47 protein-coding genes, 1 tRNA gene and 1 pseudogene are annotated in these 56381 nt (G+C 64.6%); 40 read left to right on the top strand and 9 right to left on the bottom strand.

What is annotated here, in order from left to right:
• The 21 genes from pseG to QMX82_RS12255 form a co-directional block, all read left to right on the top strand.
• Positions 1–757 (top strand): UDP-2,4-diacetamido-2,4,6-trideoxy-beta-L-altropyranose hydrolase (gene pseG / locus QMX82_RS12355; protein WP_282283872.1); only part of this gene is annotated, 757 nt, incomplete at its 5' end.
• Between the two features lie 20 nt (positions 758–777).
• A complete protein-coding gene (locus tag QMX82_RS12350; protein ID WP_282283870.1) occupies positions 778–1857 on the top strand; it encodes an N-acetylneuraminate synthase family protein in 1080 nt (359 codons plus the stop codon).
• Complete coding sequence (gene pseH / locus QMX82_RS12345) at positions 1847–2416, top strand: UDP-4-amino-4,6-dideoxy-N-acetyl-beta-L-altrosamine N-acetyltransferase (RefSeq protein WP_282283868.1); 570 nt, start codon at positions 1847–1849, stop codon at positions 2414–2416. Before QMX82_RS12350 ends, pseH begins: the two co-directional genes overlap by 11 nt.
• Complete coding sequence (locus QMX82_RS12340; RefSeq protein WP_166655935.1) at positions 2409–3107, top strand: WbqC family protein; 699 nt, start codon at positions 2409–2411, stop codon at positions 3105–3107. The genes pseH and QMX82_RS12340 overlap by 8 nt, the downstream gene beginning before the upstream one ends.
• Positions 3104–3784 (top strand): class I SAM-dependent methyltransferase, encoded by a 681-nt coding sequence (locus tag QMX82_RS12335; protein ID WP_282283858.1) that lies wholly within the window; start codon positions 3104–3106, stop codon positions 3782–3784. Before QMX82_RS12340 ends, QMX82_RS12335 begins: the two co-directional genes overlap by 4 nt.
• On the top strand, positions 3781–4461 hold the full coding sequence (locus QMX82_RS12330; RefSeq protein WP_133862441.1) for a PIG-L deacetylase family protein: 681 nt from the start codon (positions 3781–3783) through the stop codon (positions 4459–4461). The genes QMX82_RS12335 and QMX82_RS12330 overlap by 4 nt, the downstream gene beginning before the upstream one ends.
• The gene (locus QMX82_RS12325) at positions 4458–5489 is read left to right on the top strand and encodes a hypothetical protein (RefSeq protein WP_282283855.1); all 1032 of its coding nucleotides are present in this window, start codon (positions 4458–4460) and stop codon (positions 5487–5489) included. Before QMX82_RS12330 ends, QMX82_RS12325 begins: the two co-directional genes overlap by 4 nt.
• Positions 5486–9421 carry a glycosyltransferase gene (locus QMX82_RS12320; protein WP_282283853.1) on the top strand — a complete coding sequence of 1312 codons (3936 nt, stop codon included), beginning with the start codon at positions 5486–5488 and terminating at the stop codon, positions 9419–9421. The genes QMX82_RS12325 and QMX82_RS12320 overlap by 4 nt, the downstream gene beginning before the upstream one ends.
• Positions 9422–9659: 238 nt before the next feature.
• Entirely contained in the window at positions 9660–11093 is a 1434-nt protein-coding gene (locus QMX82_RS12315; RefSeq protein ID WP_282283851.1) for a flagellin, read from the top strand.
• A 72-nt stretch (positions 11094–11165) separates the two neighbouring features.
• On the top strand, positions 11166–11555 hold the full coding sequence (locus tag QMX82_RS12310) for a flagellar protein FlaG (RefSeq protein ID WP_282283849.1): 390 nt from the start codon (positions 11166–11168) through the stop codon (positions 11553–11555).
• 71 nt (positions 11556–11626) lie between these two features.
• Positions 11627–13081, top strand: a complete 1455-nt coding sequence (fliD, locus tag QMX82_RS12305; protein WP_282283847.1) for a flagellar filament capping protein FliD — start codon at positions 11627–11629, stop codon at positions 13079–13081.
• Between the two features lie 94 nt (positions 13082–13175).
• A complete protein-coding gene (fliS, locus tag QMX82_RS12300) occupies positions 13176–13556 on the top strand; it encodes a flagellar export chaperone FliS (RefSeq protein ID WP_026083956.1) in 381 nt (126 codons plus the stop codon).
• A 14-nt stretch (positions 13557–13570) separates the two neighbouring features.
• Positions 13571–13882: a flagellar protein FliT gene (locus QMX82_RS12295; RefSeq protein WP_133862436.1), complete on the top strand. Its 312-nt coding sequence runs from the start codon at positions 13571–13573 to the stop codon at positions 13880–13882.
• Positions 13883–14046: 164 nt separating this feature from the next.
• Positions 14047–15525 (top strand): sigma-54 dependent transcriptional regulator, encoded by a 1479-nt coding sequence (locus tag QMX82_RS12290; protein WP_282283842.1) that lies wholly within the window; start codon positions 14047–14049, stop codon positions 15523–15525.
• 194 nt (positions 15526–15719) lie between these two features.
• Positions 15720–16919, top strand: coding sequence for a sensor histidine kinase (locus tag QMX82_RS12285; RefSeq protein WP_442969386.1), 1200 nt, complete (start codon positions 15720–15722; stop codon positions 16917–16919).
• Positions 16916–18298, top strand: a complete 1383-nt coding sequence (locus QMX82_RS12280) for a sigma-54-dependent transcriptional regulator (protein ID WP_282283839.1) — start codon at positions 16916–16918, stop codon at positions 18296–18298. Before QMX82_RS12285 ends, QMX82_RS12280 begins: the two co-directional genes overlap by 4 nt.
• A 242-nt stretch (positions 18299–18540) precedes the next feature.
• Positions 18541–20625 (top strand): transketolase, encoded by a 2085-nt coding sequence (gene tkt / locus QMX82_RS12275; RefSeq protein WP_282283837.1) that lies wholly within the window; start codon positions 18541–18543, stop codon positions 20623–20625.
• Positions 20622–23441: a bifunctional transaldolase/phosoglucose isomerase gene (locus tag QMX82_RS12270; RefSeq protein WP_282283835.1), complete on the top strand. Its 2820-nt coding sequence runs from the start codon at positions 20622–20624 to the stop codon at positions 23439–23441. Before tkt ends, QMX82_RS12270 begins: the two co-directional genes overlap by 4 nt.
• Before the next feature lie 18 nt (positions 23442–23459).
• Positions 23460–24437 (top strand): phosphogluconate dehydrogenase (NAD(+)-dependent, decarboxylating), encoded by a 978-nt coding sequence (gene gnd, locus QMX82_RS12265; RefSeq protein WP_208692034.1) that lies wholly within the window; start codon positions 23460–23462, stop codon positions 24435–24437.
• Positions 24438–24520: 83 nt separating this feature from the next.
• Positions 24521–26077 (top strand): glucose-6-phosphate dehydrogenase, encoded by a 1557-nt coding sequence (zwf, locus tag QMX82_RS12260; RefSeq protein ID WP_282283832.1) that lies wholly within the window; start codon positions 24521–24523, stop codon positions 26075–26077.
• Entirely contained in the window at positions 26059–26877 is an 819-nt protein-coding gene (locus QMX82_RS12255; RefSeq protein ID WP_282283830.1) for an HAD family hydrolase, read from the top strand. The genes zwf and QMX82_RS12255 overlap by 19 nt, the downstream gene beginning before the upstream one ends.
• A 353-nt stretch (positions 26878–27230) precedes the next feature.
• On the opposite strand, the gene QMX82_RS12250 is transcribed toward QMX82_RS12255, so the two are convergent.
• Complete coding sequence (locus QMX82_RS12250) at positions 27231–28133, bottom strand: LysR family transcriptional regulator (RefSeq protein WP_282283827.1); 903 nt, start codon at positions 28131–28133, stop codon at positions 27231–27233.
• A 145-nt stretch (positions 28134–28278) separates the two neighbouring features.
• Here QMX82_RS12250 and QMX82_RS12245 point away from each other — a divergent pair, with 145 nt between their 5' ends.
• The gene (locus QMX82_RS12245; protein WP_208692030.1) at positions 28279–29007 is read left to right on the top strand and encodes an SDR family oxidoreductase; all 729 of its coding nucleotides are present in this window, start codon (positions 28279–28281) and stop codon (positions 29005–29007) included.
• Here the strand turns inward: QMX82_RS12245 and QMX82_RS12240 are convergent.
• Both QMX82_RS12240 and QMX82_RS12235 read right to left on the bottom strand, forming a co-directional pair.
• Positions 29004–29924: a LysR family transcriptional regulator gene (locus tag QMX82_RS12240; protein ID WP_208692029.1), complete on the bottom strand. Its 921-nt coding sequence runs from the start codon at positions 29922–29924 to the stop codon at positions 29004–29006. The genes QMX82_RS12245 and QMX82_RS12240 overlap by 4 nt on opposite strands.
• A 62-nt stretch (positions 29925–29986) precedes the next feature.
• Positions 29987–30985 carry an acyltransferase family protein gene (locus QMX82_RS12235; RefSeq protein ID WP_208692028.1) on the bottom strand — a complete coding sequence of 333 codons (999 nt, stop codon included), beginning with the start codon at positions 30983–30985 and terminating at the stop codon, positions 29987–29989.
• Positions 30986–31465: 480 nt separating this feature from the next.
• On the opposite strand from QMX82_RS12235, the gene QMX82_RS12230 reads away from it, so the two are divergent.
• From QMX82_RS12230 to QMX82_RS12210, 5 genes are all read left to right on the top strand, one after another.
• A complete protein-coding gene (locus tag QMX82_RS12230; RefSeq protein ID WP_282283819.1) occupies positions 31466–32812 on the top strand; it encodes an aspartate aminotransferase family protein in 1347 nt (448 codons plus the stop codon).
• A 1-nt stretch (position 32813) separates the two neighbouring features.
• Entirely contained in the window at positions 32814–33128 is a 315-nt protein-coding gene (locus QMX82_RS12225; RefSeq protein ID WP_187979903.1) for a cupin domain-containing protein, read from the top strand.
• A 65-nt stretch (positions 33129–33193) separates the two neighbouring features.
• Positions 33194–34687 (top strand): CoA-acylating methylmalonate-semialdehyde dehydrogenase, encoded by a 1494-nt coding sequence (locus tag QMX82_RS12220; protein WP_282283813.1) that lies wholly within the window; start codon positions 33194–33196, stop codon positions 34685–34687.
• A gap of 91 nt (positions 34688–34778) precedes the next feature.
• On the top strand, positions 34779–35516 hold the full coding sequence (locus QMX82_RS12215; protein ID WP_187979902.1) for a hypothetical protein: 738 nt from the start codon (positions 34779–34781) through the stop codon (positions 35514–35516).
• Between the two features lie 63 nt (positions 35517–35579).
• A complete protein-coding gene (locus QMX82_RS12210) occupies positions 35580–36638 on the top strand; it encodes a Gfo/Idh/MocA family protein (protein WP_208692026.1) in 1059 nt (352 codons plus the stop codon).
• Positions 36639–36644: 6 nt separating this feature from the next.
• Here QMX82_RS12210 and QMX82_RS12205 read toward each other — a convergent pair whose 3' ends face one another.
• The 3 genes from QMX82_RS12205 to QMX82_RS12195 form a co-directional block, all read right to left on the bottom strand.
• Positions 36645–37187, bottom strand: coding sequence for an invasion associated locus B family protein (locus QMX82_RS12205; protein ID WP_208692025.1), 543 nt, complete (start codon positions 37185–37187; stop codon positions 36645–36647).
• 75 nt (positions 37188–37262) lie between these two features.
• Entirely contained in the window at positions 37263–37601 is a 339-nt protein-coding gene (locus QMX82_RS12200) for a zinc ribbon domain-containing protein YjdM (RefSeq protein ID WP_208692024.1), read from the bottom strand.
• A 70-nt stretch (positions 37602–37671) separates the two neighbouring features.
• Positions 37672–38685: a sensor histidine kinase gene (locus QMX82_RS12195; protein WP_208692023.1), complete on the bottom strand. Its 1014-nt coding sequence runs from the start codon at positions 38683–38685 to the stop codon at positions 37672–37674.
• A 262-nt stretch (positions 38686–38947) separates the two neighbouring features.
• Here QMX82_RS12195 and QMX82_RS12190 point away from each other — a divergent pair, with 262 nt between their 5' ends.
• A complete protein-coding gene (locus QMX82_RS12190; protein ID WP_208692022.1) occupies positions 38948–39322 on the top strand; it encodes a response regulator in 375 nt (124 codons plus the stop codon).
• Between the two features lie 81 nt (positions 39323–39403).
• Here the strand turns inward: QMX82_RS12190 and QMX82_RS12185 are convergent.
• Both QMX82_RS12185 and QMX82_RS12180 read right to left on the bottom strand, forming a co-directional pair.
• Positions 39404–39479, bottom strand: a tRNA-Asn gene (locus tag QMX82_RS12185).
• 82 nt (positions 39480–39561) lie between these two features.
• A complete protein-coding gene (locus QMX82_RS12180) occupies positions 39562–40764 on the bottom strand; it encodes an amino acid aminotransferase (protein WP_208692021.1) in 1203 nt (400 codons plus the stop codon).
• A gap of 248 nt (positions 40765–41012) precedes the next feature.
• Here QMX82_RS12180 and uvrB point away from each other — a divergent pair, with 248 nt between their 5' ends.
• From uvrB to ihfB, 8 genes and pseudogenes are all read left to right on the top strand, one after another.
• Positions 41013–43022, top strand: a complete 2010-nt coding sequence (gene uvrB, locus QMX82_RS12175; RefSeq protein ID WP_282283797.1) for an excinuclease ABC subunit UvrB — start codon at positions 41013–41015, stop codon at positions 43020–43022.
• A 78-nt stretch (positions 43023–43100) separates the two neighbouring features.
• Positions 43101–44582 carry a glutamate--tRNA ligase gene (gene gltX / locus QMX82_RS12170; RefSeq protein ID WP_208692019.1) on the top strand — a complete coding sequence of 494 codons (1482 nt, stop codon included), beginning with the start codon at positions 43101–43103 and terminating at the stop codon, positions 44580–44582.
• Between the two features lie 59 nt (positions 44583–44641).
• Positions 44642–45253, top strand: a complete 612-nt coding sequence (locus QMX82_RS12165; protein WP_282283794.1) for a YitT family protein — start codon at positions 44642–44644, stop codon at positions 45251–45253.
• A gap of 114 nt (positions 45254–45367) precedes the next feature.
• The gene (gene hisC / locus QMX82_RS12160; protein WP_282283793.1) at positions 45368–46480 is read left to right on the top strand and encodes a histidinol-phosphate transaminase; all 1113 of its coding nucleotides are present in this window, start codon (positions 45368–45370) and stop codon (positions 46478–46480) included.
• Positions 46473–47393: pseudogene (locus QMX82_RS12155) on the top strand (prephenate dehydrogenase/arogenate dehydrogenase family protein); the annotation flags it as partial. The gene hisC and the pseudogene QMX82_RS12155, both read left to right, overlap by 8 nt.
• 23 nt (positions 47394–47416) lie before the next feature.
• Positions 47417–48103 (top strand): (d)CMP kinase, encoded by a 687-nt coding sequence (cmk, locus tag QMX82_RS12150; RefSeq protein WP_007160398.1) that lies wholly within the window; start codon positions 47417–47419, stop codon positions 48101–48103.
• 140 nt (positions 48104–48243) lie between these two features.
• Positions 48244–49923 carry a 30S ribosomal protein S1 gene (rpsA, locus tag QMX82_RS12145; RefSeq protein WP_007160397.1) on the top strand — a complete coding sequence of 560 codons (1680 nt, stop codon included), beginning with the start codon at positions 48244–48246 and terminating at the stop codon, positions 49921–49923.
• A 188-nt stretch (positions 49924–50111) separates the two neighbouring features.
• Positions 50112–50399 (top strand): integration host factor subunit beta, encoded by a 288-nt coding sequence (gene ihfB, locus QMX82_RS12140; RefSeq protein ID WP_007160396.1) that lies wholly within the window; start codon positions 50112–50114, stop codon positions 50397–50399.
• Positions 50400–50467: 68 nt separating this feature from the next.
• Here the strand turns inward: ihfB and QMX82_RS12135 are convergent, their stop codons facing one another.
• A complete protein-coding gene (locus QMX82_RS12135; protein ID WP_282283766.1) occupies positions 50468–51016 on the bottom strand; it encodes a hypothetical protein in 549 nt (182 codons plus the stop codon).
• Between QMX82_RS12135 and QMX82_RS12130 the strand changes: the two genes are divergently transcribed.
• The 4 genes from QMX82_RS12130 (at position 51006) to rfbB (ending at position 56305) form a co-directional block, all read left to right on the top strand.
• Positions 51006–51980, top strand: a complete 975-nt coding sequence (locus QMX82_RS12130) for an NAD-dependent epimerase/dehydratase family protein (protein WP_282283764.1) — start codon at positions 51006–51008, stop codon at positions 51978–51980. The two genes, QMX82_RS12135 and QMX82_RS12130, sit on opposite strands and share 11 nt — an antisense overlap.
• Positions 51980–53026, top strand: a complete 1047-nt coding sequence (locus QMX82_RS12125; RefSeq protein ID WP_410003740.1) for an MraY family glycosyltransferase — start codon at positions 51980–51982, stop codon at positions 53024–53026. Before QMX82_RS12130 ends, QMX82_RS12125 begins: the two co-directional genes overlap by 1 nt.
• Positions 53027–53036: 10 nt before the next feature.
• Complete coding sequence (locus tag QMX82_RS12120; protein ID WP_208692012.1) at positions 53037–55019, top strand: polysaccharide biosynthesis protein; 1983 nt, start codon at positions 53037–53039, stop codon at positions 55017–55019.
• 221 nt (positions 55020–55240) lie between these two features.
• On the top strand, positions 55241–56305 hold the full coding sequence (gene rfbB / locus QMX82_RS12115; protein WP_208692011.1) for a dTDP-glucose 4,6-dehydratase: 1065 nt from the start codon (positions 55241–55243) through the stop codon (positions 56303–56305).
• The last annotated feature ends 76 nt before the right edge of the window (positions 56306–56381 follow it).

Here is a 56381-nt window from a genome sequence, read left to right as displayed (position 1 = left end):
GGCCGCGGACTGGCATGCCAAGGTCCGCGGCCAGGCCAGACGTATCCTGGTGCTGGATGATCTCGCCAATCGACCCCTGGCGTGTGATCTGCTGGTTGATCCCGGCGATCATCCATGGCCGGAGCAGCGCTACCTATCCCTGCTGCAGCGCGATGCTATGCAACTGTACGGGCCAGACCACGCGCTGCTGCGCGATGAGTTCAAGCAGGCGCGACAACGCCTGGCCCCGCGCGCGGGGCGCCTGGAACGGATACTGGTGTTCTTCACCGGCGGTGACGACCTGGGCCAGACGCGGCTGGCGCTGCAAGCCCTGCTCAACTGGCGTCCCGACCTCGCTGTCGATGTGGTGGTCGGAGCAGGCCAGGCTGACCAGGCAGAGCTCCAGGCGCTGTGCGACCGGCCAGGGTGGCGACTGCACATACAGATCGACTACATGGCCCGGCTGTTGGCAGCCGCCGATCTGGCCATAGGCGCTGCCGGCGCCTCGTCCTGGGAGCGTTGCGCGCTGGGAGTTCCGGCGCTCTTGGCAATCCTGTCCGATAACCAGCGCGAGTTGGCGGCTGGTCTGGAGCGCCGTGGGGCTGCGCTTGTCCTGGGCGAAGGTGCCGAGCTTGAAGTCGAGGATTATCAGCAGGCCCTGCAAGCCCTGACGCCTGAGCAATTGGCTCTGATGTCGGCGCAGGCCTGGAAGCAGGTGGATGGCCTGGGTACCCAGAGAGTCGTTCACGCCCTAATGGAATTGTCGGCCGCACGCTGAGGCGGTGGAGGAAAGCTCGCATGTACCCACGTCCATTCGCTATCGCCGGCCGCGAGATTGGGATAGCGCATCCGCCGTACTGCATTGCCGAGGTTGGCATCAATCACAATGGTGAGCTGGATACGGCGTTTCGTTTGATCGAGGTGGCCAAGTCGGCCGGTGCGGATGCGGTCAAGTTTCAGACGTTCAAGGCCGAGGAGTTTTGTGGCGATCCTCAGCAGCTATTCACCTATACCTCCCAGGGGTTGTCGGTCACTGAACCTATGCTGGAGATGTTTCGGCGCTATGAATTTACGCCAGCGCAGTGGCGTTTGATTGCCAATCACTGCAGAGACTGCGGCATTACCTTTTTTTCTACCCCGCAAAACCCCTCGGATCTTGAGCTGCTGCTCGGGCTTGGTGTCCCGGTAGTCAAGGTCGGCTCTGACGACTTCAGTAACCTGCCTCTGCTACGGCATTACTCAGACGTAGGGTTGCCCCTTATTTTGTCCTGCGGCATGAGCGATCTGGCGGACGTCCATGCCGCTTTAGATGCCGTTGGCTGGTTTAGCGGCACGCCAATCGTTCTGTTGCTGTGCACGTCCCAGTACCCTACACCCGACGAAGACGTCAACTTGGCAAAGCTTTCAACGCTACAGGGCGCTTTTCCCGGCCTGGTAATCGGTTTTTCTGATCACACCCAGGATGCCCTGGCGGCTAGCGTCGCGGTAGGACGGGGAGCCTGCGTCTTTGAAAAGCACTTCACGCTTGATCGGGGTTTATCAGGTCCGGATCATTGGTTTTCAGAGACGCCTGACTCCCTGGCACTTTGGATAAGCACCATCCGCCGCTCCGCTGTCTTGATCGGTTCTCCCTACCTGAGGCCAACGGCCTCGGAGCGGGAAATGCGTGTACTCGCTCGCCGCAGCATCGTGGCCCTGGCCGATATAGCCGCAGGTGAGCGCTTGACAACGATCAATCTCGGTCTGCGTCGACCGGGTGACGGCCTAGCGCCCGCACTCTATGAGGGGGTCCTTGGTCATTGCGCACTGCGATCCCTGAAAAAGGGGGAGCGCTTGCAGCTTGGCGACTTTGCGCGGATCAGCGTCCATGCAGACTGACAATTCTGTAGTCCGTCGTGGTGACTTCGCCTTACGGCCCGTGCAGTTCGCGGACGCCCCCCTGCTCCTGTGCTGGCGGAACGCGCCGAGAGTTCGGCAGACGATGTACTCCACCCGCCTCATCGGTGAGGCCGAACATCATGCCTGGCTGAAACGCGAGTTGGATTCGTCTCAATCCCGGCACTTCCTCTTTAGCTGTGCAGAGCAAGCAGTCGGCTATGCCTGTCTGACGGATATCCGCAACGAACATCGGCGCTGTACCTGGGGCTTCAATCTCGGCGATTCGGTGCAACCTAGAGGTACTGGTTCTCGGATGCTATTCCTCTTGGCCGAGGTGGCCTTCGATCAGTTGCAGCTGGACAAGCTTTGGGCCGAAGTCCTGGACTTCAACGTGGCCAGCCTGCGAGTACACGCTCGACTTGGTTTCCAAGAGGAGGGACAGTTGCTCCGGCATGTCCACCGGCCGGATGGTGTCTTCGATGTCGTGCGTCTGGCTCTCTTTGCCGGGCAGTGGCAAGCCATGCGATCCGCCCTGCGGGAGAAGCTCTTCTATGACTGACAGCTTATCAAGCCTGGCCATTCACCAGCCTGCTTACCTACCCTGGCTCGGTTACTTCGATCGCATCGCCCAGGTCGACCTTTTCGTCTTCCTCGATACCGTGCAATTCGAGAAGAACAGCTTCATCAATCGCAATCGCATCAAAACCCCCCAGGGTGTCCAGTGGCTGACCATACCGGTATCCAGTCGCGGCCACCTGAGCAGCGATCTACGCGAGACTCGTATCGACAATTCGCGCGATTGGCGCGCTGACCACCTCAAGGCACTGGCGCTGAACTATCGGCGCACGCCGCATTTCGCCATGCGCTTCGCGCGTCTGCAGCACCTCTACGCCGAACCTGAAGAATGGCTTTCGGCCTGGTGCTGGCGGCAACTGCGCTTCTGGCTCGACGAGTTGCAGATCCCGACACCCGTGCTGCGCGCGAGCGACCTCGACCTGCGGCAGCGCAAGTCGGCGCTGGTGCTGGAAATCTGTCAGCGCCTGGGCGCACGGCATTATGTCTCGGGCAGCCTGGGGCGCGACTATCTGGACGAGGCGTCCTTCACCAGCGCCGGAATAGCCGTGGAGTACCAGGCCTTCGTGCCCCGACCCTATCCTCAGCTCTGGGGCGAGTTCAGTCCCGGCCTGGGCGTGGTCGACTGGTGGTTCAATCAGCCCGAATCGATCACCCCCTTCAGGAGTCAGCCATGAGCTTTTCCGCCGAGTGGGAACAGCGCTACGCGGCCAATACCCATCTGTCCATCTGGCCGTGGTCGGATGTGGTCAGCCTGACGCGGCGCCATCATCCCACGCTCGGTCCAGGCCATCGTGTCCTTGAGCTCGGCTGTGGCGCGGGTGCCAACATTCCGTTCTTTCTGCAGCTCGGGGCCGACTACCACGGCCTCGATGGCAGCCCGACCATGGTCACTCAGCTGCAGGAGCGCTTTCCGCCGCTGAGACAGCGACTGCTCGTCGCTGACTTCACCGAGGCCTGGCCGCTAGCGCCTGGCTTCGAGCTGATTCTCGATCGCGCCAGTCTGACTCACAACACCACCGCCGCCATTCGACGCTGCCTGGCCCAGGTGCTGGCGGCGCTGCAGCCTGGCGGGCTGTTCATCGGCGTGGACTGGTTTTCCACCGCGCATTCGGAGGTCGCCCATGGGCGACCCGATACCGATGCCAATACCCGTACTTCTTACACGTCCGGGCCCTTTGCCGGGGTAGGGCGAGTGCACTTTGCCGATGAGACCCTGCTGCGCGAACTCTTCAGCGATTTCGATCTGCTGCACCTCGAAGAAAGACGTGCCCAGCGTCTAGAGCCGGCCGATGGCCTCTGCATCGCCACCTGGTCGCTGGTGGCGCGCAAACCCGAGAAGAAAAGCTCATGAATAACGAACGCATACTGGTCATCGCCGCGCACCCGGACGACGAGATCCTCGGCTGCGGCGGCGCTATCGCCCAGCACAAGGCCCGTGGGGACGAGGTCCATGTCGTCATCATGGCCCAGGGGCTCTACAGCCGAGGAACACCCGAGGAAGTCGAGCGCCTTGCCCTGGAAAAGGCGTCCGACGAAGCCAATCGTATTCTGGGTGTGGATCGCCTGACCCGTCTCGACCTGCCGGACAACCGTCTCGACAGTCTCGATCTGCTGGATCTGGTCAAGCCCGTCGAAGCCCTGATTGGCGAGCTGCAGCCCGGTATCGTCTATGGCCACTGGTGTGGTGACGTAAACATCGATCATCGACGCCTGCATGAAGCGGTAGTCACGGCTTGCCGACCGCAACCGGGTCATCCGGTGCATACCCTGCTGTTCTTCGAAGTCGCCTCGTCCACCGAATGGCAGCCTCCCCACAGCGCCCCGGCCTTCCTGCCGAACTGGTTCGTCGATATCGACTCCGTACTGACGCTCAAGCTGCAGGCACTGGATGCCTATGCGATGGAAATGCGCGAGTGGCCGCACCCGCGCTCGCTGAAGGCGGTCGAGCATCTTGCCCGTTGGCGTGGCGCCTGCGTCGGCATGGCCGCGGCAGAAGCCTTCGTACTGGGCCGGCGGCTGCAGTCATGATCGGGCGTGACGACGTCTCGCCGGCTGCCCGGGACTGGGCCTCGACCGACCTCCCGCTTTCCGACGGCCCTTGGCTCTTCGGCAATGCCGGGATCGATCGCCTGCGGCAGCAGGTGGAAGACGCCTTCGCCCGCCGTCATCTGCATCCCGCAGCCGAACCCCTGCGGGTGAGTGCCGAGCAGACGTCCGTACCGGCGACCCGCAACCTGCAGGCCTATGCCGCGCTACCGGCGACGCTGTCGACCGAGCAGCGTTGGCGTGACTATGCCGCCGCTCTCGAAGAGGGCGGGCGACTGGTGCTGGACGTGCGTCCGGCGGAGCACTGGCAGGGATTCGGCCGGCGCCTGACAGTCCTGGATCAGCGCACACCCTGCCATGCCGTCAGCGACCTGATCAGCCAGTTGAGCGCCCAGGGGCTGGCCGTCATCGCCATCGAGCCGTATGCCGGGCTCTGGGACAATGCCTGGCTGTATCGAGGGCTCAGGCACAGACACAAGTGGCGGCGCCTGCTGTCCTGGCTCGCCAGCGACGAGGCACTGCTGACCTGGGCGCTACGCCTGGAACAGGAGGTCTTCGCCAGGCTGGCACCCCGGGCATGTGGACGCTGCCTGATCGCCGCCGAGAAGCGTTCGGCGCCGGTGGATCCTGAGGAGGCATTGCAAACGCTCACCGAGCGCGACCAGGCCCTGCGTGATCCCCTGCGTCTGTCGCCGGGTGCCGAGGCAATGGCGGCAAGCCAGGCGCAGGTGACGTCTTCCCTGCGCGCCCAGCAGCTGTTGCTCATGCTTGCGGAAGTTCTGCAGCGACACTATCAGCAGCTGGATTGGCTGGCGCTGCTGCCTGAGTCGGCCGCTCGGCAATTGCGCGATTGGCAGTCGGCCGAGGCTTTCGATCAGCGCGCCATGACGATTCTGGAGGCGTGGCGCCAGGGCTCCGGCGAACATGAGGAGCTGTTGCGCGGCCTCGACTATTCCCTGATGACGCCACTGTTGCGGCAGTATCTTCCGGCACGGAGAACGCCCTCGTGAAAGCCCCGGCCATCGTCGCCTTCCTTTGGGACAATCAGCTGCCGGTGCTGCGGGAGTTCTTCCGCCGGCACGGCCCCCTGACCCTGATCACCCTGTCGCCCTACGTCTCGCAGGGGCTGCTGGACGTATTGGACGAGGCGGGTAGCAAAGTCTTGGTGCTGGATCAGGCGCTGGACGATGCGGGCGTCTTCGCCGTTGAGCGCGACACCTACCACTGGCATACCCGACTGCAGCTCTGGTTCGACCAGGGCCCACCGGCGCGCTTGTACAACGAAGACTGGACCGCGTTGCGCACCCTGATCGAAGCCCGCCTGCACGCCGAGTTGCCCACCGTGGTGACGCTGCTGGAAAGCCTCGGCTGCGCGCAACGTGACTACCGGCTGAGTCTGGTGCTGGGCAGTGAAGACGTGATGGTCATCGCCAAGGTGACCATGCTCTGGGCGCGCGCCCACGGGATTCCCTCGCTGCACCTGTCCCACGCCCTGGCCCTGAACGATCCCTATACGGTGCATGGGCGCCAGGTCGCCGACATCACCGCCGTCTATGGCCAGCGTGGCCTGGAGGGCTATCTGGATTATGGCGTGCCGCCGGAGCGTCTGAGGGTCACTGGCAACCCGGCCTGGGATGGCATTCCCGCACGGTGTGCGGCCCGTGCCGAGCACGCCGAGGCTCTGCGTGTCAGGCATGGTCTCCGCGCCGGGGAACCCATCGTGGTGTTCGGCACCACCTGGGCGAGCGCTCATAGCGCCCATGGCGACCAGGCCATTTTCGAGCGGACCGTGGCGGCCTTCATCGACGCCTGCGAGAGGCTGTTCAGTGCCGGGTTGACCTTCAATCCGGTGATCAAGGACCGTCCGCCCAATTTCCAGTTCGGCGAGACGCGCGTGGCTGAGTTGCTGCGCGAACGCCAGGCCGATCCGGGTCGCTACTTCTATCTGGTCGAAGACGGTCCGCTCTGGCCGGTGGTCGCCGATGTGCTGATCGCCGTGGATTCCAACTACTGCGTCGAAGCCCTGCTGAGCAGCACCGCCGCCATCAATTTGCGGCATCCCGGCAACATGCCCTTCGGACCCTGCTATGCGGCGGAAGCCGGTGTCGCCGACGTCACGGCGGAAGAACTGCCCGATGCGCTTGGCCGTCTGCTGCGCGATCCTGTCGAGCGGGCTCGCCAGATCGCGGCCAGCGCCCGCGACGCACCCTATTACAACCTTGCCCAGGAGGGCGACGCCGCCCAGCGCGTCGCGCAGCTGATGGGGGAGATGGCCGTCGGCCTGGTGCCGCGTCTGCTGGCCTGGCTGGATGCCCGCCTGCCCATCGCGGCAGAGCGCGAGGCGCTGCAGCGGCCGCTTGACCAACTGGGTCGCGGCCGGCAGTTGCTGGGCCTCGTGATTATCGATGCCGACCAGCAGGGTGGCGCGGTGCAGCGGACTCTGGGCAGTCTGCAAGACACCCTGGGTGCGGCCTGGACCGCCGTGGTGATCAGCCCGGCGCCTGCGCCTGTCACCCTGGAGGCCGGTATTGAATGGCTGCCGGTCGGGGCAGGGGAGGTCATGACCGTCGTCTCGGCGCGGATGCAGGAGCAGGGCAATGCGGCCTGCGACTGGTGGCTGACCCTGGACGCCGGGAGCGAATTCACCCGTAGCGGCCTGCTGCTGTTCACCTCGATGCTGGCCCGGCTGCAGTTGCAGGATCCCGAGGGGCAGGTCAGTCATGCCTGCTTCGCCGACGAATTGCAGCGCTCTGCCGAAGGCGCCATCGGCGCCTGCTTTCGCCCCGACTTCAACCTGGATCTGCTGCTGAGCTTTCCGGCGTTGTTCGGACGGCACTGGGCCGTGCGTCAGTCGAGTCTGCTCGCCCTGGGCGGCCTGGAGCCCGCCTACGGCACTGCGGCACCCCTGGATCTGCTGCTGCGCTTGATCCAGCGCCATGGCGGGGCGGGTATCGAACATCTGCCCGAGGTCCTGCTGGTCGCGGACAGTCCCGCCCTGAGCGTCGAGCCCGCCGAGCAGGTGGCGCTGGAGCAGCATCTGCAGGCGCGCGGCTATGCCGAGGCCCGGGTCGAAGCCTTTCTACCACGGCGGTATCGCATCACCCACGGCCATCAGGCGACCCCCAGCGTATCGGTGATCATCCCGGTGCTGGATGAGCTGGAGCGCGTCCAGCGCTGCCTGGACAGTCTGCTGGAACAGACCCGCTATGCCCGTTTCGAGGTCCTGTTGGTCGATTGCGGCAGCCGTCAGCCGGCGACGCAACGCTGGCTGAATGATCTGGAGGCGCTAAATGCCGAGCAGGTGAAGGTCTGGCGTTTCGACGGCGAGCCGAATCGTTCCGCGCTGATCAACGCCGTGGCCCAGGCCAGCGCGGCGGACTTCCTGCTGCTGCTCGAACCCAGTTGCGTGCTGGTGCAGCCGGACTGGCTGGAGGTGTTGCTCGATCAGGGGCAACGGCCGGAAGTCGGCGCCGTCGGGCCGCGCATCTGCGATCCCCAGGGCCAGATCCTCGAAGCGGGCCTGCTGTTGGGCCTGGACGATGCCGCCAGTGCCGCCTTCGCCGGGGAGGATCTGCAGACGCCCGGCTATCTGAGCCGGCTGCAACTGGTTCAGGACTACAGCGCCCTGGGTGCAAGCTGCCTGCTGTTGAAGCGCGAGCTTATGCTTGCGCTGGATGGCTGGGATGCCGAGCGTTTTCCCCTGGCCTATGGCCCGGTGGATTTCTGCCTGCGCCTGCGGCAGGCCGGTTATCTCAATGTCTGGACGCCCCAGGCGACGGTTGTCCAGGAAGGTCTGGACGGCGCGCGGGTCGATCGGCAACGGGCGACGGAGCGCGAAGCGCTACAGGAACGCTGGCTCCCCGTGCTGGCACGGGATCCCGCGTACAACCCCCAGCTCTCGTTGGCCGGCAGCGGCTTCAGCTTCGAATACGGCACACGACGACTGCAGCAGGCCGTCCTCCCGCAGATCCTGGTCTGTCCCGCCGACGAGGCGGGCTGCGGCCATTACCGGATACGTCAGCCGCTGATGGCGCTGCGCGATGCCGGTCGGGTGGAAGGCCTGATCTGCGCCCAGCATCCGACGCCTCTGGAGCTGGAGCGTTTTTCGGTCGATACCCTGGTCCTGCAGCGGCAGATCACCGATGACCAGCGTGACAGTCTGCGTCGCCTGCACAGGCTGTCACGCACCTTCACGGTGTTCGAGCTGGACGACTATCTGCCCAACCTGCCGCTCAAGAGCATGCATCGCGCCTCGATACCCAAGGATATCCTCAAGGCGCTGCGCCAGGCTGTGGCGACCTGCGACCGCCTCGTGGTTTCCACGCCGGCGCTAGGCGTAGCGCTGGCCGGTATGAATGCCGACATACGCGTCGTACCGAACTTCCTTCCCCCACGCTGGTGGGCGGGGCGGCACAGCCTGCGTAGACAGGGACGCAAGCCGCGAGTGGGCTGGGCCGGGGGCAGCAGTCATACCGGTGACCTGGAGCTGGTGGTGGATGTCGTCCAGGCGCTCGCCGATGAGGTGGAGTGGGTTTTCTTCGGCATGTGCCCCGACCGACTCAGGCCCTATGTGCATGAGTTCCATCCGGGCGTCTTCATCGACGACTACCCGGCCAAGCTGGCCAGCCTGAATCTGGATCTGGCGATCGCCCCGCTCGAAGACAATCTGTTCAACCGCTGCAAGACCAACCTGCGGCTGCTCGAATATGGCGCCTGCGGTTTTCCCGTGGTGTGCTCGGATATCGAGCCCTATCGAGGGGATCTGCCGGTCACCCGGGTGCGCAACAGATTCAAGGACTGGCGCGATGCCATTCGCAATCAGCTGGCCGATCTGGATGCCACCGCGCGACAGGGCGATCTGCTGCGTGAACAGGTACTCCGGCAGTGGCTGCTGGAGGGCCGGAATCTGGACGTCTGGCAGGCTGCATGGCTACCCGGTTGAACGCCGCAAGGAAAAGTGCGCTTCGCCATTAAATAAAACGGCTCTCCCGTCGATAACCTGGATGTCACTCTCCGGCGTTTGATCACTGTCAAGTGTCTGGCGAAGAAAATCGCCGAACACCCTTAAAGTTCCAGCGACAGGCGCCGATAAACAAGATGAATGCGAAATACAGGGGCGTCTGAGCAAGCAGGTCCCATTCGCATGCTCAGGCACACAAGGTTCAACTGGAGACGCCACCATGGCACTTACCGTCAATACCAACATCCCTTCCCTGAACACCCAGCGCAACCTGCAGAACGCGTCCAGCTCGCTGGCCACCTCCATGCAGCGCCTGTCCACCGGTAGCCGTATCAACAGCGCCAAGGACGATGCCGCCGGTCTGCAGATCTCCAACCGTCTGACCAACCAGATCAACGGTTTGAACCAGGCGACTCGCAACGCCAACGACGGTATCTCCCTGTCGCAGACCGCTGAAGGCGCCATGCAGCAGTCCACCAACATCCTGCAGCGTATCCGCGACCTGGCCGTGCAGTCCGCCAACGGCTCCAACAGCGACGCCGACCGTTCCGCCCTGCAGAAGGAAGTGACCGCGCAGCAGAACGAACTGACCCGGATCGCCCAGACCACCACCTTCGGTGGCCGCAAGCTGCTGGACGGTTCCTTCGGCACCACCAGCTTCCAGATCGGCGCCAACGCCTACGAAACCATCGACGTCACCCTGAAGGACACCTCGGCCACTGCCCTGGGTTCCAACCAGATCGGCAGCGGTGCCGGCACCAGTGCAGGCAATGCGGTTGCGGGCAGCGGTGGTGTACTCACCACTAGCGGCAGCATCACCCTTGTGGGTGGTGGCAAGAGCCAGCCTGTGACCTACGCCGCCGGTGATTCGGCCAAGACCATTGCTGGCAAAATGAATGGCCAGATTCCTGGTCTTGCCGCCTCGGCGCGCACTGTACTGACCGTAACCGACTCCATCACCAGCGGTGCGGCCAACATGACCATGACCGTGGGCAGCAATTCGCTGAGCCTGGTAGGTGTGAATGGCACCGAAGAAATGGCTAACCAGATCAACGCCAACGCTGCCAAGCTGGGCGTTACCGCGAACTACGATAAGCAGTCCAACCAGATGACCATCACCTCGGCCACTGGCGAAAACGTAAGCTTCGGTGCGGATACCGGTAACGCAGCTGGCGCCATCACGGTTTCCTCGCAGAAATCCGATGGTTCGTTCAGTACCGGTGTGGATGTGCGGGCCAATGGCGGTCAAGCCATGGGCTACGTCAAGCTGGACTCGCCGACCACCTTCGCCATGACCGGCGATACCACCGCGATTTTCGGTGCGACCAAGTCCTCGCTGAGCAAGGTCTCCGACGTCGACATCTCCACCGCCGACGGTGCCCAGAAAGCCCTGTCCGTGATCGACCAGGCCCTGGCTAACATCGACTCCCAGCGCGCTGACCTCGGTGCGGTGCAGAACCGCTTCGACAACACCATCAGCAACCTGACCAACATCTCGGAGAACGCCACCTCCGCCCGTAGCCGCATCAAGGACACCGACTACGCCGCGGAAACCGCGAACCTGTCGAAGAACCAGGTGCTGCAACAGGCTGGTACCGCGATCCTGGCTCAGGCCAAGCAGCTGCCGCAGTCGGTTCTCAGCCTGCTCCAGTAAGGGCGGAGATCGGTCTAGGCAGGGAGAAGGGGGACGCCCCTTCTCCCTTTCATGCGTTGTGAGGACATTACAATGGACATCGTCAAGACAACGGGTTTTTCAGCGGTAAGGCCCTATGGCGCTCAATCGAGCCCTGCGGTCGCGACGTCCTTCAGTGCTTCGGCGACCACGGCGGACTCCACGATCAAGCCGATTTCCCAGGCCAGCAAGGCTGACGGGGACAAGGCCGAGAAGCCGGAAGACGGCAATGTGGATGGTGCCCTGTCCAAGCTGAAGTCGAAATTCCAGGAAGACCACCGCAACCTGGATTTCAGTATCGATGACTCCACCGGCGAGGTGGTGGTCAAGGTGCTGGACGGCGAATCCGGCAAGCTCATCCGGCAGATGCCCAGTGAGGAAGTGCTCAAGCTGGCCAAGCAGCTGGATGACATGCGCAGCCTGATGTTCAAGGCCGAAGCCTAGTTGGCGCGGAACTTGTATCAGGCTACCTGAACGCAGGGGCGACGACGTAACGTTGGCAAGGGGATAGCGACATGGCAGGTATCAGCGGGATTGGCGGCTCGGGATTGGACATCGATTCCATCGTCACCAAGATGGTGGCCGCCGAAAAGGCACCCAAGCAGGATCAGTTGAGCGCGACGCAAAGCAAGGCGACCGCGCAGCTGACTGCGATCGGTTCGCTGAAGGGCGCCATCAGCGAGTTCCAGACCGCACTGACTACGCTCAACAGCCCCACCAGCTTCCAGGCGCGGGCCGTCACCCTATCGAAGAGTGACTATCTCACGGCAACGGCCAGTACCAGTGCCAGCGTTGGCAGTTACCAGGTCGAGGTCAGCAGGCTGGCCACCAGCAGCAAGGTGGCCCTGGCATCCGTGCCAGCTACTTCCACCACGACTTCCAGCGACAACAAGACCTCTACGTCTCCCACCACCTTCGGCAAGGGCACGCTGAGCATCAAGGTCGGCGATACCAAGCTGTCGGATATTCAGGTCGATGCCACCAACAACACCCTGAGCGGCATCCGCGATGCCATCAACAAGGCCGGGCAGAGCCAGGGTATCAGTGCCAGTGTCGTCAATGACGACTCGGGCTCACGCCTGGTATTGAGCAGCACCAAGACTGGCGACGGTAACGATATCTCGGTATCTGTGAGTGGTGACGACGGGTCGGGCAAGCAGAGTCTGACCAAGCTGGCCTACACGCCGAGCGACACTGACTCCACTGATCCTGCGGCCGGCCACTCGCTTACCAAAGCCAAGAGCGCCCAGATGACCATCGATGGTCTGAAGGTCACCAGTGCCTCGAACACGGTGAGCAATGCGGTCGATGGTCTGAGTTTCACCCTCAAGGCCACCACCCCGGCGGACAGTCCTATGACTGTCGGTGTTAGCCAGGACGAGTCGGGGGTCAAGGGCAACATCAAGGGCTTTGTGGATGCCTACAACAAGCTGATGGGCGTGATCAAGACCCAGACCTCGGTGACGAAGGTCGGGGACAACAGTTCGCCCATCGCGGCTGCGCTGGTGGGGGATGCGACTGCCCGCGGCCTCACGACCACCATCCGCAGCGAACTGGGCACTATGCAAGGTACGGGTGCCGTCAAGGCGTTGGCCGACCTGGGCATCACCACCCAGAAGGATGGCACCCTGGCCATCGACGACACCAAGCTTGGCAAGATGGTGAGTTCCAACTTCAGTGATCTGTCCAGCTTCTTCACCGGCGACCAGGGCATAGCGGCGCGCCTCAAGGGCAAGCTCGATCCCTATACCATGACCAATGGCATTCTCGAGCAGCGCTCTAACTCCCTGAGCACCACCTTGAAGAACGTGGATGCCCAGACCGCCACGCTCAACACCCGGATGACGGCGCTCTCGGATCGCCTCTACAAGCAATACAACGCCATGGACCAGCTGTACTCGTCGTTGTCGAGCACCGCGTCCTCGCTGTCCCAACAGCTGGCGGCCATGCCCTTCGCCAACAAGAGTTGAGTGGGCGGATTCGGCCAATCCGGTCGATAAAGGGGTCAAGTTCTTCGCGTCATGACCGATAAACAGAGTATCGGAAACACACAGAGGTCGTGACATGAACGCAATGACAGCCATGCGCCAATACCAGCAGGTCGGCCTGCAGGCGCAGGTGTTCGAAGCCAGTCCCCATCAGCTGATCCAGATGCTCATGCAGGGCGCGCTGGATCGTCTGGCCAAGGCGCAAGGTGCCCTGGAACGTGGTTGGCTGCCGGAGAAGGGCGAGCTGATCGGCAAGGCGGTATCCATCATCGCCGGCTTGAAGGACGTCCTGGATTTCGAGCAGGGTGGCGAGCTCGCCACCAACCTGGATCGTCTGTATGACTATATGATCCGGCGGCTCAGCGAAGCCAACCGCAACAATGATCCTGTTATCCTGGAAGAAGTATCCGGCCTGATCCGCGAGATCAAATCCGGCTGGGATGCCATTGCCCCCTGATCTGGAGTCGACCGATGAACGTCGCCATGCAAAAGACCCCGGTGGAACGCGTCGAGCTCGTCTATGAGCAGATGGCCGCTGCGCTCAAGGCCGGAGACTGGACGCGGATCGCCGAGCTGGATCTGGATTGCCGGCTGTTCGTCGACGAAGCCATGTATGCCACGGGCGACGAGGCCGTAGCCCTGCGTGCCAGCCTCGAGCGTCTCCTCGCGCTCTATGCCTCCCTGCTGCAGGGCTGCAAGGCAGAGCGGGATGCCACCGCGCAGGAGCTGACCAAGCTCAACAAGTCGAACCAGGCTGCCAAGGTCTATCAACTGTTCGGCTGACTGTCATCTGCTGGACGGTAATTCAAAGTTTGGATATTTCGCCGCCATAAAATTGACCCCGCATCACAATTTGTCTTAACTTGCGCAAGATGCCGACCAGTTGGCACTTGGATGCAGGCGACACCTGCGCGTAGCGAACCGACAAGCCGAATTGGGGCAGGGACATGTGGCGTGAAACCAAGATCCTTCTGATCGACGATGAAGCCGAGCGGCGCAAGGCGGTATCGGTCATTCTCGATTTTCTCGGCGAAGATCACCTCGCCTGCACCAGTTCCGATTGGCAAGCCTCTCTCGCAGCGCTCGACAGCAGTCGCCAGGTTAGCTGTGTGCTGGTTGGCCGCGTCGACAGCCGCGGCAACAGTGTCGAGCTGCTCAAGCAGGTGGTGGCCTGGGACGAGATGGTCCCGCTGCTGTTGCTGGGCGAATCGGCGCAGCCGGAATGGCCGGACGATGTCCGCCGCCGCGTGCTGGTCTCTCTCCAGTATCCGCTGGCCTACAACAAGCTGCTGGACTCCCTGCACCGCGCCCAGGTCTATCGCGAGATGTACGACCAGGCCCGGGATCGTGGGCGTCAGCGCGAGCCCGAGTTGTTCCGCAGCCTGGTGGGTACCAGTCGCGCCATTCAAGGCGTGCGCAAGATGATGCAGCAGGTGGCCGATACCGAGGCCACGGTGCTCATTCTCGGCGAATCGGGTACCGGCAAGGAGGTGGTGGCGCGCAACCTGCACTTCCACTCCAAGCGCCGCGAGGCACCCTTCGTGCCGGTCAACTGCGGCGCCATTCCCGCCGAGTTGCTGGAAAGCGAATTGTTCGGTCATGAGAAGGGCGCCTTCACCGGTGCCATCACCAGCCGTGCCGGACGCTTTGAATTGGCTAACACCGGCACCCTGTTCCTCGACGAGATCGGCGACATGCCGCTGCCCATGCAGGTCAAGCTCCTGCGCGTGCTGCAGGAACGGACCTACGAGCGGGTGGGCAGCAACAAGACCCAGAGCGTGGACGTGCGCATCATCGCGGCGACCCACAAGAATCTGGAGCAGATGATCGCCGCGGGCACCTTCCGCGAAGACCTCTACTATCGCCTCAATGTCTTCCCCATCGACATGGCTCCGTTGCGTGAACGGGGCGAAGACATTCCGCTGCTGATCAACGAACTGATCGCCCGGATGGAACATGAGAAGCGTGGTTCCATCCGCTTCAACTCCGCGGCGATCATGTCGCTGTGCCGCCACGAATGGCCGGGCAATGTCCGTGAACTGGCCAATCTGGTGGAGCGCATGGCGATCATGCATCCCTATGGCGTCATCGGCGTGGCCGAGTTGCCGCTCAAGTTCCGCTACGTGGAAGACGAAGCCGATCCCATGGTGGAATCCCTGCGCGAGGAATTGCAGGAGCGCGAGGCCATGGCCGGGATCGGTACCCTTGAGGTGTCCTCCTCGGCGCTATTGCCCAGTGAAGGCCTGGATCTCAAAGACTACCTGGCCAACCTGGAAAAGAGCTTCATCCAGCAGGCGTTGGACGATGCCGGTGGGGTAGTGGCGCGTGCCGCCGAGCGACTGCGTATCCGCCGGACCACCCTGGTCGAGAAGATGCGCAAGTACGGCATGGGCCGTCGGGACGACGAGTTCGACGAAGAGATCTAGTGCACCTTTAGCGGTGCTGAGCGTATCGAGGTAGGGTGGATGACGGCGTAGCCTCATCCACCTTCTACTTTGTAGTGCTGCAAGTGGGTGGAAAAGGCCGCGCCGTTTTCCACCCTACCTCGCTTTGGCGCCAGGGCGGCATGGGTCTTGCTCCAGCCCGGATAATGTCAATTGTCCGTCGCGAGCCCCAGCCGATGCCTGCGCAAGCCCTTTCTTCCGCTGTCCCTGCCGACGCTGCCGTAGAGACCTCCGCCTCGGCCCAGGCTCGCGAAGCTCTGGGGCAGATGTCGCGCCAGCTGAGCGAATCCTTCCAGCTGCTCGAAGCCCGGATGAATTCGCTGCAGGGCGAACTGGAGTGGGTGTCTGCCCAGCGCCTGCAGGAGCTGGCGGAAAAGGAGCGCCTGGCCAGCCGGCTGCAGAATCTGCTCGATGTGCTGCCCGCTGGCATCGTGGTGGTGGATGGCGCCGGACGCGTGCGCGACGCCAACCCGGTGGCGGAGGCCCTGCTCGGCGAACCCTTGGCCGGTGAGCTGTGGCGTACGGTGATCGCGAGAGCCTTTGCCCCGCGCCATGACGACGGCCACGAGGTGTCCCTGCGTGACGGTCGGCGCCTGTCAATCGCCATCCGCTCCCTGGATGGTGAGCCGGGGCAATTGGTGCTGCTCAACGACCTCACCGAAACCCGTCATCTGCAGGGCGAACTGGCACGGCATGAACGGCTTTCGGCGCTGGGGCGGACCATGGCTTCGCTGGCGCATCAGATCCGGACCCCGCTGACCGCGGCGCTGCTCTATGCCAGCCATCTGGAGGAGGGCGGTCTGGCGCTGGCGCAACAGCAGCGTTTCGCCGGCCGCCTCAAGGAACGGCTGCACGAACTGGAAAACCAGGTCCGCGACATGCTGGTATTCGCCCGGGGCGAATTGCCGCTGGCGGATCGGCTGACGCCGGCCGCGTTGTTCACTGCCCTGCGCGAGGCCGCGAACCCGCATCTCGGCGACTGCCCCGTGCGCTGGCAACTCGATGCCAAGGCTGGCCTGCTCACCTGCAACCGCGACATGCTGGTGGGCGCCGCCTTGAACCTCATTCACAACGCCTTGCAGGCCATGGCCGGCAGTGGCCGCCCGGGACGACTCAAGGTGCATCTCCATCGTCGTGACGGGGAGCTGCGCCTGGCGATCAGCGACAGCGGTCCCGGTATTCCGCAGGCGGTTCGGCAACGGCTGGGCGAACCCTTTCTCAGCACCAAGACCACCGGTACCGGTCTCGGCCTGCCGGTCGCCCTGGCGATGGCCAAGGCCCATGGCGGGCGGCTGAACGTGCGTTCCCGGGTGGGGCGCGGCACGGTAGTGACCTTCATCCTGCCGCTGCTGGCGAGCGAGGAGACCCCGGCATGACCCTGCCCATCCTGCTGGTGGAAGACGACCGTGCCCTGCGCGAAGCCCTGGCCGACACCCTGGAACTTGGCGGCTATCGCTATCGCGCCGTGGACAGCGGCGAGGCGGCGCTGCTGGCGCTGGCCGAGGAGTCCTTTGGCCTGGTGATCAGCGACGTCAACATGCCAGGTATCGACGGGCATCAATTGCTGGCCAGTATCCGGCTGCGCGATCCGGCGCTGCCGGTGCTGCTGATGACCGCTTTCGGCAGCATCGAACGCGCCGTTGAGGCCATGCGCGGTGGGGCGGCGGATTATCTGGTAAAGCCCTTCGAGCCGCGCCTGTTGCTGGAGACCCTGGCGCGCTGCTGCCCCCAGGGACGGCGGGCGCCCGGTGGTCGTCAGCCGGTGGCGGCCGATCCCCAGAGTCGGCAACTGCTGGAGCTGGCCAGCCGGGTGGCCCGGAGCGAGGCCACGGTGCTCATCACCGGTGAGTCGGGCACCGGCAAGGAGGTCCTGGCGCGCTTCATCCACGATCAATCGGCACGAGCGGATGGTCCCTTCGTGGCGGTCAATTGCGCGGCCATTCCCGATCACCTGCTCGAGGCCATCCTCTTCGGGCATGAGAAGGGCGCCTTCACCGGGGCCATCGCCGCCCAGCCCGGCAAGTTCGAACTGGCCCAGGGCGGTACCCTGCTGCTGGACGAGATCTCCGAGATGCCGCTTGGCCTGCAGGCCAAGCTGCTGCGGGTCCTGCAGGAGCGGGAGGTGGAGCGGGTCGGGGCGCGCAAGCCGCTGGCGCTGGATATCCGCGTGGTGGCCACCAGCAACCGCAAGCTGGCGGAGGAGGTGGCCGCCGGGCGCTTTCGCGAAGACCTCTTCTATCGCCTGTCGGTGTTTCCGCTGGCCTGGTTGCCGCTGCGCCAGCGACCGGCCGATATCGTGCCCCTGGCCGAACGACTGCTGGCGGTGCAGGCCGCGCGGATGAATCGTCCGGTACCGGTCCTGAGCCCTGCCGCGCGCCAGGCCCTGGCCGAGCATCCCTGGCCGGGCAATGTGCGCGAACTGGACAACGCCGTGCAGCGGGCGCTGATCCTGCAACCGGATCAGCAGATCCAGGCCGAGGACTTCGGGTTGCACTGGTTGGCGACCGGGGTATCGCTGACGCCTGCCGCCGCGCCTGTACCAGCGACAGGCACGGGCGATGACGTACGGCCACTGGACGCCGATCTGCGCGATCGGGAATTCCAGGTGATCCTCGATACCCTCAGGGCCGAGCGTGGTCGGCGCAAGGAGACCGCCGAGCGCCTCGGCATCAGTGCCCGTACCCTCAGGTACAAGTTGGCGCAGATGCGCGACGCCGGCCTGGACGTCGAGTTGGCCCTCGCCGCCAGCTACTGAGCGCGCAAGTCGATAGCCGGCTATCTACCCGTGCGGAACCAACCCTCTGGCGTGCTGTTCTAGAGAAAGGATCGCGACTGCGGCGTGGGGTCGCAGAGGATGCATGCCCCCCGCCCTCCCGGACCCCGTCCGGCCGCTTTGCTCTCTTCTCCTAGGCGCTGCCTTTGCTGAAAACGGTTTCACGGACGGTGTTTGCCGTTTTCGCCGCGGGTGGCGCGCCTGCCAGCACGAGGACGCTTGCCATGGGTTCCACCGCACCTTCCAGCTCCAACGCCGACCAGCTTGTCATCAATACCATCCGTACCCTGTCCATGGACGCGGTGCAGAAGGCCAACTCCGGGCACCCCGGTACGCCGATGGCCCTGGCCCCGGTCGGCCACACGCTGTGGAGCCGCTTCCTCCGCTATCACCCCGAGCACCCGGACTGGCCCAACCGTGACCGCTTCGTGCTGTCGGTCGGCCATGCCTCCATGCTGCTCTATTCGCTGCTGCACCTGGCGGGCGTCAAGGAAATCGACGAGCACGGCACCGCCACCGGCAAGGAAGCGGTCAGCCTCGACGACATCAAGCAGTTCCGCCAGCTGGATTCCAAGACCCCGGGTCATCCCGAGTACCGCATGACCACTGGCATCGAGACCACCACCGGTCCGCTGGGGCAGGGCTGCGGCAACAGCGTCGGCATGGCGCTGGCCCAGAAGTGGCTGGCCGCCCGTTTCAACCAGCCGGGCGTGACCCTGTTCGACTATGACGTCTATGTGCTCTGCGGCGATGGCGACATGATGGAAGGCGTCACCGGCGAGGCGGCCTCCATGGCCGGTCACCTGGGGCTGGACAACCTCTGCTGGATCTACGACAACAACACCATCAGCATCGAAGGCCATACCGAGCTGGCTTTCAGCGAAGACGTGGCCGAGCGCTTCCGTGGCTATGGCTGGCACACCCTGCACGTCAAGGATGCCAATGACGCCGAATTCCTGGCTGCTGCCCTGCATCGCTTCAAGGGCAATACCGGCAAGCCGACCCTTATCGTGGTCGACAGCCTCATCGGCTACGGCGCGCCCAACAAGCAGAACACCGCTGCGGCCCACGGCGAGCCCCTGGGTGCGGACGAGATCAAGCTGGCGAAGAAGGCCTATGGCTGGCCCGAGGATGCCGACTTCCTGGTGCCCGACGACGCCCGTCACCACCTGCGCGACGCCCTGCTGGAGCGTGCCAGCGGTCTTTACGAAGACTGGAACCGTGCCTTCGATCGCCTGCGTCAGGACGATCCGACCCGCGCCGATGAACTCCAGCGCATGCGTGCCGGTGAGATGCCGGAAGGGTGGGACGCCAAGCTGCCCAGCTTCGATACCGATGCCAAGGGTGTGGCGTCCCGCGAGTCCGGTGGCAAGGCGCTCAATGCCTTTGCCCAGAACATTCCCTGGCTGGTCGGCGGGGCGGCGGATCTGGCGCCGTCCACCAAGACCAATCTCAAGTTCGATGGCGCCGGCAGCTTCTCCGCCCGTGAGCCGTCGGGGCGCAACATGCACTTCGGCATCCGCGAGCATGCCATGGGCTCCATCGCCAATGGCATGGCGCTCTGCTACCTGCGCAGCTTCACCGCCACCTTCCTGGTGTTCAGCGACTACATGAAGCCGCCGATCCGCCTGGCGTCCATCATGGAATTGCCAGTGGTGTTCGTCTTCACCCACGACTCCATCGGCGTCGGCGAAGATGGCCCGACCCACCAGCCCATCGAGCACCTGGCGCAGCTGCGCGCCACGCCGGGTCTGCTGACCCTGCGTCCGGGCGATGCCAATGAAACGGTGCAGGCCTGGAAGATCGCGCTGCAGCAGACCAATCGACCCTCCTGCATGGTGCTGTCGCGGCAACCGCTGCCGACCCTGGATCGCGCCAAGTACGCCAGCGCCGAGGGCGTCGCCCAGGGTGCCTATGTGGTGGCCGACGCCGAAGGCGGCAAGCCCCAGGTGATCCTCATGGCCACCGGCAGCGAACTGGGCCTGGCGATGCAGGCCTATGAGCAGCTCCAGGGCGAAGGGGTGAAGGCACGCGTCGTCTCCATGCCCTGCTGGGAGCTGTTCGAGGAGCAGGACGAGGCCTACAAGCAGTCGGTGCTGCCGGATGAGGTGCTGGGCCGCGTTGCCATCGAGCAGGCCGGTCCCCTGGGTTGGGAGCGCTATATCGGTCGCAAGGGTGCCTCGGTGACCATGAGCACCTTTGGTGCCTCCGCGCCCATCGGCAAGCTGCAGGCGAAATATGGCTACACCGTGGAAAACGTGGTCAAGCTGGCCAAGGAGCAGGCGCAACGCAAAGGGAGCGCCACATGAGCAATCCACTCAAACAGCTGACGGAGCAGGGCCAGGCGGTCTGGCTCGACTTCGTCAGCCGCGAGTTCCTCGCCAAGGGTGAGCTGCAAAAGCTGATCGAGCGTGACGGCCTGACGGGCGTCACCTCCAACCCCTCGATCTTCGAGAAGGCCATGGGCCACGGCAGCGACTACGATGCCAGCCTCAAGGCCTTCCTGGAACAGGCCGACGCCGAGCCGGTGGACGTCTACGAGCATCTGGCCATCGAGGACATCCAGCAGGCGGCCGACATCCTGCGGCCGGTCTATGACCGACTCGAAGGGCGCGATGGTTATGTGAGCCTGGAAGTGTCGCCCTATCTGGCCCTGGATACCCGTGCCACCCTGGACGAGGCGCGCCGCCTCTGGCAGACGGTGAATCGGCCCAACCTCATGGTCAAGGTGCCCGGCACGCCCGAAGGGGCGGTGGCCATCCGCAAGCTGATCGAGGAGGGGATCAACGTCAACGTGACCCTGCTGTTCGATCGCAATGCCTACATGGCCGTGGCGGAGGCCTATATCGCGGGTCTGGAAGTCCGGCTGCACCAGGGCAAGGACATCAGTCGGCTCGCCAGTGTCGCCAGCTTCTTCATCAGTCGGGTCGATGGCGTGCTGGACAAGCTGATCGACGAGCGCAAGGGTAACGACGGCGAACTGGCCGAGCTGCGCGGCAAGGTCGCCATCGCCAACGCCAAGCTGGCCTATCAGGATTACCTGCGTCTCATCCAGTCGCCACGCTGGAAGGTGCTGGCAGCCAAGGGCGCTCATCCGCAGCGTCTGCTGTGGGCCTCCACCGGCTCCAAGGATCCCGCCTATCCCGATACCCTGTATGTCGATCAGCTGATCGGCCCGGACACCGTCAACACCATGCCGCCCAAGACCATGGACGCCTTCCGCGACCATGGCACGGCAGCTCCCATGCTGAGCACCGACATCGAAGCCGCGCAGCGGGTGGTGGATGCGACGGTCCGTTTCGGACTGGATCTCGATGGCGTGGCCAATCGGCTGGTCAAGGACGGCGCTCGGCAATTCGAAGATGCCGCCGATGCCCTGTTGGGCGCGGTTGGGCAGAAGCGCCTCGAGTTTCTCGGCGAGCGCCTGAATGCCGCGGACTATCGTCTGCCGCACGATCTGAATGAAGCCGTCGAAGCCCGCCTGGACGAGGCGCGGTGTGAAGGCTGGTCGCGCCGTCTCTGGCAGGGCGACGCCTCGCTCTGGACCGGTCGTGACGAAGACCAGTGGGTCGGTTGGCTGGCCGCGGCCCAGGGGCGTCAGGCCGATCCGGCTGCCCTCGGGGCCTTGACCGACGCTGTTCGCAAGGAAGGCCTGGATACCGTGGTGCTACTGGGCATGGGTGGTTCGAGCCTGGGCCCGGAAGTGCTGGCCAATACCCTGGGTACCGCCACGGGCGGACTCACCCTCAAGGTGCTGGATTCCACCGACCCGGCGCAGATCGCCGCGCTGGAAGAGCAGTTGGACCTGCGCAAGACGCTGTTCCTGGTATCGAGCAAATCCGGCTCGACCCTGGAGCCGGAAATCCTGCGGGCCTACTTCCACAAGGCCGTCGAGCAGGCGCTGGGGGCGCAAGAGGTGCGGCGGCGCTTCGTCGCCATCACCGATCCGGGGTCCAAACTCGAAGCCAGTGCCACGGCCGAAGGCTACCGCGCCATCTTCCAGGGCGATCCCCATATCGGCGGTCGCTACTCGGTGCTGTCGGTGTTCGGCATGGTGCCCCTGGCGCTGCTCGGCCATTCGGTGGCCGATTTCTTCCAGGTGACCCAGCCCATGGTGCTGGCCTGCAGCCCCAGTGCGCCGCCGGCCATCAATCCCGGCATTCGCCTGGGCGTGGTCCTGGGCGAGGCGGTGCGTGCCGGACGCGACAAGGTCACCCTGATCGCCTCACCGGGTGTCGCCAGTCTGGGCGCCTGGCTGGAACAGCTGCTCGCCGAGAGCACCGGCAAGCAGGGCAAGGGCATCATCCCGGTGGACCTGGAGCCTCTCGGGGAGCCAGCCGTCTATGGTACGGACCGGGTGTTCGTCAGCCTGGTGCTGGCCGGCGAGGAGGACGCCGAGCGCGACAGCCGCCTGCAGGCCCTGGTGGCAGCGGGGCATCCGGTGGTGGACATCCGTCTGGCCCGCGCCGAACTGATCGGCCAGGAATTCTTCCGCTGGGAGGTGGCGACCGAGGTGGCCGGTGCCGTGATCGGCATCAATCCCTTCGACCAGCCCGATGTGGAAGCCAGCAAGCTCAAGACCCGCGCCCTTACCGATGGCTACGAACGCGAAGGTCGCCTGGCTGGTGACGAGCCGCTGCTGGAGGAGGGCACGCTGGCGCTGTTCGGCGATGCCGACCTGCAGGGGCAGGACACCGCCCGCGCGGCAATCAAGGCGCATCTGGCGCGCCTGCAGCCCGGCGATTATCTCGCCGTGCTGGCCTATCTCGAGCGCAATGCGGTGCACGGGGAGGCCCTGAGCGCCATGCGTGATAGCATTCGCGACAGCAAGCGCGTAGCGACCGTCGGCGGCTTCGGCCCCCGCTTCCTGCACTCCACCGGACAGGCCTACAAGGGCGGTCCCAACTCGGGTGTGTTCATCCAGATTACCGCCGATGCCCAGAACGACCTGCAGATTCCAGGGCGGAGTCTGAGCTTTGGTGTCGTCGAGGCCGCCCAGGCCAAGGGCGACCTCGAGGTGCTGGCCGAACGGGGACGGCGCTATCTGCGCGTGCATATCAAGGGCGGCGACATCGACGCCGGCCTGCAACAAATCGTCGAACTGGTCGAGGCGGCGGTCGCCTGACCTCAAGGAGTCATCAGCATGCAATTGGGAATCATCGGACTGGGCCGCATGGGCGGCAACATCGCACGGCGTTTGATGAAGCATGGGCATGAAGTCGCGGTCTATGACCGCAGTGCCGAAACCGTGGCCGGCCTCGGCAAGGAAGGCGCCATCACCGCCGATAGCCTGGATGGCGTCATCGCCGCCCTGGCACAGCCGCGGGCCATCTGGGTCATGCTGCCGGCGGGCGCGCCGACCGAACAGACCATCGCCGAGCTGGCCGACCGCCTGGCTCCCGGTGACGTCATCATCGATGGCGGCAACACCTACTACAAGGACGACATCCGTCGCGCCAAGGCCCTGGCCGAGAAGGGCATCGACTATGTCGACGTCGGTACCTCCGGTGGCGTCTGGGGCCTGGAACGCGGCTACTGCATGATGATCGGTGGCAAGTCCGAGGCGGTCGAACGCCTGGAGCCCATCTTCGAGGCCCTGGCGCCCGGCTACGGCAGCATCGAACGGACCCGCGGCCGTAACGCCCCGGACGAGCGTGCCGAGCGCGGCTTCATCTTCACCGGTCCGGCCGGTTCGGGTCACTTCGTCAAGATGGTGCACAACGGCATCGAGTACGGCCTGATGCAGGCCTATGCCGAGGGCTTCGACATCCTCAAGATGAAGAACAGCGACAAGCTGCCGGAAGACGAGCGTTTCGACCTGGACCTGGCCGACATCGCCGAAGTCTGGCGCCGTGGCAGCGTGGTGTCCTCCTGGCTGCTGGACCTGACCGCCCAGGCGCTGGCCGGCGACGTCGAGCTGGAGAAGTTCTCCGGTTCGGTAGCCGACAGTGGCGAAGGCCGCTGGACCATCGAGGCGGCCATCGAGGAAGCGGTACCGGTCAACGTCCTGTCCGCTGCCCTCTATGCGCGCTTCCGTTCCCGCCAGCAAGCCACCTACGCCGACAAGCTGCTGTCGGCCATGCGCTTCGGCTTTGGCGGCCACGTCGAAATCCCGCAATAAAACCCCGGCCGTTCCCCTGTGGAGCGGCCACGGGCCGCGTCCCGGGGGACGGCATCAGCCGCCCTCGAGGATAAGGCCCTGTCATGACCGATTCTCCTGCCGTTACCCCCAGCACCGCCGCCCAGGAGCGCCGCTCCTGTACCAAGGCGCCCACCGCGCCGCCCGCCACGCTCTTTCTGTTCGGCGCCAATGGCGATCTGGTCAAGCGACTGCTGATCCCCTCACTGTACAACCTGCTGCGTGACGGCCTGCTCGACGACCGCACCCAGATCATCGGCGTCGACCACAATCCCAACACCGACCAAGGTTTCGCCGACCGGCTGGAAGCCTTCATCCGCGACCAGGCCGAAGCCAAGGGCAAGTCCCGGGACGAGGCGCTGGATGCCGATCTCTGGGGCCAGCTGCGCGGGCGCATCCGCTACCTGCAGGGTGACTTCCTCGAAGACGCCACCTATCAGGCGGTAGGTGAGCGCATCGCCCAGGCCGACACCGACAATGCCGTCTTCTACCTGGCCACCGCCGCCCGCTTCTTTGGCGACGTCGCCGAGCGTCTGGGCAAGGCCGGACTGCTGGAAGAGCGCGAAGGCGCCTATCGCCGACTGGTGGTGGAAAAGCCCTTCGGCGCCGACCTGGCCAGTGCCCAGGCGCTCAACCAGCGCCTGCTGGCGAACATGGACGAAAAGCAGATCTATCGGATCGACCACTACCTGGGCAAGGAGACGGTACAGAACATCCTGGTCAGCCGGTTCTCCAACGCTCTGTTCGAGTCGTTCTGGAACAACCACTACATCGACCATGTGCAGATCACCGCGGCCGAGACCGTGGGCGTGGAGTCGCGCGGCGATTTCTACGAGAAGACCGGCACCCTGAGGGACATGGTGCCCAACCACCTGTTCCAGCTGCTGGCCATGGTCGCCATGGAGCCGCCGGCGTCCTTCAACGCCACCTCGGTGCGTGACGAGAAGGCCAAGGTGGTCGGTGCCATCCGCCCCCAGACCACCGAAGAAGCCCTGGCCAATTCGGTCCGTGGCCAGTACGCCGCCGGGACGCTGAACGACAAGCCCGTCAAAGGCTATCGCGAGGAAGAGCGGGTCGATCCGCAAAGCCAGACCGAGACCTATGTGGCACTCAAGCTGTTCGTCGACAACTGGCGCTGGGCGGGGGTGCCCTTCTACCTGCGCACCGGCAAGCGCCTGACCGCGCGCGATACCGAGATCGCCATCTGCTTCAAGCACGCGCCCTATGCTCAGTTCCGCGACACCAAGATCGACCGGATGCGGCCCAACTACCTGATCATCCAGATCCAGCCCGACGAAGGCATGTGGTTCGACTTCCACGCCAAGCGTCCGGGACCGCTGGTGGAGCTAGAGAACATCCGCATGGGCTTCGCCTACGGCGACTTCTTCGAGATGCAGCCCTCCACCGGCTACGAAACCCTGATCTACGATTCCCTGATCGGAGACCAGACCCTGTTCCAGCGCGCCGACAACATCGAGAACGGCTGGCGCGCCGTGCAACCCATCCTCGACGCCTGGCAACAGGGCGGCGCGGTGGAAAGCTACGCCGCGGGCAGTGCCGGTCCCGCCGGTGCCGATGAACTTCTGCAAAAGGACGGCCGCTCATGGCATCCGCTGACCTGATCCCCATCGACCTGCTGGTGTCGGATATCGACGGCACCCTGGTGCGTGACGACAAGAGCCTGAGCGAGGCGGTGATCGCCGCCGTCAAACGGCTGCAGGCGGCCGGCAAGGCCATTACCCTGGTCAGCAGCCGCCCGCCGCGGGCGCTGTTGCCGCTGGTGCGGCAACTGGGCATTCATCAGGCGGTGGCCGGTTTCAACGGCGGCAACTTGGTGGAGGCGGACGGTACCCTGATCCGCGCCCATCGCCTGGCGGAGCCGGTGACGCGCCGGGTGCTGGAGCGGCTGGACAATGAAGCCTTCGAGGTCTGGCTGTTCGCCGACGACCTCTGGCTGACCCGCGATGGTCAGGGGGCCTATGTGCCACGCGAGACTCGGGCGCTGGGCTATGGACCCACCGTGGTGGATTCCTTCGAACCCTATCTGGACCGCGTCGACAAGATCGTCGCCGCCGGTAGCGATCATGCCGGCCTCGAAGCCCTGGAAGGCGAGTTGGGCGAGCGGCTGGGGGAGGGCGCCACGGTGCTGCGCTCCCAGCTCTATTACCTCGACATCACCCACCCCAAGGCCAACAAGGGCGATGCCCTGATCGAACTGGCCCAGGCTGCGGGCGTGCTCGTGGCGCGGACCGCGGCCATTGGCGATGGCAGCAACGACGTGCCCATGTTCCGTCAGGCCGGTCTCGCCATCGCCATGGGCCAGGCCGGCGCAGGGGTACGGGAAGCGGCTGATCGGGTAACGGCCAGCAACCAGGAAGATGGCCTGGCCCAGGCCATCGATCGGTGGATCCTGGAGAGCTGATATCGGTCGGTCGAGGTTGGGCTTCGCTGCGCTCAACCCAGCCTAGCGGACGTGCAGGTTGGGTTGCGGCGGCTCCACCGCCGAAGCCCAACAGGGTTGGCCCTCGCTCCGGGTGGAAAAGGCTTTGCCGTTTTCCACGCTCTGGTCTGGTGGGTGATGTTGGGCTTCGCTGCGCTCAGCCCAACCTACAGGATGCCTAGGTTGGGTTGAGGCGGCTCCATCGCCGAAGCCCAACAGGGCCTGCCTTCGTACCAGGCGGAAAAGGCTGCACCGTTTTCCACCCTGCGCGGGCTCAGGCGGGCGCCCCCTCTCCCTCCGGGAGAGGGCCGGGGTGAGGGCAGCCCAAACCCGCGCTACCCCTCCTTCTCCTCCCGATACCCCCGCACATGCTCCACCAGTGCCCGCAGCTTGGGCGCCAGGTTGTGGCGGTTCGGATAGTAGAGGTAGAAGCCGGGAAAGGGCGGCAGATAGTCCTCCAGCACCCGCTCCAGTTCACCCCGCGCCAGATAGGGGCGGAAGGTGTCCTCCATGCCAAAGGTGATGCCGCCTCCGGCCAGAGCGGTGCGTACCATCAGCAACATGTCGTTGGTGGTGATCCGCGGCGCGACGGCCACATCGAAGGCGCGACCGTTCTCGCTGAATTCCCAGCGCCAGGGCGCCACCTCCGGGGCCGGGCGCCAGCCGATGCAGCGGTGGTCCGCCAGTTCGCGCGGGTGCCGGGGTCGGCCATGACGGGCGAAATAGCCCGGGGTCGCCACGGCCACTTCGCGCTGCGGTCCGGTCACCGGAATGGCAATCATGTCCTGCTCGATCACCTCGCCCAGTCGTACGCCGGCATCGAAACCACGCGCGACGATATCGAATTCCTCGTCGGTGACGGTGATGTCCAGGGTCACCTCCGGATAGGCCTCGACGAAGCTGGCCAGCAGCGGCCCATCGAGAAAGCGCTCGGCGATGGAGGTGACCGCGACCCGTAACAATCCGCGCGGCGGGCCGGCGTGACTGGCGTCTTCCAGGGCGCCCAGCAGACCGGCCAGGGGCCCGGCAATCTGCCGCTGCAGGCGCTCGCCAGCCTCGGTCAGCCGTACGCTGCGGGTGGTGCGCTGCACCAGCGAGCTGCCCAGTTCGTCTTCCAGACGGCGGATGGCCTGGCTGACCGCGGAGCGGCTGACGCCCAGGCGATCAGCCGCCACGCGGAAATTCTCCGCCGTGGCCACCACGACGAAGACCTTGAGCAGATTCAGATCGGTGTGCATTGGTGAGTCTGGCTAACCATGGCAGTCAGGAGCGGGGGAGTTATCACGACAATGAGCCTTCGCTAAGGTGGTGGCAAGCCTGGAAGGGTACGCAGCTGACCAGCAGATCGTTCAGGCAAACCACCCCATTCGAGAGGAACACTTCATGGCTATCGACAAGGTCGTACTCATTACCGGCGCCTCCAGTGGCATAGGCGCGGGCATCGCACGCGAACTGGGCGCGGCCGGCTGCAAGCTGCTGCTCGGCGCGCGCCGCAGTGAACGGCTGGAGGCCCTGGCGGCCGAGATCAACGCCGCGGGTGGCGAGGCCGCCTGCCGCCGGCTGGACGTCACCGACAGCGCCGACGTGGTCGCCTTCGCCCAGGCGGCTCGCGAGCGCTGGGGCCGGGTGGACGTCATCGTCAACAACGCCGGGATCATGCCGCTGTCGCCCATGGCCTCGCTCAAGACCGAAGAATGGATGCAGATGGTCGACGTCAACATCAAGGGCGTGCTCAACGGCATCGCTGCGGTGCTGCCGGAATTCACCGCCCGTGGCGCCGGGCACATCATCAACCTGGGTTCCATCGGAGCGCTGTCGGTGGCGCCCACGGCGGCGGTCTATTGCGCCACCAAGCACGCGGTGCGGGCGATCTCCGAGGGACTGCGCCAGGAGCGCGAGGATCTGCGGGTCACTTGCATCCATCCGGGCGTGGTGGAAAGCGAACTGGCTTCCACCATCACCGATCCCGCGGCGCGGGCGATGATGGACGACTATCGCGCCATTGCCCTGCAACCCGACGCCATCGGCCGCGCGGTGCGTTATGCCATCGAGCAGCCGGACGATGTGGACGTCAACGAGATTGTCGTCCGCCCGACCCGCAGCGCCAACTAGACGGTCTCGGCCAGGGCTTCGAGAAAGCGCTCCAGCACCAGATTCGGTCGCCGGCCCTTGCGGGTGACGGCGGCCAGGGTGGTGTCGAAGTGGAAGCGCTCGGGATTCAGGGCGCGCAACTGACCCTGGGTTACCCAGGGCTGGGCGACGTGGTCGGGCAGGTAGCCGATGTAGCAACCGGTGAGGATGAGAAAGGCCACGCCTTCGCGATCCGAGGCGCGTGCCGTGCAGTTCAGCGCGGCATGGCGCTCATGGCCGTCCTGGTTGAGGAGGTGATTGGGGCCGACGGCGTCCTGAGCGGCCAGGAGGCCGTTGTCCAGCGCCGCGTCGGCCACCGCGAACAGCGGATGGCTGCGGCTGCAATAGAGCAGGGCGCGTTCCTCGTAGAGGGGCAGGTAGTCCAGCCCGGCCAGGGCATTGATCAGCGGCAGCACGCCCAGGTGCAGGTGGCCGTCGAGCACGCCGGTCTCGATCTCGCCGGGCAGGGTCATGCCGATGTTGACCACCACCCCCGGCGCGGCGCGCTTGAGCGCGGCCAGGGCATGGGTGATGCGCATGCGCGGCTGGGTCACCAGGTTGTTGATGATGCCCAGGTTCAGCTCGCCACGCAGGTGCTGGTGCAGCTGGTTGACCTCGCTGCGAAAGCCTTCCAGGGCGGCGAACAGCGACTGGCTGGCCTTGAGCACCTCGCGGCCTTCGTCGGTCAGGGAGAAACCGGCGCGCCCGCGCTGGCAGAGGCGCATGCCCAGGCGTTTTTCGAGGTCGTTCATGTGCAGGCTGATGGCCGAGCGGGTGATGCCCAGCCGGCCTTCGGCGGCGGTGAAGCTGCCGCATTCCACCACCGTCTTGAACAGTCGCAGCAGGCGGATCTCGAAATCGCCGACCTGGGCGAGCAGGGCCTTGCGTGTCGTCTTCATGGCTGCCACCGCAAATGCGGGACAGCATAAGGCGCCGTCGGGAGCGGCGCCAGCGACCGGTTTCAGGCGCCGATCAGGACCCGGCTGCGCTGCCGGGTGACCTGCTTGACCACCCAGACCGCGGCGATGCAGCAGAGCAGGGTGATCAGCGTCAGGCACAGGCGGGTGCCCAGGTACTGGGCGAAGTTCTGCTCACCCAGCAGGCGACCCAGCACGCGATAGGCGCCGGCGAGATAGCCGTGCAGGAAGTAGATGGCGAAGCTGTAGGCGCCCAGCAGGGCCATGCCCTTGGTCCGGCGGCTCTCCGCGTATCCCGGCGCCTTGACCTTCTGGCTGAAGACCGCGAACAGCAACAGGCACAGTGCCAGTTTCTGCAGCCCGTAGAAGGCGCTGTCGAGCACGGCCGCGCCACTCAACAGCAGCAGGGCCGCCAGCAGCCAGTAACGCGCCTGGGGCCGTTGCAGCCGCTCGCGCTGTTCGCAAGCCAGCATTCCGCAGAGGTAGATCGGCAAGAAGTGCAGGGCCGCCAGCAGCGGATCGGCGTCATTGATCGGGCGATCGGACACCAGGAAATACAGCAGGCCGACCATGGTCGCCGCCGGTAGCAGGCCACGCTTGACGATCCACTCCAGGGCCGGCGCGAGCAGGAAGATCAGCGTCAGCGCCGGAATGAACCACAGCGGACCCAGGTGGGCGCCAGTGGCCAGCAGCAGCGCGGTCTGGGCGAAGGGTGGCCAGTCATGGAAGGCATTCATGTCGATCCACTCGTGTTCCTGCTTGAGTCCGGAGACATAGAGCAGCACGGCGGGAATCGAGATCAGCAGATAGGGGAGGATGACGTTCTGCAGCTTCTTGCCCAGATAGACCTGGTAGCTGTATTTGCCGAGGTTGTAGCGAAAGAAGAAGCCCGAGAGGGCGACGAAGATGCAGGTGGTTTCCAGCGACAGCAGATTCAGGGCGATCTGCTGATGTTCGGTGGTCTGGTAGCTGCCCACGGTCATGTGGTGGAAAACGATGAGAACGGCCGCCAGGCCGCGGATCCAGTTGAGCTGAATCAGCATGGGGAGGTTTCCTTGAGGAATAGCTAAACCGCGCGCTCTGCCTCGGGGGAGGGGCACGGGTTGGCAAAAGCGGAAAGTTGGGTACGCGGCAGAGACGGCGGACAGGCTACCGCGCCCGGCTGGACTACGCGCCGGGAAAAGAGGTGAGGCGAGGGTGCCTCGGCGCCACGGGACTACGGTGGCAGGCGGCCAGCTTAAAGTGTTTCAGATAAGTTACTGAATACTAATCAAATTTTTTGGTTTCAAGATGTTTCTTGGGCGCCGCGTTGGCACGGATAATCGCGTCTATGAAAGGCTTTTCAGCCAATCCATGACTGCATGGAGCGGCGTCGTTCCCCTACGCCAGTTTCTTCTGATTTAACAGGTTAGAACCCATGATTGGGTGAGTTTTAAGAAGTCTAGGTGCGAGAAAAAAACCATTTAACTCACGCAATACCGGGCGCATCCTGCAGACTTAATGTCATCGCCCGAGACCCTGTCATGAACCAGCCGCTGACCGTTTCGCCACCTGTCGCCGCCCAGCTCAACCTGCGTGCCCACTGGATGCCCTTTACCGCCAATCGCGCCTTCCAGAAGGATCCGCGCATCGTGGTGGCCGCCGAAGGCAGCTGGCTGATCGACGACCAGGGGCGGCGCATCTATGACAGCCTCTCCGGACTCTGGACCTGCGGCGCCGGTCACTCGCGCAAGGAAATCCAGGAGGCCGTGGCGCGTCAGCTGGGCACCCTCGACTATTCGCCGGGCTTCCAGTACGGCCATCCGCTGTCCTTCCAGCTGGCCGAAAAGATGGCCGAGCTGACCCCGGCAGGTCTGGACCATGTCTTCTTCACCGGCTCGGGTTCCGAGAGCGCCGACACCTCGGTCAAGCTGGCGCGGGCCTACTGGCGCATCAAGGGTCAACCGGCCAAGACCAAGTTGATCGGCCGGGCCCGCGGCTACCACGGCGTCAACATTGCCGGCACCAGCCTGGGCGGCATCGGCGGCAACCGGAAGATGTATGGCTCCTTCATGGACGTCGACCATCTGCCCCATACCCTGCAACCGGGCATGGCCTTCACCAAGGGCATGGCCGAGACCGGCGGCGTCGAGCTGGCCAACGAGCTGCTCAAGCTGATCGAGCTGCACGATGCCTCCAATATCGCGGCCGTCATCGTCGAGCCCATGTCCGGCTCGGCCGGGGTGATCGTGCCGCCGGTGGGCTATCTGCAGCGCCTGCGCGAAATCTGCACCCAGCACGACATCCTGCTGATCTTCGACGAGGTCATCACCGCCTTTGGCCGCATGGGCCGTCACACCGGCGCCGAATTCTTCGGCGTGACGCCGGACATCATGAACGTGGCCAAGCAGGTCACCAACGGCGCCGTGCCCCTGGGCGCGGTGATCGCCAGCAGCGCCATCTACGACACCTTCATGAACCAGGCCACGCCTGAGCACATGGTCGAGTTTCCCCATGGCTACACCTATTCGGCCCATCCGGTGGCCTGTGCCGCGGGTCTGGCGGCGCTGGAACTCATGGAACGTGAGAATCTGGTGCAGCAGGCCGCCGAGCTGGCACCCAAGTTCGAAGCCTCGCTGCATGGCCTCAAGGGCGCCAAGCATGTGGTGGACATCCGCAATTGCGGCCTGGCCGGTGCCCTGCAGCTCGCCCCGCGTGACGGCGATGTGGTAATCCGCCCGTTCGAGGCCGGCATCGCCCTGTGGAAGGCCGGCTTCTACGTCCGCTTCGGCGGCGACACCCTGCAGTTCGGACCTACCTTCAATGCCAGGATCGAAGACTTGGATCGCGTCTTCGCCGCGGTCGGTGACGCCTTGCACAAGGTGGATTGAGATGGGCGAGAGAACCGCGGCGACGGCTACCGTTCAGCTCGATAACGAACAGGTCTTGGTGACCGAATGGCGCTTCGCGCCCGGTGCGGAAACCGGCTGGCACCGACATGCCATGGACTATGTCGTCGTGCCCATGACCGGGGGCGAGCTGCTGTTGGAAACCGACCAAGGCGAACGGAGGGCGCAACTCGTTGCAGGGCAGAGCTATAGCCGTCTATTGGGCACTGAGCACAATGTGGTCAATGCCGGTAGCGAGGAAGTGGTTTTCATCGAAATAGAACTCAAGCGGAACCCGGATCGGCCATTGCCGGTGTGAGGCCGCGGAAAGAACAGGTGCTTGCAGTCCAAGCCCCCCGCTAATCAATGTGAAAGAGACAGCCCATGATCATTCGACATCTCATCGGCGGCCAACTGGTCGACGGTGGCAGCCGCCGCGCACCGGTCTACAACCCTTCCACGGGTGCGGTCATCCGCGAAGTGCCCCTGGCCGATGCGGCCACCCTGCAGCAGGCCGTTGACGCCGCCCAGGCCGCCTTTCCAGCCTGGCGCAACACCCCGCCGGCCAAGCGCGCCCAGGTGCTGTTCCGCTTCAAGCAGCTGCTGGAGAGCAACGAAGAGCGCCTGGTGCAGCTGATCAGCGAAGAGCACGGCAAGACCCTGGAAGACGCCGCCGGCGAATTGCGTCGGGGCATCGAGAACGTCGAATACGCTACCGCCGCGCCCGAGTTGCTCAAGGGCGAATACAACCGCAACGCCGGTCCGAGCATCGACACCTGGTCCGACTTCCAGCCCCTGGGCGTGGTGGCCGGCATCACCCCCTTCAACTTCCCGGCCATGGTGCCGCTGTGGATGTATCCGCTGGCCATCGCCTGCGGCAACACCTTCATCCTCAAGCCCAGCGAGCGCGATCCCAGTTCCACCCTGGCCATCGCCCAGCTGTTCGAAGAAGCCGGCCTGCCCAAGGGCGTGTTGAACGTGGTGCATGGCGACAAGGAAGCCGTGGACGGGCTGATCGACGCCCCCGAGGTCAAGGCGCTGAGCTTCGTGGGTTCCACTCCCATCGCCGAATACATCTATGCCTGCGGCACCGCCAAGGGCAAGCGCGTCCAGGCCCTGGGCGGCGCCAAGAACCACGCGGTGGTCATGCCCGACGCCGACCTCGGCAACACCGTCAATGCCCTGATGGGCGCTGCCTACGGCTCCTGCGGCGAGCGCTGCATGGCCATCTCGGTAGCGGTCTGCGTCGGTGATCAGGTCGCCGATGCGCTGATCGCCCGGCTGGTGCCGGAGATCGAAAAACTCAAGGTCGGCCCGGGCACCCAGTGCGGCCTGGACATGGGCCCGCTGGTCACCGGCGCGCACCTGGACAAGGTCACCGGCTATGTCGTCGACGGCGTGGCGGCGGGCGCCAAGCTGGTGGTGGACGGCCGCAGTCTCAAGGTCGCCGACCATGAAGAGGGCTTCTTTCTCGGTGGCTGCCTGTTTGATCAGGTCACCCCGGAGATGCGCATCTACAAGGAAGAGATCTTTGGTCCGGTGCTCTGCGTGGTGCGGGTCAAGAGCCTGGCAGAGGGCATCGCCCTGATCAATGCCCACGAATACGGCAACGGCACCTGCATCTTCACCCGCGACGGCGAAGCGGCGCGGCTGTTCGCCGATCAGATCGAAGTGGGCATGGTCGGCATCAACGTGCCGCTGCCGGTGCCGGTGGCCTACCACAGCTTCGGCGGCTGGAAGAGATCGCTGTTCGGCGACCTCCATGCCTATGGCCCCGACGGCGTGCGCTTCTACACCCGGCGCAAGACCATCACCCAGCGCTGGCCGCAGCGCGAGGCCCAGGAGGCTTCGCAATTCGCCTTCCCTAGCAACGCCTGACCGTTAGAAAAGCCCATTCCTTGGCCTGCCGCACAGCAGGCCGGCCAGGGAAGGCCTTACCCTTCGGCTGCCCTTAGCCGCCGAAGCCCCCATGCCTGCCCTTACCTTCACAGCCGTCGCCCGTCTCGGGTGTGTGATTGGCCTCCTGCTCGCGAGCCTGGCCGGCTGTAGCAGCCAGTCCGCCCAGGACATTGCCCGGCAATTCGGCAAGACCCGCCCCAGCGAATTCCTGCAGACCAGCTCCGACCGCATGGCTACCCTCGCCATGCAGGCCAATCTGCAAAGTCTCTACCGGCTGATGAACAAGCTCTACCTGCGCAATCCGGCCGAATGGAAGAAGACCGGCCTGCCCGATGCCGCCAGCGCCGAGCGCGAGATCCGCATGGCCATCGAGCAGCAGCGCAGCCTGCCTGCGCTGGGCGGACGCAAGGACGTGGCGGCCCTGAGCTACGTGCTCGGCGACGACTACCGCGGCGACCGCGTCGGCGCCTTCATCTATGCCATCGGCAGCATGATCATCGCGGCCCACGGCAATCGCACCGAGTTCTATATCACCGATGTGGTGAATGCGCGCTTCGTCAACAACGCGGCCCGCAACATCGAGAAGGCCACCTGGTTGCTCGGCCAGCGCAAGAACGCCGAGGGCGAACCGCTGCTGTTCGCCAACGAGATCTCGGAGGAGGGCAGCAACCTCAGCTTCGCCACCGAGTTCGGCAAGATCGTCGCCCGGCTGGACCTGCTCGCCCAGTTGCTCGACGAGCGCTATCGGCGCATCGGCGTCAACTACGCCCAGAGTCTGCTGTTCATCAATTTCCTGCCGGTGCAGTAGCGCCTTCGACCGGGCATCCCTTAGAGTCGAGCGACCTCGACAACCATAACAAGGGGTTCTCTCATGGTCGCTGCCTTGCGCATCGCCCTCATCGGCGCCGGCAACATGGGTCGCCAGCATCTGCATCATCTTCAAGCCGTGCCGAGCGCCCGGCTGTGCGCCCTGGCCGATCCCGATCCGAGGGCGGCCGAGCTCGCCGCGCAATGGGCCGTGCCGCATTTCCGCGATCATCGCCAGCTGCTGGAAAGCGTGCGCCCGGAAGCGGTGATCGTCGCCAATCCCAATGCGCTGCATGTGGCCACCGCCCTGGATTGCCTTGCCCTCGGCATTCCGCTGCTGCTGGAGAAGCCCGTGGGGACCGCGTCAGCAGAGGTGGCTCAGCTGCTGCACGCCCAGCGCGACGGGCGCGTGCCGCTGCTGGTCGGGCATCATCGTCGCCACAATCCGCTGATCGCCAGGGCTCATGAATTGTTGCGCCAGGGCGCGCTTGGCCGCCTGGTCACCGTCACCGCGCTGTGGCAACTGCAGAAGCCTGAGAGCTATTTCGAGAGTGCCTGGCGCCGCGAAGCGGGGGCCGGGATGCTGCTCACCAATTTGATCCACGACCTCGACCTGCTGCGTCATCTCTGCGGTGAGGTACGCCAGGTCCAGGCCTTCGCCGACAACGCCCTGCGCGGCTACGCCAATGCCGACAGCGCCGTGATCAACCTGCAATTCGAGAGTGGCGCCCTGGGCAGTCTCACCGCCAGTGACGGCGCCGTCGCGCCCTGGAGCTGGGAACTCACCAGTGGCGAAAATCCGGTCTATCCCCACCAGCCGGACCAGTCCTGCTACCTCTTCGCCGGCACCGAAGGCGCCCTGAGCGTGCCGCAGCTGCGCCTCTGGCGCTATGCCGAGCCGGGCGCCGGCTGGCACCAGCCGCTTGCGGCGGAGGTGCGGGCAACGGCCCCGGACGAGGCCTTGCGGCTGCAGCTGGAGCACTTCGTGCGGGTCGCGCGGGGAGAGGAGGCCCCCCTGGTCAGTGCCGAGGATGCCGCCCGTACCCTGGCGCTGGTGGCCGCCGTGGAGCGCGCCGCAGCCAGCGGCACGGCGCAGCACCCGGCAGCGACCTTGCCAGACTAGCGGTCCTTACAGCGGCTTGGTCAGTTCCTTGGCGCGGTCATAGGCCTTGGAGAAGCCCTTGAGCGACAGGCTTTCGCTGGCGGTCTCGCCGTTGGCGACCGGGGTGGTCACGGTCAGGCGACCGCCGCGCTGCAGCTGCTTGAAGACGTCACCGATGAATTCCACCGGCACCACGCAGCCCTGGGGGATGCAGGTGTGGAAGGGCCGATTCTCCAGGCTGCGCTTGTCGATCTGCAGCGAGATCGGCTTGGTCACCGCCACGCCAAAGGGCAGCACCAGGATGCCGTCCACGCCTTCCCGATTGGGGCGCAATTCGGTGACCAGCATGCGCTGGCCCTTGGCGCTGTCCTTCTGCTGGGTGATGGCGCACAGCTGCGCGGAGCGGTCCGCGTTGCGGGCGATGCGGCAGATCACCTGCCAGTCGCCATACTTCTCCGTGACCGATGGCTGGGGTTCCTGGGCGTTGGCAGGCGCCGACTGGGCGAAGGCCTGGCCGGCGAGCAGCAGGGGCGCGAGGAACAGGGCCGAGCGGAGGAAGCGCTGAGACATGGAGAGTCCTTGGCAGGAGAGAAAGAGCCTCAAGGGTAGGGCATCGCTCCGCCAGGGAACACCCCGGCACGACGATCAGACCTTTTTGACGAACTCGGATTTGAGCTTCATCGCACCTATGCCATCGATCTTGCAGTCGATGTCGTGGTCGCCGTCGACCAGGCGGATGTTCTTGACCTTGGTGCCGACCTTGACCACCAGCGACGAGCCCTTGACCTTGAGATCCTTGATCACGCTGACGGTATCGCCGTCCTGCAGGGGATTGCCGACCGCATCGCGGATCACCTTGGCTTCAGCCGCGGTACCAGCGTCCCCGGGCGTCCATTCATGGGCGCATTCCGGGCAGATCAGCTGATCGCCATCGGCGTAGGTGTATTCGGAAGCGCAGAGGGGGCAGGGCGGCAAAGCGGTCATGGCGGGACACCTGGCTGGAAAAGCCGCGCATTGTATAGGGTTTTAGCCCGGCGCGGGTGGAGGCCATGCCCTAGGCTGCCAGCTGTACCTCGACCACGGTACCGTGGTCGTTGCGGTAGTGCGCCTCGCCACCGAGCTGTTCGGCCAGGCTCTTGATGATCTTGAAGCCCAGGCGCTGGCTGGTACGCGGATTGAATTGCGGCGGCATTCCCCGACCGTTGTCGGCGATCCGCAACAGCAGTCGCTGATCGTCGCCACGCTGCAGGTTGATGCTGATCAGGCCACGCTGGCCGGCGTCGAAGGCGTGCTTGAGGGAATTGGTCACCACCTCCGCCACCAGCATCGACAGGGTGGTCAGGCGGGGCAGGTCGAAATTGAGCGGTTCGGCGGTGATGGCGCAGGAGACATTGGCCTGGCCCGCGGCGGCCAGCAGATCACTGGTCAGCAACTGCAGGTGATGGGCCACCGGCTGATCGGCATCGGCGGGGTCGTGCAGGCGCCGGTGGATGCGCGAGATGCTCTCCAGCCGCGAACGGGCCTCTTCCAGGGCCTGGGACGCCTGGCTGTCGCCGGGCAACTTGAGTTGCTGCAGCATGAGCAGCGAGGCGATGAACTGGATGTTGTTGGCGACCCGGTGCTGCAACTCCTGGAACATCGTCGTCTGGACGTTGTAGAGGTCGTGGATCACCTGCTGTTCGGCGCGCAGCCGGGCGCTGGCCGTGTGCATGTAATGGATCAGCACGATGTCGACGCTGACGATGACCACATAGAAGGCCAGGGCCAGGGCACCCTGGGGCCCTACATCGAAGGTCCAGCCCGGCGGAATGAAGAAGTACCAGGCGGCCAGTCCGGACAGCACGGCGCAGAGGGTGCCGGCGCGGCTGCCGCAGAAGAAGGCGGTCAGGATGACGGCGGGAAAGAAGGTCAGGTAGGGAAAGCCCTGCATCAGGACGTCCACCAGGGCGAAGCGTGCCGCCAGGGCCAGGGCGAACGCCAGCAAGGCCAGGCTGTAGGCCAGTGCCGGGCGCGCGCGGATCCTGCTGCTGAGATCGCTGATCCAGTGACGACGAGACGACGGATCCAAGGCTCTGACCTGCGGGGTAGACGGCGGCGGCGCAAGCTTAGCGCAAAGCCGTCTCGCTTGGGCGGATGGTGGCACCAAAGGTGGCTCTGCCCGGCTCGACGGCGATTTCCTGTACAAGGCATGCACCTCCCGGGCCGAATTTGTCGGCGTCGGGCGGTCTGAGCGCTTTTTCTTGTACAGAGTGCCCTTGGTCGTACAGGTCAGGACGGCAGAGAAACGTTATGGTCAAACGATTACGTCTTAACCATCACAGGATCCGCTCATGAATCGCCAGCGCGTATTGGTCGCCGAAGATGAGCCCGTCCTATTGGATCTGCTGCAGGAGCTGTTCGAGGACTGGGGTTATCAGGTACACGCCTTCGGCAGCGCCGATGCGGCCTGTGCGTTCTTGCAGAACGAGCAGCCGCAACTGGACCTGCTCTTCACCGATGTACGCATGCCAGGCGTGCTGAGCGGTGTCGATCTGGCATTGCAAGCCCGTGGCCGCCAGGCCAATCTGCCCATCGTCATCACCTCGGGTTATTGCGAAGACAATCCCGCGCGCGCGACGCGGGCGACCTTTCTGCCCAAACCCTGGGATCTGGAGGCGCTGCACCGCAGTTGCCCGTCGCCCGGGCGCCAAGGGCGCCATGCCTAGACCCTCTGCAGGGGCCGGTAACGGTAAGTTGCGCCCATGAAAAAGCCCGTAGCGGTCACCCGCTACGGGCTTTTCAGATTTTGGCTCCGCGACCTGGACTCGAACCAGGGACCCAATGATTAACAGTCATTTGCTCTACCGACTGAGCTATCGCGGAACAACGGGGCGTATCTTACTGATAGATAACGGGAAGTCAAGCCTTGGCAGCGCCCCGAAAAGGCGCTGCCGGAAGTGTCGTCCTAGCCCTTCAGGACGGCGGCGATGGCCTGGACAGTCGGTGGCAGATTGCGCTCGTTCAACGCCGCCACGCAGATGCGTCCGGTGCTGACCGCATAGATACCGAATTCGCTTTTCAGCCGCTCGACCTGCTCGGCGGTGAGGCCGGAGTAGGAGAACATGCCGCGCTGGGCGTTGACGAAGGCGAAGTCGCGAGTGGCGCCAGCCGCGGCCAGGCCTTCCACCAGGGCGTTGCGCATGGTGCGGATGCGCTGGCGCATCTCGCCCAGTTCGGCTTCCCAGAGGGCGCGCAGCTCGGGATCGCTCAGCACGCTGGCGACGATGGTGGCGCCATGGGTCGGCGGGTTGGAGTAGTTGGTGCGGATCACCCGCTTGACCTGGGACAGCACCCGGGCGCTTTCCTCGCGGCTCTCGCTGACCAGGGTCAGGGCGCCGACCCGCTCGCCATACAGCGAGAAGGATTTGGAGAAGGAGCTGGAGACCAGGAAGGTCAGCCCGGAATCGGCGAACAGGCGTACCGCCTGGGCGTCTTCCTCGATGCCGTCGCCAAAGCCCTGGTAGGCGATGTCGAGGAAGGGCACCAGGTTGCGCGCCTTGACCACGTCCAGCACCGCCTGCCAGTCGGCCGGCTGCAGATCGACGCCGGTGGGGTTGTGGCAGCAGGCGTGCAGCACCAACACCGAGCGCTCCGGCAGCGCCTGGAGATCGGCCAGGAAACCTGCACGGTTCAGGCCGTTGCTGGCAGCGTCGTAATAGCGATAGTTCTGCACGGGAAAGCCGGCGCCCTCGAACAGTGCGCGGTGGTTTTCCCAGCTCGGGTCACTGATGGCGACCACGGCATCCGGCAGCAGCCGCTTGAGGAAGTCGGCGCCGATCTTCAGCGCACCGGTGCCGCCAACGGCCTGTACGGTGATGGCGCGGCCTTCGCGCACCAGGCTCGACTCGGCGCCGAACAGCAGGTGCTGGACGGCCTGGTCATAGGCGGCGATGCCCTCGATGGGCAGATAGCCACGCGGCGCCTGGGCGGCCACGCGCTGCTGCTCGGCCTCGGCCACGGCGCGCAACAGCGGAATGCGGCCCTGCTCGTCGTAGTAGACCCCCACGCCCAGATTGACCTTGTGCGGACGGGCATCGGCGTTATAGGCCTCGTTCAGGCCAAGGATGGGGTCGCGGGGTGCCATTTCGACGGCGGAGAACAAACTCATGGGGCAGGGGCTCGAATGAGGGGTGAAGGGAAGGGCGGAACGCTCAGGAAGCGGAAGTATAGCCCCCTGCAGACGCCATCGCGACCCGACCTCGATAGGAGTTTTCCTGACGTGCGGCGGCGTAGGCGGATTGCAAAAGGGGGCGTGCGACCTCATCTGGGTGGTTCCAGTTTTTTCCTCGTCCGCATCGCTCCGACCCCTCGGCCGGCGCGGTGTCGTCCGTGCATTTCCGCGTTCTTGAGGCAGCCATGTCCGCATTCCAGCTTTCCACCCGCTACACCCCGGCCGGCGACCAGCCCGAAGCCATTCGCCAGATGGTGGAAGGCCTGGAAGCAGGGCTGTCGCACCAGACCCTGCTCGGCGTGACCGGCTCGGGCAAGACCTTCAGCATCGCCAACGTCATCGCCCAGGTGCAGCGCCCGACCATGGTGCTGGCGCCGAACAAGACCCTGGCCGCCCAGCTCTATGGCGAGTTCAAGGCCTTCTTCCCGAACAACTCGGTGGAGTACTTCGTCTCCTACTACGACTACTACCAGCCGGAAGCCTATGTGCCCTCGTCGGACACCTTCATCGAGAAGGACTCGTCCATCAACGACCATATCGAGCAGATGCGTCTGTCCGCCACCAAGGCGCTGCTGGAGCGCAAGGACGCCATCATCGTCGCCTCGGTGTCCTCCATCTACGGCCTGGGCAGTCCCGAGGCCTACCTGAAGATGGTCCTGCACCTGGATCGCGGCGACCGCATCGACCAGCGCACCATCCTGCGCCGGCTGGCGGAGTTGCAGTACAGCCGCAACGACATGGAATTCGCCCGCGCCACCTTCCGGGTACGCGGCGACGTCATCGACATCTTCCCCGCGGAATCCGATCTCGAAGCGGTACGCATTGAGCTGTTCGACGACGAGGTGGAAAGCCTGTCGGCCTTCGATCCCCTCACCGGCGAGGTGATCCGCAAGCTGCCGCGCTTCACCTTCTATCCCAAGACCCACTACGCCACGCCACGCGAGACCCTGCTGGGCGCCATCGAGAACATCAAGCGGGAGCTCGCCGAACGCCTGGAATGGCTGCGCAGCCAGAATCGCCTGCTCGAAGCCCAGCGGCTGGAGCAGCGCACTCGCTTCGACCTGGAAATGATCCTCGAACTGGGCTATTGCAACGGTATCGAGAACTACAGTCGCTACCTGTCCGGGCGCGGTCCGGGCGAGCCGCCCCCCACCCTCTATGACTATCTGCCGAGCAACGCCCTGCTGGTGATCGACGAATCCCACGTCACCGTTCCGCAGATTGGCGCCATGTTCAAGGGCGACCGCTCGCGCAAGGAAACCCTGGTGGAATACGGCTTCCGCCTGCCCTCGGCGCTGGACAACCGGCCCCTGAAGTTCGAGGAGTGGGAGGCCGGTGCGCCCCAGACCATCTTCGTCTCGGCTACCCCCGGTCCCTATGAGGAAGAGCACGCTGGCCGCGTGATCGAGCAGGTGGTGCGGCCCACCGGTCTGGTCGACCCCATCATCGAGATCCGTCCGGCCACCACCCAGGTGGACGATCTGCTCTCCGAGATCCGTCTGCGTGTAGCCCAGGAGGAGCGCGTGCTCTGCACCACCCTGACCAAGCGCATGGCCGAGGACCTCACCGACTACCTGGCCGACCACGACGTACGGGTGCGCTACCTGCACTCCGACATCGACACCGTGGAACGGGTGGAGATCATTCGCGACCTGCGCCTGGGCACCTTCGACGTCCTGGTGGGCATCAACCTGCTGCGCGAGGGCCTGGACATGCCGGAGGTCTCCCTGGTGGCGGTGCTCGACGCCGACAAGGAAGGCTTCCTGCGCTCCGAGCGCTCGCTGATCCAGACCATCGGCCGGGCGGCGCGCAACCTCAACGGCAAGGCCATCCTCTATGCCGACAACATGACCGGCTCCATGCAGCGCGCCATCGACGAGACCGAACGGCGGCGCAACAGGCAGCTGGCTTTCAACGAAGAACACGGCATCGTGCCCCAGGGCATCAAGAAGGACATTCGCGACATCATGGAAGGCGCCGCAGCCCCGGGTTCCAAGAGCAAGCGTCGGGTGGCGAAGGCCGCCGAGGACCAGGCCGAATACGCCGCCGAACTGCGCTCGCCGAGCGAGATCGGCAAGCGCATCCGGCAGCTCGAAGAGAAGATGCTGCAGCTGGCGCGCGATCTGCAATTCGAGTCCGCCGCCCAGCTGCGCGACGAGATCCAGGCCCTGCGCGAGCGTCTGGTTCAGGTCTAGGTCCGCTCCAACTGGCAGCGCCAGGGCTGGCGCTGCTACCATTCCGCCTTTGTCCCTTCGCGTTTTTCGAGAAAGCCGATGACCACCGTTCGCACGCGCATCGCGCCGTCGCCCACTGGCGACCCGCATGTCGGTACCGCCTATATCGCCCTGTTCAACCTCTGCTTCGCCCGTCAGCACGGCGGTCAGTTCATTCTGCGCATCGAGGATACCGACCAGGTCCGCTCGACCCGCGAATCCGAACAGCAGATCTACGACGCCCTGCGCTGGCTGGGCATCGAGTGGGACGAGGGCCCCGACGTCGGCGGCCCCCATGGCCCCTATCGGCAGAGCGAGCGCGGCGAGATCTACTGGAAGTACGCCCGGGAGCTGGTGGAGAAGGGTCATGCCTTCCTCTGCTTCGCCACCCCGGAAGAACTCGACCAGATGCGCGCCGAACAGCAGGCACGGGGCGAGACCCCGCGCTATGACGGTCGCGGCCTGCGCCTGTCGAAGGAAGAGGTGCAGCAGCGCCTGGACGCCGGCCAGCCCTATGTGATCCGCATGAAGGTGCCGGAGGAGGGCGTCTGCGTCGTCCCCGACCTGCTGCGTGGCGAGGTCGAGATCCCCTGGGATCGCATGGACATGCAGGTGCTGATGAAGGCCGACGGCCTGCCCACCTACTTCCTCGCCAACGTGGTCGACGACCACCTGATGGGCATCACCCACGTCCTGCGTGGCGAAGAGTGGCTGCCCTCGGCGCCCAAGCTGATCAAGCTCTACGAATACTTCGGCTGGGAGCAGCCTCAGCTCTGCTACATGCCGCTGCTGCGCAACCCTGACAAGAGCAAGCTCTCCAAGCGCAAGAATCCCACCTCGGTGACCTTCTATCAGCGCATGGGCTACCTGCCCGAGGCCATGCTCAACTACCTCGGTCGCATGGGCTGGTCCATGCCCGACGAGCGCGAGAAATTCACCCTGGACGAGATGGTCGAGCATTTCGACCTTCAGCGCGTTTCCCTGGGCGGTCCGATCTTCGACGTCGAGAAGCTCTCCTGGCTCAACGGCCAGTGGCTGCGCGAGCTGAGCCCCGAGCGCTTCGCCGCCGAGGTGCAGCAGTGGGCGCTCAATCCCGAGTACCTGCTCAAGATCGCCCCGCTGGTGCAACAGCGGGTCGAGACCTTCAGCCAGATCGCCCCGCTGGCCGGCTTCTTCTTCAGCGGCGGCCTGAATCTGGAGCCGGCGCTGTTCCAGCACAAGAAGCTGTCCGCCGACCAGGTCCGCCTGGTCATGCAGCTGCTGCTATGGAAGCTCGAAGCCCTGCGCCAGTGGGACAAGGAACGCATCACCGCGGTGATCCAGGCGGTCGCCGAGCACCAGCAGCTCAAGTTGCGCGACGTCATGCCGCTGCTGTTCGCCGCCATCACCGGCCAGGCCAGTTCGGTCTCGGTGCTGGATGCCATGGAGATCCTCGGTCCGGACCTCACCCGCTTCCGCCTGCGCCAGGCGGTCGAACTGCTGGGTGCGCCCTCCAAGAAGGAAACCAAGGAGTGGGAGAAGCTGCTGGCCGAGCTCGGCTGACAGTCTCCCGGCCGATCCCGTCTTCGGGGTCGGCTTCCTCCCCGCGCCAGGATGGCCCCATGACCTCCGTGACTCCCCAGCGGCACAATCTGCTCGAAGACGTGCTGGCCCTGCTCAGCGCGACCCTGATGATCGCCCTGGCGGTCAACCTCTATCGCCAGGCCGGCCTGCTCACCGGCGGTACCGCGGGCCTGGCCTTTCTCGCCCAGTACGGCACGCGCCTCTCCTTCGGTCAGGCCTTCTTTCTCATCAATCTGCCGTTCTACTGGCTGGCCGTGCGGCGCATGGGCTGGGCCTTCACCCTGCGGACCCTGGCGGCCGTGACCCTGGTGTCGCTGCTGACCGAGTTGACCCCGCACTTCATCGCCTTCAGTGCATTGCAACCCCTCTATGCGGCGGTGATGGGCGGCGTACTGATGGGCGTGGGGCTGCTGATCCTCTTCCGTCACCAGGCCAGTCTCGGCGGCATCAACATTGCCGTGCTCTATCTGCAGCAACGCTATGGCTGGCGAGCGGGCAAGGTGCAGATGGGCATCGATTGCCTGATCGTCCTGCTGGCGCTGCGGGTCGTCGCGCCCGGCGCCATCCTCGTCTCGATCCTGGGTGCCGTGATCCTCAATCTGACCCTGGCGATCAACCATCGACCGGGGCGTTACAGCGCCATCAGCTAGGGGGCTTTCCGTCGCGCCGGCGCAACTTCGATTGGTCCGCGACCCGCCTTGGCTTTAAGATGGCGCCCATTTTCGGCGGCCCGACCGTCGTCATCGCAAGTTGAAGAGGTCTCCATGAGCTGCGATTTCCTGGCACAAGCCCTTCCCGGCGTACAGAAACTCTCGCCCTACGTGCCTGGCAAGCCCGTCGATGAACTGGCCCGTGAACTGGGCCTGGCGCCGGCCAGCATCGTCAAGCTCGCCAGCAACGAGAACCCGCTGGGCCCCAGCGCCAAGGCCCTCGAAGCCATTCGCGCCGAACTGGCCGAGCTGACCCGCTATCCCGATGGCGGCGGCTTCGAGCTCAAGCAGGCCCTGAGTCAGAGGTTTGGCGTGGCCGCCCCTGGCATCACCCTGGGCAATGGCTCCAATGACATCCTCGAACTGGTCGCCCGGGCCTACCTGGCGCCCGGCTACAACGCCGTGTTCAGCGAGCACGCCTTCGCCGTCTATCCGCTGGTGACCCTGGCCATCGGCGCCGAAGGCCGCAGCGTCCCGGCCAAGGACTACGGGCATGACCTCGCCGCCATGCTCGCCGCCATCGATGCCGACACCCGGGTGGTCTTCGTCGCCAATCCCAACAATCCTACCGGCACCTGGTTCGACAGCGAGGCCCTGGCTCTCTTTCTCGCTCGCGTGCCCGACCACGTCCTGGTAGTGCTGGACGAGGCCTACATCGAATACGCCGAGGGCGACGAGCTGCCGGATGGCCTGGCGTTCCTGGCCCAGTACCCCAACCTCGTCGTCTCGCGCACCTTCTCCAAGGCCTATGGCCTGGCCGCCCTGCGCGTCGGCTATGCCTTCTCCTCGCCGACCGTGGCCGACGTCCTCAACCGGGTGCGCCAGCCGTTCAACGTCAACAGCCTGGCCCAGGCCGCGGCCTGTGCGGCCCTGGCCGACAGCGACTACATGGCTCGCAGCCGGGCGCTGAACGATGCCGGCATGGCCCAGCTGGAAGCCGGTTTCCGTGATCTCGGCCTGGCGTGGATTCCCTCGCGTGGCAATTTCATCGCCGTGGACCTGGGACGCGACGCCGCGCCGATCAATCAGGGGCTGCTGCAGGAGGGCGTCATCGTGCGGCCCGTCGCCGGCTATGGCATGCCGACGTTCCTGCGCGTCTCCATCGGTACCGAAGCGGAAAATGCCCGTTTCCTGGCGGCGCTGAGCAAGGTCCTGGGTCGTGGCTGAAGTGGCCACCCCCCTGATCGAGCGTCTCGTCGTTGTCGGGCTGGGCCTGATCGGCGGCTCCTTCGCCAAGGGCGCCCGCGCCAGTGGTCTCTGCCGTGAGGTGGTCGGGGTCGATCGCGATCCCGAGACCCGCCGGCTGGCGGTCGAGCTGGGCGTGGTCGACCGCTGCGTCGCCGAGCTGGGCGATGCCTGCCCGGGTGCCGACGTCATCCAGCTCGCCGTGCCCATCCTGGCCATGGAGCGGGTACTGGCCGATCTTGCGGCCTTGCCGCTGCAGGGCGCCGTCCTCACCGACGTCGGCAGCGCCAAGGGCAACGTGGTGCGTGCCGCTCGCCAGGCCTTCGCCGGCCAGTCGCTGCGCTTCGTGCCGGGTCATCCCATCGCCGGCTCCGAGCGCAGTGGCGTCACGGCAGCCAACGCGGCGCTGTTCAATCGGCACAAGGTCATCCTCACGCCACTGGAAGAGACCCTGCCGGCCGATCTGGACAAGGTCGACCGGCTCTGGCGCGCCATAGGGGCCGATGTCGAGCACATGACCGTCGAGCATCATGACCAGGTCCTCGCCGCCACCAGCCACCTGCCGCACCTGCTGGCCTTCAATCTGGTGGATTCCCTGGCCAAACGTAGCGAAAACCGCGAAATCTTCCATTACGCTGCTGGCGGTTTCCGCGATTTCACCCGCATCGCCGGCAGCGATCCGACCATGTGGCACGACATCTTCATCGCCAATCGTGAAGCCGTACTGCAGGCCCTGGACACCTATCGCGCCGACCTCGACGAGCTGCGCGGCGCCATCCAGGCCGGCGATGGTCAGTTCCTCATGGAGGTGCTGACCCATGCGCGCGGCGCGCGCGAATATTTCGGGCGCATCCTCGCCAGTCGTACCCAGGCCGGCGCTCAGGTCGCCGTCCATCAATCTCTTACGGAGGGGCACTCATGAGCAGTACCGCACCCGTCATCACCCTCGATGGCCCCGGCGGTTCGGGGAAGGGCACCCTCGCGGCGCTGGTTGCCCGCCAGCTGGGCTGGAATCTGCTGGATTCCGGCGCGCTCTACCGCTTGCTGGCCTTCGCCGCCCGCAATCATGGCGTCGACTACACCAACGAGGAATCGCTCAAGTTGCTGGCGGCCCACCTGGACGTCCAGTTCCTTGCCGGGCATGAGCACGGCCAGCGCATCATCCTCGAAGGCGAGGACGTCACCGACGTCATCCGTACCGAGGAAGTCGGCGCCGGCGCCTCCCAGGTCGCCACCCTGCCCGCCGTGCGCGATGCCCTGCTGCAGCGCCAGCAGGCGTTTCGCGAGGCGCCCGGTCTGGTCGCCGATGGCCGTGACATGGGCACCGTGGTGTTTCCGGACGCCGAGCTGAAGATCTTTCTGACCGCCGGTGCCGAGGAAAGAGCACAGCGGCGTTATCTTCAGTTGAAGCAGAAGGGCGAAAATGTTAGCTTGCCTGCCCTCCTGGAAGAGATCCGTGAGCGGGACGCCCGCGATAGTCAGCGTAGCGTTGCTCCGCTCAAGCCGGCCGACGATGCCGTCGAGCTGGATTCCACGCATCTCTCCATACAACAGGTATTGGAACGCATCCTGACCCTGGCCGCCGAGCGCGACCTGGCGGGATGAAGGCCGAGACTCATCCGAGTCGTCGGTGAAAGCTACCGGGAACCAGTCGCATCCCGGTAGCCGGATGGTAACCACTCACCCCGCATGGGCTGGTCATGCGGTAGCCGGATACATCGGGTATCCATACAACAGGTATGAACATGAGCGAAAGCTTCGCAGAACTCTTTGAAGAAAGTCTGAAATCCCTCGACATGCAGCCGGGCGCCATCATCGTCGGCACCGTGGTGTCGATCGATGGCGACTGGGTTGTGGTCGATACCGGCCTGAAATCCGAAGGCCTGGTTCCGCTCGAGCAGTTCTACAACGAACAAGGCGAGCTGACCATCAACGTGGGTGACGAAGTCCACGTAGCCCTGGATGCCGTCGAAGACGGTTTCGGCGAAACCAAAGTGTCTCGCGAAAAGGCCAAGCGCGCCGAATCCTGGCTGGTCCTGGAAGCCGCGTTCAGCGCCGACGAAGTGGTCAAGGGTGTCATCAACGGCAAGGTCAAGGGCGGTTTCACCGTCGACGTCAGCGGCATCCGCGCGTTCCTGCCGGGCTCCCTGGTCGATGTCCGTCCGGTGCGTGACACCACTCACCTGGAAGGCAAGGAACTCGAGTTCAAGGTCATCAAGCTGGACCAGAAGCGCAACAACGTTGTCGTTTCCCGTCGTAGCGTCCTGGAAGCCGAGAACAGCGCCGAGCGTGAAGCTCTGCTGGAATCCCTGCAGGAAGGCCAGCAAGTCAAGGGTATCGTCAAGAACCTCACCGACTACGGTGCGTTCGTCGACCTGGGCGGCGTAGACGGCCTGCTGCACATCACCGACATGGCCTGGAAGCGCATCAAGCATCCGTCGGAAATCGTCAACGTCGGCGACGAGATCGACGTCAAGGTGCTGAAGTTCGACCGCGAGCGCAACCGCGTCTCCCTGGGTCTGAAGCAGCTGGGCGAAGATCCGTGGGTCGCCATCAAGGCCCGTTACCCGGAAGGCACCCGCGTTCAGGCGCGCGTCACCAACCTCACCGACTACGGCTGCTTCGCCGAGCTGGAAGAGGGCGTGGAAGGCCTGGTGCACGTGTCCGAAATGGATTGGACCAACAAGAACATCCACCCGTCCAAGGTCGTTCAGGTCGGCGACGAAGTGGAAGTCATGGTTCTGGATATCGACGAAGAGCGTCGTCGTATCTCCCTGGGCATCAAGCAGTGCCGCGCTAACCCGTGGGAAGAGTTCTCGGGTCAGTTCAACAAGGGCGACCGTATCTCCGGCACCATCAAGTCGATCACCGATTTCGGTATCTTCATTGGTCTGGAAGGCGGCATCGACGGCCTGGTACACCTGTCCGACATCTCCTGGAACGAAACCGGCGAAGAAGCCGTGCGTCGCTTCAAGAAGGGTGACGAGCTGGATACCGTGATCCTATCCGTTGATCCGGAGCGCGAGCGCATCTCCCTGGGCATCAAGCAGCTGGAAGACGATCCGTTCTCCAACTACGCCTCCCTGAACGAGAAAGGCACCATCGTGCGCGGTACCGTCAAGGAAGTCGATGCCAAGGGCGCTGTCATCACCCTGGCCAACGAGATCGAAGGCGTCCTGAAGGCGTCCGAAATCAGCCGTGACCGCGTTGAAGACGCCCGTAACGTGCTGAAGGAAGGCGACGAAGTCGAAGCCAAGATCATCAGCATCGATCGCAAGAGCCGCGTGATCAGCCTCTCCGTCAAGTCCAAGGACGTCGACGACGAGAAGGAAGCCATGAGCTCCCTGCGTAGCAAGCAAGAGCCTGCAGCTGGCCCCACCACCATCGGCGACCTGATCAAGGCGCAGATGGAAAGCCAGAACTAAGTTCGAGCTTGAATAAAAGGCGACCCTTCGGGGTCGCTTTTTTTTGGCTGGCGAAAAGAGAGCAGGGTGGTCATGGCCCGTAAAAAGTTGCGGGGACCAAAGCCGCCCGCTTGACTTTTCAAAAATCGGCCGGCGTGCTAAAAGTCCTTGGAGGTGATCTAGCCGCTTGATAACGAAGGAAAAAATCCATGACCAAGTCGGAGTTGATCGAGCGCATCGTTTCCTATCAGGGGCAGCTGTCGTCCAGGGATGTGGAGCTGGCGATCAAGACCATGCTGGAGCAGATGGCCCAGGCACTTTCCACCGGAGACCGTATCGAGATCCGCGGCTTCGGCAGCTTCTCACTGCACTATCGCGCACCCCGTACGGGGCGTAATCCCAAGACCGGCGAATCGGTGCTGCTGGACGGCAAGTTCGTTCCGCACTTCAAGCCTGGCAAGGAGTTGCGAGACAGGGTCAACGAGCTGGAGCCATAAAGCCGTCGTCCAGCGCCGGTCCTTTCCTTGTCCATCTGACAAGAGTTTGATTTTCCTTGTTTTTCTGGCTAACCCGGGGTCGTCAAAAAAGCGTTATCGATCAGGTTTATATCGGTATTTTGACGTTTACAAAAAAAGTCAAGCCGTTTTGATATTTTTGTAGACGAGTTCCGATTTTTGTATGAGACTTCCTTCACATAAGGTCTTGGGTGACCTCGTAGTCCACGCCGAGTGAGGAAGTTGTCATGCGCCATTATCTTTTCATCTGGATCGGTATCGCCGCTTGCTTCACCAGCATGCACCTCGGTCATCCGTTCCTGGCTGTAGCCGCTCTGGCCGGTAGCTGGATGGTTGCCCTGTTCCTGCAGCCCGCTCAGCGTGTCGAGGGCTTCTCGCGCCACTACGTTGGCCAGCCGGCCGCTCGCTTCCAGGCCGTTGAAGTCCAGGCTTCCGCCAAGACCTTCTAAGGTTCTCAAGTTTTTCGGCCCGCCGAACTCAGGTTCTGCGGGCTTTTTTATGCCTGCTTTTTGCGTGGCTAGGCCCTTGCGGGGCAATGTCTTACCATAAGCGCCCTTTCCTGGTTGACTGGCACGGCGCAACGCATTGATGGAACGCAAGATTCTGGTGACAGGGGCGGGGGGCTTCGTCGGCGCGGCCCTGGTTCGGCAGCTACAGGCCAGTGGGTATCCGGTGGTCGCCGCACAGCGTCAGCCGGCAGCTGCCTCGGTCGCGGGCGAGGTGATTCCGGTGATCCGTGAGCTGTCCGCCGATACCGACTGGTCCGAGCCTCTTGCCGGGGTGGATACCGTCATCCATCTTGCTGCCCGGGTCCATCAGCTTGGCGAGCAGCCAGGCGTGGTCAGCGAGGCTCGCTACGATGAGGTGAATCGGGCGGCAACCCTCAAGCTGGCCCGGGACGCCCTGGCTGCCGGTGTCCGTCGCTTCATCTTTGTCAGCAGCATCAAGGTCAATGGGGGCTGGACCCCTCCCGGCAAGCCCTTTCGCGCGGACGATCTTCCTGCACCCACCGATGCCTATGCACGCTCCAAGGCGGCCGCCGAACAGCAGCTGCTGGCGCTGATGGCCGAGACTGGACTGGAGGTGGTCATCGTGCGTCCACCGCTGATCTACGGGCCTGGGGTAAAGGCCAATGTGGCCCGTCTGCTGGACACCCTGGCACGGGGCGTGCCGCTGCCCCTGGGGGGCATTCGGCACAACCGGCGCAGTCTGCTCGCGCTGGAGAATCTGCTCGACCTGTTGATCCTGTGCATCGCGGCGCCCAAGGCGGCCGGTGCCATCCTGCTGGTCAGCGACGATGAAGATCTTTCCACCGCCGAGCTGCTTGAATTGCTGGCTGAAGGCCTGGGTCGGAAACCCCGGCTGATCGCTGTTCCGTCCGCCTGGCTCGAATGGGGCGCCAGATTGCTGGGGCGGGGCGAAGTGGCGCAACGTCTCTGTGGTTCGCTGCAAGTCGACATCCAGCCCACCAAGACCTTGCTGGGCTGGCAGCCCCCGCTGTCGGCGCGCTCCGCCTTGCGTGCGCTAGGGGTGCAACGGGCCGGTGCGGAGGGGCGGAGATGATGCTGCTCCTGTTGCTCCTGGCCGGCGGCTGCAGCTGGCTCGGCACAGCAGCGCTGCGCCGCTATGCCCTGTCCGGAGGCCTGCTCGACGAGCCTAACGCCCGTAGTTCGCACCAGGTGGCGACACCCCGTGGGGGTGGCCTGGCGATCGTCGTGGTGTTCGTGCTCGGCTGTGTGGTGCTGCGGCTGCTGGGGCAGCTTGATCCGGCTTCCTGTGGCGTCCTGGTAGGAGCGGGGCTGCTTGTGGCGGTGCTCGGCTTCGTCGACGATCATCGGCACGTGGGCGCCGGCTGGCGCCTGCTCGGTCATTTCCTGGCCGCCATCGCGGCGCTGCTGTGGCTGGGCGGCTATGGCGCGCTTCCTGCGCAGTTATCCGCTGTTCTGGGCCTGCCCGGCTGGCTGGTAACGACCCTTGGCGTCCTCTATCTGGTCTGGCTGCTGAATCTCTACAACTTCATGGACGGCATCGACGGCATCGCCGGCGTCGAGGCGTTCGTCGTCTGTCTGGGCATGGCGCTGATCTATGCCGCGACCGGCCAGGGCGCCTTGCTGGGCGCACCGCTGCTACTGGCGGCGGCCGTGGGTGGCTTCCTGTGCTGGAATTTTCCGCCAGCGCGCATTTTCATGGGCGATGTCGGCAGTGGCTTTCTCGGTCTGATCCTCGGCATGCTTTCGTTGCAGGCGGCGCAGGTGGAGCTGTCGCTGTTCTGGGCCTGGCTGATCCTGCTCGGTGTCTTCGTGGTGGATGCGACCTGGACCCTGTTGCGGCGGCTGAGCCGGGGCAAGAAACCCTACGAGGCCCATCGCACCCATGCCTACCAGTGGGCCTCCCGTCAGCATGGCGCGCATCGCCCGGTGACCCTGGCAGTACTCGCCATCAACCTGATCTGGTTGCTGCCTATCGCTTTGCTGGTGGGGCTGGGGCTTTTAAGTGCCATACTGGGGCTCTTGCTTGCCTATGGGCCCTTGCTTTGCCTGGCCCTTCGATACCACGCTGGGACCGATGAGGTAGCCATGGCTGCGCAGTCCACCGGATTCAGGGATTAGGGACACTGACATGTTGCGTGACCATCTGGTCAAGCTGAACCGGCGTACCAAGAGAGTCATACAGGTCGCGGTCGATCTGTTGCTGATCTGGCTCTCACTCTGGTTGGCCTTCTATCTGCGCCTGGGTTCCGTGCAGATGATCGAGCCCTTCAGCGGGCATGCCTGGCTGTTCATCACTGCGCCGGCGATCGCCATTCCCCTGTTCATCCGCTTCGGCATGTACCGCGCGGTCATGCGCTACCTGGGCAACGACGCCCTGATTGCCATCGCCAAGGCGGTGACGCTGTCGACGCTGCTGCTGTCGGTAGTCATCTACTGGTATCGCGATCTGCCGGAGATCGTCCCGCGTTCGATGATCTTCAACTACTGGATCGTCAGCCTGATCCTGATCGGCGGCCTGCGTCTCGCGCTGCGCCAGTACTTTCTGGGCGACTGGTATCGCGCCATTACCGTGCCCTTCATCAAACAGCCGGACGAGCTGCCGCGGGTCGCCATCTATGGCGCCGGCTCGGCGGGCAACCAGCTGGTCGCGGCGCTGCGCATGGGTCGGGCCATGCGTCCGGTGGCCTTCATCGACGATGACAAGAGCATCGCCAATCGCATCATCGCCGGGCTCAAGGTCTACACCCCCAAACACATCCAGCAGATGATCGACGAGACGGGCGCCGAGGAGATCCTCCTGGCGATCCCGTCCGCCACCCGGGCACGGCGGCGTGAGGTACTCGGTCTGCTGGAACCTTATCCACTGCATGTCAGAACCGTGCCGCGGATCAGCGACCTGGCCTGCGGCAAGGTACAGGTGGACGATCTGCAGGAGGTCGACATCGCCGATCTGCTGGGACGGGATCCGGTGACGCCCCGGCCCGAGCTGTTCGCCCGCTGCATCACCGCTCAGGTGGTGATGGTGACCGGGGCAGGGGGGTCCATCGGCTCCGAACTGTGCCGGCAGATCATCGGCCAGAAACCGCGCACCCTGATCCTGCTCGATCACGCCGAATTCAACCTCTACAGCATCCACCGTGAGCTGGAGACCTATATCCAGCGCGAAGCCCTGCCGGTCACCCTGGTGCCGGTGCTGGGCTCCATTCGCAATGCGCCGCTGCTCTTGCAGGTGATGCGACACTGGAAGGTGGCCACCCTCTACCATGCGGCGGCCTACAAGCACGTGCCCATGGTCGAGCACAACATTGCCGAGGGTTTCGGCAACAACGTCCTGGGCACCCTCAATGCCGCCCAGGCGGCCATCCAGGCGGGCGTGACCAGTTTCGTGCTGATCTCCACCGACAAGGCGGTACGGCCCACCAATATCATGGGCAGTACCAAGCGCCTGGCCGAGATGATCCTGCAGGCCCTGAGTCGCGAGGCGGCGCCCGTGCTGCACGGGCAAACGGACGGTATCCATCAGGTCAATCGCACCCGCTTCACCATGGTGAGATTCGGCAACGTGCTGGGCTCGTCCGGTTCGGTCATCCCGTTGTTCAGGACCCAGATCCGCAAGGGTGGGCCGGTTACCGTCACCCATCCCAAGATCACGCGCTTCTTCATGACCATCACCGAGGCCGCCCAACTGGTCATTCAGGCGGGCGCCATGGGCGAGGGTGGGGACGTCTTCGTGCTCGACATGGGCGAGCCGGTGCGCATCGTCGAACTGGCCGAGCAGATGATCAAGCTGTCGGGCCTGAGCGTCCGCTCGCCGGCCAATCCCCATGGCGATGTTGCCATCGAGTTCACCGGGCTGCGCCCGGGCGAAAAACTCTATGAAGAGTTGCTCATCGGTGACGACGTGAGTCCGACCTCCCACCCGAAGATCATGCGCGCCAGCGAAGACTTCCTGGCCTGGGAGGCCTTTCGCGCAGCCCTCGTCGAACTCAGTCGCGCCATCGACGCGGGTGATTACCTCCGCGTCCGGCAACTGTTGCGTGACACCGTCGCCGGCTATTCTCCGGAGGGCGACATCGTCGACTGGCTGCACGGCAAAAGATCCATCGAGTGATCCCATCCGCGCTTTCTTTCTGCCTGGATTTGAAGCCGAGCACAGAAGCGGCAGCCGCCCACCGCTAGGCTGAACTTTCTTTTCCTGCCACTGTTTAACTCAGGTCTTTGGGTACATAGCCGTGGCTGTGACCCAAGCCAGGGATGGCTGCGCCGTCCTCCGATGTCTCGCCCGCAGCGCCGGGCGCGATGATGTACAAATCGATATAGGCAGGATTCAGGATGAAGGTACTGGTAACAGGTGGCGCGGGTTTCATTGGTTCCGCCGTGGTACGTTTTCTTATCAACGAGACCCAATGCAAGGTTGCCAACGTCGACAAGCTGACGTACGCCGGTAACGTGGATTCCCTGGCCGAAGTCGCCGACTCCGATCGCTACGAATTCCACCAGGTGGACATCTGCGACTTCGCCGCCCTGCAGCAGGTCTTCACCTCCTTCCAGCCCGACGTGGTCATGCACCTGGCTGCCGAGTCCCACGTGGACCGCTCCATCGAGGGCCCTGCCGCCTTCATCCAGACCAACGTGGTCGGCACCGGCGTCATCCTGGAAGTGACCCGAGCCTACTGGAATGACCTGGCGCCGGAAGCCAAGGCGGCCTTCCGTTTCCACCACATTTCCACCGACGAGGTATACGGCGACCTGCACGGCACCGACGACCTCTTCACCGAGACCACCCCCTATTCCCCGAGCTCGCCCTATTCGGCCAGCAAGGCCGGCAGCGACCATCTGGTACGTGCCTGGGGTCGGACCTACGGGCTGCCGGTACTGGTGACCAACTGCTCGAACAACTACGGTCCCTATCACTTCCCCGAGAAGCTGATCCCCCACGTCATTCTCAATGCCATCCATGGCAAGCCGCTGCCGATCTATGGCGACGGCTCCCAGGTACGTGACTGGCTGTTCGTCGAAGACCATGCCCGCGCGCTCTATACCGTGGTGACTCAGGGCGAGGTCGGCGAGACCTACAACATCGGCGGCCACAACGAGAAGCGCAACCTGCAGGTCGTCGAGACCATCTGCGACCTGCTCGAAGAGCTGGCGCCGCAGAAGCCCGAAGGTGTCGAGCGCTATCGCGACCTGATCACCTTCGTCAAGGATCGTCCGGGCCACGACATGAGATACGCGATCGACGCCAGCAAGATCGGCCGCGAGCTTGGCTGGACGCCGGCGGAGACCTTCGAGACCGGCATGCGCAAGACCGTAACCTGGTACCTGAACAATCGTGAGTGGTGGCAGCGGGTTCTGTCCGGCGCCTACCGCCTCGAACGTCTCGGCGACGCCGTTTAACGATCCTATCGCGGACACGCCCCCGGGCGGGGCCGCCCGCCCGCAACAGTCAATTTTAAGAGGCCGCTTGGCATGA

The sequence above is a fragment of the Pseudomonas sp. PS02302 genome, assembly GCF_029959585.1.
GTDB classification, from domain to species: Bacteria; Pseudomonadota; Gammaproteobacteria; order Pseudomonadales; family Pseudomonadaceae; genus Chryseomonas; species Chryseomonas aestiva.
Note: the sequence above shows the minus strand (reverse complement) of the source record. Positions and strands in the feature narration are given on the sequence as shown.

Excerpts from the sequence above, each read along its gene's own strand:
- QMX82_RS12350 (WP_282283870.1), top strand. The coding sequence starts at position 778 with ATGTACCCACGTCCATTCGCTATCGCCGGCCGCGAGATTGGGATAGCG.
- pseH (WP_282283868.1), top strand. The coding sequence starts at position 1,847 with ATGCAGACTGACAATTCTGTAGTCCGTCGTGGTGACTTCGCCTTACGG.
- QMX82_RS12340 (WP_166655935.1), top strand. The coding sequence starts at position 2,409 with ATGACTGACAGCTTATCAAGCCTGGCCATTCACCAGCCTGCTTACCTA.
- QMX82_RS12335 (WP_282283858.1), top strand. The coding sequence starts at position 3,104 with ATGAGCTTTTCCGCCGAGTGGGAACAGCGCTACGCGGCCAATACCCAT.
- QMX82_RS12330 (WP_133862441.1), top strand. The coding sequence starts at position 3,781 with ATGAATAACGAACGCATACTGGTCATCGCCGCGCACCCGGACGACGAG.
- QMX82_RS12325 (WP_282283855.1), top strand. The coding sequence starts at position 4,458 with ATGATCGGGCGTGACGACGTCTCGCCGGCTGCCCGGGACTGGGCCTCG.
- QMX82_RS12315 (WP_282283851.1), top strand. The coding sequence starts at position 9,660 with ATGGCACTTACCGTCAATACCAACATCCCTTCCCTGAACACCCAGCGC.
- QMX82_RS12310 (WP_282283849.1), top strand. The coding sequence starts at position 11,166 with ATGGACATCGTCAAGACAACGGGTTTTTCAGCGGTAAGGCCCTATGGC.
- fliD (WP_282283847.1), top strand. The coding sequence starts at position 11,627 with ATGGCAGGTATCAGCGGGATTGGCGGCTCGGGATTGGACATCGATTCC.
- fliS (WP_026083956.1), top strand. The coding sequence starts at position 13,176 with ATGAACGCAATGACAGCCATGCGCCAATACCAGCAGGTCGGCCTGCAG.
- QMX82_RS12295 (WP_133862436.1), top strand. The coding sequence starts at position 13,571 with ATGAACGTCGCCATGCAAAAGACCCCGGTGGAACGCGTCGAGCTCGTC.
- QMX82_RS12290 (WP_282283842.1), top strand. The coding sequence starts at position 14,047 with ATGTGGCGTGAAACCAAGATCCTTCTGATCGACGATGAAGCCGAGCGG.
- QMX82_RS12285 (WP_442969386.1), top strand. The coding sequence starts at position 15,720 with ATGCCTGCGCAAGCCCTTTCTTCCGCTGTCCCTGCCGACGCTGCCGTA.
- QMX82_RS12280 (WP_282283839.1), top strand. The coding sequence starts at position 16,916 with ATGACCCTGCCCATCCTGCTGGTGGAAGACGACCGTGCCCTGCGCGAA.
- tkt (WP_282283837.1), top strand. The coding sequence starts at position 18,541 with ATGGGTTCCACCGCACCTTCCAGCTCCAACGCCGACCAGCTTGTCATC.
- QMX82_RS12270 (WP_282283835.1), top strand. The coding sequence starts at position 20,622 with ATGAGCAATCCACTCAAACAGCTGACGGAGCAGGGCCAGGCGGTCTGG.
- gnd (WP_208692034.1), top strand. The coding sequence starts at position 23,460 with ATGCAATTGGGAATCATCGGACTGGGCCGCATGGGCGGCAACATCGCA.
- zwf (WP_282283832.1), top strand. The coding sequence starts at position 24,521 with ATGACCGATTCTCCTGCCGTTACCCCCAGCACCGCCGCCCAGGAGCGC.
- QMX82_RS12255 (WP_282283830.1), top strand. The coding sequence starts at position 26,059 with ATGGCATCCGCTGACCTGATCCCCATCGACCTGCTGGTGTCGGATATC.
- QMX82_RS12250 (WP_282283827.1), bottom strand. The coding sequence starts at position 28,133 with ATGCACACCGATCTGAATCTGCTCAAGGTCTTCGTCGTGGTGGCCACG.
- QMX82_RS12245 (WP_208692030.1), top strand. The coding sequence starts at position 28,279 with ATGGCTATCGACAAGGTCGTACTCATTACCGGCGCCTCCAGTGGCATA.
- QMX82_RS12240 (WP_208692029.1), bottom strand. The coding sequence starts at position 29,924 with ATGAAGACGACACGCAAGGCCCTGCTCGCCCAGGTCGGCGATTTCGAG.
- QMX82_RS12235 (WP_208692028.1), bottom strand. The coding sequence starts at position 30,985 with ATGCTGATTCAGCTCAACTGGATCCGCGGCCTGGCGGCCGTTCTCATC.
- QMX82_RS12230 (WP_282283819.1), top strand. The coding sequence starts at position 31,466 with ATGAACCAGCCGCTGACCGTTTCGCCACCTGTCGCCGCCCAGCTCAAC.
- QMX82_RS12225 (WP_187979903.1), top strand. The coding sequence starts at position 32,814 with ATGGGCGAGAGAACCGCGGCGACGGCTACCGTTCAGCTCGATAACGAA.
- QMX82_RS12220 (WP_282283813.1), top strand. The coding sequence starts at position 33,194 with ATGATCATTCGACATCTCATCGGCGGCCAACTGGTCGACGGTGGCAGC.
- QMX82_RS12215 (WP_187979902.1), top strand. The coding sequence starts at position 34,779 with ATGCCTGCCCTTACCTTCACAGCCGTCGCCCGTCTCGGGTGTGTGATT.
- QMX82_RS12210 (WP_208692026.1), top strand. The coding sequence starts at position 35,580 with ATGGTCGCTGCCTTGCGCATCGCCCTCATCGGCGCCGGCAACATGGGT.
- QMX82_RS12205 (WP_208692025.1), bottom strand. The coding sequence starts at position 37,187 with ATGTCTCAGCGCTTCCTCCGCTCGGCCCTGTTCCTCGCGCCCCTGCTG.
- QMX82_RS12200 (WP_208692024.1), bottom strand. The coding sequence starts at position 37,601 with ATGACCGCTTTGCCGCCCTGCCCCCTCTGCGCTTCCGAATACACCTAC.
- QMX82_RS12190 (WP_208692022.1), top strand. The coding sequence starts at position 38,948 with ATGAATCGCCAGCGCGTATTGGTCGCCGAAGATGAGCCCGTCCTATTG.
- QMX82_RS12180 (WP_208692021.1), bottom strand. The coding sequence starts at position 40,764 with ATGAGTTTGTTCTCCGCCGTCGAAATGGCACCCCGCGACCCCATCCTT.
- uvrB (WP_282283797.1), top strand. The coding sequence starts at position 41,013 with ATGTCCGCATTCCAGCTTTCCACCCGCTACACCCCGGCCGGCGACCAG.
- gltX (WP_208692019.1), top strand. The coding sequence starts at position 43,101 with ATGACCACCGTTCGCACGCGCATCGCGCCGTCGCCCACTGGCGACCCG.
- QMX82_RS12165 (WP_282283794.1), top strand. The coding sequence starts at position 44,642 with ATGACCTCCGTGACTCCCCAGCGGCACAATCTGCTCGAAGACGTGCTG.
- hisC (WP_282283793.1), top strand. The coding sequence starts at position 45,368 with ATGAGCTGCGATTTCCTGGCACAAGCCCTTCCCGGCGTACAGAAACTC.
- cmk (WP_007160398.1), top strand. The coding sequence starts at position 47,417 with ATGAGCAGTACCGCACCCGTCATCACCCTCGATGGCCCCGGCGGTTCG.
- rpsA (WP_007160397.1), top strand. The coding sequence starts at position 48,244 with ATGAGCGAAAGCTTCGCAGAACTCTTTGAAGAAAGTCTGAAATCCCTC.
- ihfB (WP_007160396.1), top strand. The coding sequence starts at position 50,112 with ATGACCAAGTCGGAGTTGATCGAGCGCATCGTTTCCTATCAGGGGCAG.
- QMX82_RS12130 (WP_282283764.1), top strand. The coding sequence starts at position 51,006 with ATGGAACGCAAGATTCTGGTGACAGGGGCGGGGGGCTTCGTCGGCGCG.
- QMX82_RS12125 (WP_410003740.1), top strand. The coding sequence starts at position 51,980 with ATGCTGCTCCTGTTGCTCCTGGCCGGCGGCTGCAGCTGGCTCGGCACA.
- QMX82_RS12120 (WP_208692012.1), top strand. The coding sequence starts at position 53,037 with ATGTTGCGTGACCATCTGGTCAAGCTGAACCGGCGTACCAAGAGAGTC.
- rfbB (WP_208692011.1), top strand. The coding sequence starts at position 55,241 with ATGAAGGTACTGGTAACAGGTGGCGCGGGTTTCATTGGTTCCGCCGTG.